Annotated in this window: 31 protein-coding genes and 1 pseudogene (1 of these 32 running past the window's edge); 19 read left to right on the forward strand and 13 right to left on the reverse strand. The window is 71.4% G+C overall.

The features are described 5' to 3' along the window. The 3 genes from CIB93_RS16620 to CIB93_RS16630 form a co-directional block, all read left to right on the forward strand. A protein-coding gene (locus CIB93_RS16620) for a TetR/AcrR family transcriptional regulator (protein ID WP_096627613.1) crosses the window boundary here: on the forward strand, positions 1–536 show its 3' portion. The gene continues 136 nt to the left of window position 1, outside the view; the window shows 536 of its 672 coding nt (coding positions 137–672); its start codon lies beyond the left edge, outside the window; its stop codon occupies positions 534–536. A 240-nt stretch (positions 537–776) separates the two neighbouring features. Further along, positions 777–1,802, forward strand: a complete 1,026-nt coding sequence (locus CIB93_RS16625) for an endonuclease/exonuclease/phosphatase family protein (RefSeq protein WP_096627614.1) — start codon at positions 777–779, stop codon at positions 1,800–1,802. 196 nt (positions 1,803–1,998) lie between these two features. Further along, complete coding sequence (locus CIB93_RS16630) at positions 1,999–3,243, forward strand: MFS transporter (protein WP_096627615.1); 1,245 nt, start codon at positions 1,999–2,001, stop codon at positions 3,241–3,243. Between the two features lie 220 nt (positions 3,244–3,463). On the opposite strand, the gene CIB93_RS16635 is transcribed toward CIB93_RS16630, so the two are convergent. From CIB93_RS16635 to CIB93_RS16660, 6 genes are all read right to left on the reverse strand, one after another. Beyond that, on the reverse strand, positions 3,464–5,218 hold the full coding sequence (locus CIB93_RS16635; RefSeq protein WP_096627616.1) for an NAD+ synthase: 1,755 nt from the start codon (positions 5,216–5,218) through the stop codon (positions 3,464–3,466). Positions 5,219–5,298: 80 nt separating this feature from the next. Next, positions 5,299–6,876 (reverse strand): multicopper oxidase family protein, encoded by a 1,578-nt coding sequence (locus CIB93_RS16640; RefSeq protein WP_096627617.1) that lies wholly within the window; start codon positions 6,874–6,876, stop codon positions 5,299–5,301. 70 nt (positions 6,877–6,946) lie between these two features. Next, positions 6,947–7,396: a DUF6153 family protein gene (locus tag CIB93_RS16645; RefSeq protein WP_179500140.1), complete on the reverse strand. Its 450-nt coding sequence runs from the start codon at positions 7,394–7,396 to the stop codon at positions 6,947–6,949. Positions 7,397–7,524: 128 nt separating this feature from the next. Further along, on the reverse strand, positions 7,525–7,950 hold the full coding sequence (locus CIB93_RS16650; protein WP_096627618.1) for a CBS domain-containing protein: 426 nt from the start codon (positions 7,948–7,950) through the stop codon (positions 7,525–7,527). Positions 7,951–8,102: 152 nt separating this feature from the next. Continuing rightward, a complete protein-coding gene (locus tag CIB93_RS16655; RefSeq protein ID WP_096627619.1) occupies positions 8,103–8,846 on the reverse strand; it encodes a DUF305 domain-containing protein in 744 nt (247 codons plus the stop codon). Further along, positions 8,843–9,544 carry a DUF3105 domain-containing protein gene (locus tag CIB93_RS16660; RefSeq protein ID WP_096627620.1) on the reverse strand — a complete coding sequence of 234 codons (702 nt, stop codon included), beginning with the start codon at positions 9,542–9,544 and terminating at the stop codon, positions 8,843–8,845. The genes CIB93_RS16655 and CIB93_RS16660 overlap by 4 nt, the downstream gene beginning before the upstream one ends. A gap of 268 nt (positions 9,545–9,812) precedes the next feature. Between CIB93_RS16660 and glnA the strand changes: the two genes are divergently transcribed. Beyond that, complete coding sequence (gene glnA / locus CIB93_RS16665) at positions 9,813–11,174, forward strand: type I glutamate--ammonia ligase (RefSeq protein ID WP_096627621.1); 1,362 nt, start codon at positions 9,813–9,815, stop codon at positions 11,172–11,174. A 55-nt stretch (positions 11,175–11,229) separates the two neighbouring features. Here glnA and CIB93_RS16670 read toward each other — a convergent pair whose 3' ends face one another. Together CIB93_RS16670 and CIB93_RS16675 are read right to left on the reverse strand one after the other, a co-directional pair. After that, on the reverse strand, positions 11,230–12,159 hold the full coding sequence (locus CIB93_RS16670) for a hypothetical protein (RefSeq protein WP_096627622.1): 930 nt from the start codon (positions 12,157–12,159) through the stop codon (positions 11,230–11,232). A 113-nt stretch (positions 12,160–12,272) separates the two neighbouring features. Continuing rightward, a complete protein-coding gene (locus CIB93_RS16675; RefSeq protein WP_096627623.1) occupies positions 12,273–12,638 on the reverse strand; it encodes a peptidase inhibitor family I36 protein in 366 nt (121 codons plus the stop codon). 243 nt (positions 12,639–12,881) lie between these two features. On the opposite strand from CIB93_RS16675, the pseudogene CIB93_RS38870 reads away from it, so the two are divergent. Then, positions 12,882–13,091 (forward strand): annotated as a pseudogene (locus CIB93_RS38870) (helix-turn-helix domain-containing protein); the annotation flags it as partial. A 222-nt stretch (positions 13,092–13,313) separates the two neighbouring features. Continuing rightward, entirely contained in the window at positions 13,314–13,850 is a 537-nt protein-coding gene (locus CIB93_RS38875; protein WP_257002227.1) for a YjfA family protein, read from the forward strand. Positions 13,851–13,872: 22 nt separating this feature from the next. On the opposite strand, the gene CIB93_RS16685 is transcribed toward CIB93_RS38875, so the two are convergent. Beyond that, positions 13,873–14,169 (reverse strand): hypothetical protein, encoded by a 297-nt coding sequence (locus tag CIB93_RS16685; protein WP_096627625.1) that lies wholly within the window; start codon positions 14,167–14,169, stop codon positions 13,873–13,875. Between the two features lie 286 nt (positions 14,170–14,455). Then, positions 14,456–14,794 carry a hypothetical protein gene (locus CIB93_RS16690; protein ID WP_096627650.1) on the reverse strand — a complete coding sequence of 113 codons (339 nt, stop codon included), beginning with the start codon at positions 14,792–14,794 and terminating at the stop codon, positions 14,456–14,458. Between the two features lie 159 nt (positions 14,795–14,953). Between CIB93_RS16690 and CIB93_RS16695 the strand changes: the two genes are divergently transcribed. From CIB93_RS16695 to CIB93_RS16710, 4 genes are all read left to right on the forward strand, one after another. Next, complete coding sequence (locus CIB93_RS16695; RefSeq protein ID WP_096627626.1) at positions 14,954–15,718, forward strand: GntR family transcriptional regulator; 765 nt, start codon at positions 14,954–14,956, stop codon at positions 15,716–15,718. Between the two features lie 65 nt (positions 15,719–15,783). Further along, the gene (locus CIB93_RS16700; protein WP_096627627.1) at positions 15,784–16,362 is read left to right on the forward strand and encodes a 1,4-alpha-glucan branching protein; all 579 of its coding nucleotides are present in this window, start codon (positions 15,784–15,786) and stop codon (positions 16,360–16,362) included. Positions 16,363–16,650: 288 nt separating this feature from the next. Then, the gene (locus tag CIB93_RS16705) at positions 16,651–17,436 is read left to right on the forward strand and encodes a putative protein N(5)-glutamine methyltransferase (protein WP_096627628.1); all 786 of its coding nucleotides are present in this window, start codon (positions 16,651–16,653) and stop codon (positions 17,434–17,436) included. A gap of 125 nt (positions 17,437–17,561) precedes the next feature. Continuing rightward, a complete protein-coding gene (locus CIB93_RS16710) occupies positions 17,562–20,555 on the forward strand; it encodes a bifunctional [glutamine synthetase] adenylyltransferase/[glutamine synthetase]-adenylyl-L-tyrosine phosphorylase (protein ID WP_096627629.1) in 2,994 nt (997 codons plus the stop codon). Positions 20,556–20,610: 55 nt separating this feature from the next. On the opposite strand, the gene CIB93_RS16715 is transcribed toward CIB93_RS16710, so the two are convergent. Together CIB93_RS16715 and CIB93_RS16720 are read right to left on the reverse strand one after the other, a co-directional pair. Next, positions 20,611–21,606, reverse strand: a complete 996-nt coding sequence (locus CIB93_RS16715; RefSeq protein ID WP_257002226.1) for a phosphatase PAP2 family protein — start codon at positions 21,604–21,606, stop codon at positions 20,611–20,613. A gap of 76 nt (positions 21,607–21,682) precedes the next feature. Continuing rightward, on the reverse strand, positions 21,683–22,726 hold the full coding sequence (locus CIB93_RS16720; protein WP_096627630.1) for a LacI family DNA-binding transcriptional regulator: 1,044 nt from the start codon (positions 22,724–22,726) through the stop codon (positions 21,683–21,685). A 345-nt stretch (positions 22,727–23,071) separates the two neighbouring features. Here CIB93_RS16720 and CIB93_RS16725 point away from each other — a divergent pair, with 345 nt between their 5' ends. From CIB93_RS16725 to CIB93_RS16765, 9 genes are all read left to right on the forward strand, one after another. Continuing rightward, positions 23,072–24,340 carry an extracellular solute-binding protein gene (locus CIB93_RS16725; RefSeq protein ID WP_096627631.1) on the forward strand — a complete coding sequence of 423 codons (1,269 nt, stop codon included), beginning with the start codon at positions 23,072–23,074 and terminating at the stop codon, positions 24,338–24,340. 19 nt (positions 24,341–24,359) lie between these two features. Then, positions 24,360–25,379 (forward strand): carbohydrate ABC transporter permease, encoded by a 1,020-nt coding sequence (locus tag CIB93_RS16730; RefSeq protein ID WP_096627632.1) that lies wholly within the window; start codon positions 24,360–24,362, stop codon positions 25,377–25,379. Next, positions 25,376–26,254, forward strand: a complete 879-nt coding sequence (locus CIB93_RS16735) for a sugar ABC transporter permease (protein WP_096627633.1) — start codon at positions 25,376–25,378, stop codon at positions 26,252–26,254. Before CIB93_RS16730 ends, CIB93_RS16735 begins: the two co-directional genes overlap by 4 nt. A 112-nt stretch (positions 26,255–26,366) precedes the next feature. Then, positions 26,367–28,094, forward strand: coding sequence for a glycoside hydrolase family 13 protein (locus CIB93_RS16740; protein ID WP_096627634.1), 1,728 nt, complete (start codon positions 26,367–26,369; stop codon positions 28,092–28,094). After that, complete coding sequence (locus CIB93_RS16745) at positions 28,079–29,137, forward strand: LacI family DNA-binding transcriptional regulator (RefSeq protein ID WP_096627635.1); 1,059 nt, start codon at positions 28,079–28,081, stop codon at positions 29,135–29,137. Before CIB93_RS16740 ends, CIB93_RS16745 begins: the two co-directional genes overlap by 16 nt. Before the next feature lie 361 nt (positions 29,138–29,498). Beyond that, complete coding sequence (locus CIB93_RS16750; protein ID WP_096627636.1) at positions 29,499–31,226, forward strand: carbohydrate-binding module family 20 domain-containing protein; 1,728 nt, start codon at positions 29,499–29,501, stop codon at positions 31,224–31,226. A gap of 94 nt (positions 31,227–31,320) precedes the next feature. Next, on the forward strand, positions 31,321–36,648 hold the full coding sequence (pulA, locus tag CIB93_RS16755) for a pullulanase-type alpha-1,6-glucosidase (protein WP_096627637.1): 5,328 nt from the start codon (positions 31,321–31,323) through the stop codon (positions 36,646–36,648). A gap of 180 nt (positions 36,649–36,828) precedes the next feature. Further along, positions 36,829–38,952, forward strand: coding sequence for an NB-ARC domain-containing protein (locus CIB93_RS16760; protein WP_096627638.1), 2,124 nt, complete (start codon positions 36,829–36,831; stop codon positions 38,950–38,952). A 116-nt stretch (positions 38,953–39,068) separates the two neighbouring features. Continuing rightward, positions 39,069–39,773 (forward strand): DUF2470 domain-containing protein, encoded by a 705-nt coding sequence (locus CIB93_RS16765; RefSeq protein ID WP_096627639.1) that lies wholly within the window; start codon positions 39,069–39,071, stop codon positions 39,771–39,773. Here CIB93_RS16765 and CIB93_RS16770 read toward each other — a convergent pair. Then, positions 39,770–40,513, reverse strand: coding sequence for a TetR/AcrR family transcriptional regulator (locus tag CIB93_RS16770; protein WP_096627640.1), 744 nt, complete (start codon positions 40,511–40,513; stop codon positions 39,770–39,772). The two genes, CIB93_RS16765 and CIB93_RS16770, sit on opposite strands and share 4 nt — an antisense overlap. Positions 40,514–40,667: the final 154 nt, after the last annotated feature.

A 40,667-nucleotide genomic window follows, 5' to 3' on the forward strand; every position in this document is an offset into this window, starting at 1 on the left:
TCATCGCCCTCCTGGAGGCGGGCGAACCCCTGGCGGGCCTCTCCATCGAGCGCATCGCCCGTACGGCGGGCGTCGGCAAGGCCACCATCTACCGGCGCTGGTCCGGCAAGGAGGAGCTCTTCGTCGACGTCGTACGGGACATGGAACCCGACGACCCGCCCGTCTCCGGCACCGCAGGCCTCGCCGACCTGCGCGTCATGCTGGAATCCGTGCGCACCCGGGGCCTCGCCCAGCGCTCCTCGGTGCTGCTGCACAACATGTTCGCCCAGATGAAGAGCCACCCCAAGCTGTGGGACGAGTACTTCGGCACGGTGATCGCCCCCCGGCGCGTCGCGATGCTGGCGGCGGTGCGGCGCGCGGTCGCGGCGGGGGAGCTGCGCGACGACCTCGACGTGGAGCTGATCGACGACCTCTTCGTCGGCCCCATGCTCGTGCGCACGGTGCACCGCCCCGACGCGCCGCTCCCCGACGACCTCGCTGACCGCATCATCTCCGCCCTGCTCCAGGGCCTGGCGCCGGCGGGCGCCCGCGGCTGACAGCCCGGCACCCCGGCACTCCTCCGCCGCCCCCGCCCCGCCCCCGCTCCGGGCGAGTGTGATCGTTCTGTCACAGGCCCGTCCGCCCGGCCCGGACCGGGAACCCGCGGTCGCCGGTTCGTCGTCCTGCTCTGCGTAGGGTCGCCGGCCGCCCGGGACGTCGGCGGCGGGAAAGACGCCGCCCATCACCTAGGGTCGGGAGCGCGGCGATGTGTAGGGCAAGGCAGTGAGGACAGCGCGATGGTGCAGGCGTACGGAGCGGACACGGGCAACGGCAGCGCGGAGCAGCCGCAGGCCGGGGAATCCCGCTTCGGGGGCCTGTGGACCAGACTGAAGCAGGACCGCGGCGTCTGGCGGCGGGGGATCGTCCTGGCCCTCTGCTCGGTGCTGCTGACCCTGCCGATGGTCGTCCACGCGCGGATCCCGAACCGGTTCGGCAACCTCGGCAGCCTCACCGAGACCTTCCTGCCGTGGATCGCCCTCTTCATCCCGGTCCTGCTGGTCCTGGCCCTGTTGCGGCGCTCCGCCACCGCGATCGTCGCGCTGCTGCTGCCCGCCGTGGTCTGGCTCAACGTGTTCGGCGGCCTCCTCACCGACAAGTCCGGCGCGGGCGGCGACCTCACCGTCGCCACCCACAACGTCAACGCCGACAACCCCGACCCCGGCGGCACCGCCGAGCAGGTCGCCGGTTCCGGGGCGGACGTCGTGGCCCTCCAGGAGCTCCCGGGCGGGCAGGTCTCCACGTACGAGAAGTCACTGGCCGACCGCTACCCGTACCACTCGGTCCAGGGCACCGTCGGGCTGTGGAGCAAGTACCCCCTCGCCGACACCAGGCCGGTCGACATCAAGATGGGCTGGACCCGGGCCATGCGCTCCACGGTCAAGGCCCCGCGGGGAGAGGTCGCGGTGTACGTGGCCCACCTGCCGTCCGTCCGCGTGAAGCTGCACGCCGGGTTCACCGCCAACCAGCGCGACGACAGCGCCGACGCGCTCGGCGAGGCCATCGCCGACGAACCCGTCAGGCGCGTCGTCCTGCTCGGCGACCTGAACGGCACGATGAACGACCGCTCACTGAACGCGGTCACCTCGCAGATGCGCTCCACCCAGGGCGCGGCGGGCGACGGCTTCGGGTTCAGCTGGCCCGCCTCGTTCCCGATGGCCCGGATCGACCAGATCATGGTCAAGGGCGTCGAGCCGCAGGCATCCTGGACCCTGGCGGCGACCGACAGCGACCATCTGCCGATCGCGGCCCGCGTGGAGCTGTGACGCACCCCCCGCCGAACGTCTGCGAGAATTTGTTCCAGTAACTTACATATAGCGGTGCCAGCCGTCGCCCGGTGACCCTCACCGAGGCGGCGGCTCGCTGTTGGGCGCGTGGCGCCTTCCCGTTCCCGCCGCACGGGCTCCGCCGCACCGCTTCCGGCCGGCACCGCTCACCGCTCCACCGTGAAAGGTCCTCCCCATGCCTCTGGCCCTGCTCGCCCTGGCCGTGAGCGCCTTCGGCATAGGCACGACGGAGTTCGTCATGATGGGGCTGCTGCCCAATGTGGCGGACGACCTCGGCACGTCCGTCCCCACCGCCGGACACCTCGTGTCGGCGTACGCGATCGGTGTCGTCCTGGGCGCGCCCCTGCTCACCGGACTCGGCTCCCGGGTCCCGCGCAAGCGGATGCTGCTGCTCCTGATGGCGCTGTTCACCGTGGGCAACCTGGCCTCGGCGCTCGCCCCCGACTTCGGCTGGTTGGTCGCGGGGCGCTTCCTCGCCGGGCTCCCGCACGGCGCGTTCTTCGGCGTCGGCGCGGTGGTCGCCGCCCGGCTGGTCTCCGAGGGCCGTCAGGCGCGGGCCGTCGCGACGATGTTCCTCGGCCTGACGGTCGCCAACATCATCGGCGTCCCCGCGGCCACCCTGCTCGGCCAGCACCTCGGCTGGCGGGCGACCTTCCTCGTCGTCGCCGCGATCGGCCTCGCCGCGATGGCCGCGCTGGCCCGCCTGGTGCCGCGCATCCCGGTCGAGTCACACCAGGACGTCCGCCGCGAACTGCGCGCCCTCGGTAACCGCCAGGTGCTCCTGGGCCTGCTCACCGCGGTCTTCGGCTTCGCCGGGGTCTTCGCGGTGTACTCCTACCTCTCGGCGATGACCACGAAGGCGATGGGCTTCGGCGAACCCTCCGTCACCGTCGTCCTGGCCCTCTTCGGCACCGGCATGACCCTGGGAGCCCTGGCGGCGGGCCCCCTCACGGACCGGGCCCTGCGCCCGACTCTGTACGGCTCGCTCGGCGCGCTCGCGGTGGTCCTGGCGGTGTTCCCGTTCACGGTGCACGTGCAGTGGGCGGCGCTGGTGATGGTGGTGCTGCTGGGCGGAGTCGGGTTCATGACGACGACCCCGCTCCAGATGCTGGTGATGAACAAGGCGAAGGACGCCCCGACCCTGGCCTCCGCCTCCAACCACTCCGCGTTCAACCTGGCCAACGCGGGCGGCGCCTGGCTCGGCGGCATGGCCATCGCGGCGGGCTGGGGCTGGACGTCCCCGGCACTCGTGGGCGCGGTGCTGGCGCTGGCGGGCCTGGCGATAGCGGCGACGGCGGGCCTCCTGGACCGCGGCCCGGGGAAGGCGTCCCGGGTGGTCGCGGGAGCCCGTGAGACCGGTCCGGCACCTCAGGCCCGTCCGGCGCATGGGGACAAGGCGGTCACCGAGCGCCCCCGGTGACCGCCGACCCGCCGGGGCGACCCGCTGGTGGGTGTCCGGACGACCCCGGCGGGCGGGCACCCCTGAGGGCCGACCCGCGCTCCCTGGCGGGCGCACGACGACAGCTACGGCACCTCGCCGCGTTGTCGGAACGCCCGCACACAATCCGGACGTCCCTCCGCCTTGCGATGCACCGCATCTGACGCCGCGCGCTGATCCACCAGGGATCGCGGGGCAGCCCTCAGGACGACTCGCGCCACCGGTTCGTGATCGGCAGCCGCCGGTCCTTCCCGAATCCCTTGGGCGAGATCTTCGTCCCCGGCGGGTACTGCCGCCGCTTGTACTCCGCCGTGTCCACCATCCGCAGCGTCTTCGCCACCAGCTCCGCGTCGAACCCGGCCGCCACGATCGCGTCCATGCCCTGGTCCCGGTCCACGTACAGCTCCAGGATCGCGTCGAGCACGTCGTAGTCCGGCAGCGAGTCCGTGTCGACCTGGCCCGGCCGCAGCTCCGCGCTCGGCGGCTTGGTGATCGAGGCCTCCGGGATCGGCGGGGTCTGGCCCCGCTCCTCCGCGGCCCGGTTGCGCCACTTCGCCAGCCGGAAGACCGACGACTTGTAGACGTCCTTGATCGGCCCGTACGCGCCGACCGCGTCCCCGTACAGCGTGGAGTAACCGACCGCCAGCTCCGACTTGTTGCCGGGTGCGAGCACGATCTGCCCCTCCTGGTTGGAGATGGCCATCAGCGTCGTGCCGCGCAGCCGCGCCTGGAGGTTCTCCTCCGCGAGCCCGGTGAGCTCCAGTGACCCCATGTACGCGTCGAACATCGGCGCGATCGGCACCGTACGGAAGTTGAGCCCGGTCCGCCGGGCCAGCTCCGCCGCGTCGTCCTTGGAGTGCTCCGAGGAGTACTTCGACGGCATGGACACGCCGTACACGTTCTGCGCGCCGAGCGCGTCGCACGCGATGGCCGCGCACAGGGCGGAGTCGATCCCGCCCGAGAGCCCGATCAGCACACTGCTGAAACCGTTCTTCGCGGCGTACGCACGGACCCCGACGACCAGCGCGGAGTAGATCTCCTCATCGTCGTCCAGCCGCTCGGCGTACCCGCCCGCGAGCTCCGGTTCGTACGTGTCGACAGGCCGGTCGGACAGCACGACATGGTCGATGCGCAGACCGTCGTCCACGACCCCCGAGGGCGCCGCGGCTTCGGCGGCGGGCAGCTCCAGATCCAGGATCACGCTGCCCTCGGCGAACTGCGGGGCGCGCGCGATGACCTCGCCCTCCTTGTCGACGACGATCGAGTCACCGTCGAAGACCAGCTCGTCCTGGCCGCCGATCATCGCCAGATAGGCCGTCGTGCAACCGGCCTCCTGGGCCCGCTTGCGGACCAGCTCCAGCCGGGTGTCGTCCTTGTCCCGCTCGTACGGCGAGGCGTTGATCGACAGCAGCAGCCCGGCCCCGGCGGACCGGGCGGCCGGGACGCGCCCGCCGTCCTGCCACAGGTCCTCGCAGATCGCGAGGGCCACGTCAATGCCGTGGACGCGGACGACGGGCATCGAGTCGCCCGGCACGAAGTACCGGAACTCGTCGAACACCCCGTAGTTCGGCAGGTGGTGCTTGGCGAAGTTCAGCGCGATCCGGCCGCGGTGCAGCACAGCCGCCGCGTTGCGCGGGGAACCGGCCGGCTGCCCGTAACGCGCCGCGGCGTGTTCGGAGCGGTCCAGGTAGCCGACGACGACCGGCAGCTCGCCGAAGCCCTCCGCGTCGAGCCGGGCGGCGAGCGCACGCAGCGCCTGACGCGAGGCCTCGACGAAGGACGACCGCAGGGCCAGGTCCTCGACGGGATATCCGGTCAGCACCATCTCGGGGAACGCCACCAGGTGGGCGCCCTGCTCGGCGGCGTGCCGGGTCCAGTGGACGATCGCCTCGGAGTTGCCGGCGAGGTCGCCGACGGTCGAGTCGATCTGATTCAGTGCGAGGCGTAGTTGAGGCACGTCGGCCAGTGTAATCGTCTTTCTGACGCGATGTCCCGGCGGGCCGGGCAGAATCCTCCCCGGCCCGCCGGAACCGCAGGTCAGCCCCGGTAGCCCAGGACCGTCATCATCCCCGCCTCCGCGTGGTAGACGTTGTGGCAGTGGACCATCCACAGCCCCGGGTTGTCGGCGTCGAACTCCACGGTCAGCGACCGGTGCGGCAGCACCATCGCGGTGTCCTTACGGGCCCCGGCGGCGTTCCCCGCCAGCGCGAACGTGTGCCCGTGCAGATGCAGCGGGTGCCACATGGCCGTCCCGTTGTCGAAGACGATCCGCACCCGCTCGCCCGCCTCCACGGGCCGCCGCTGCTTCGCGGAGTACGGCTGCCCGTCGAAGGCCCAGTCGTACTTCGCCATCCCGCCGGTGAGCCGCATCCGGATCGTCCGGTCCGGCGCCCGGCCCGCGAGCGCCACCGCCTCGTCCGGGACCAGCCGCCCGGCCTCCACCAGCTTCCCGTCCAGCTCCTTCGGTCGTACGGAGGCGGCGGGCGCCGCACCGCTCCCGGTCCGCAGCAGGGCGAGGGCCGACGCCTTCTTCCCCTCGGCCACCGCGGTGAGCGGGAAGACCCCGTCCCCGGCGGTGACGAGAACGTCGTACCGTTCGCCCATCCCCAGCAGCAGCGCGTCGCCGGTGGTGTGCCGGACCGGGAAGCCGTCGGTGTGCGTCACGGTCATCCGGTGCCCGCCGAGCGCCACCCGGAAGGCGGTGTCGCCACCGGCGTTGATGATCCGCAGCCGGACACGCTCACCGGGCCGGGCGCGGAACGTCTCCGGATCCCGCGCCACGCGCCCGTTGACCAGGTAGTGCGGGTAGGCCACATCACCGGCGTCCCCGCCGAGCAGCTCACTGGTGGCCCCCATCATCATCCGCGAGGGCCCGCCGCCGTCCGGCTCGTCCTTGCCCTCACCCTCGCCGGACATGGTGTGCGCGCCGTGATCCATCCCGCCGCCCATGCCCCCGGACAGCTCCTTGAGCACGGCGTCCGGAGTGGACCCCGCCACCCCGTCGACCCAGTCGTCGAGGACGATCACCCACTCCTTGTCGTACGCCAGGGGCTCCTTCGGGTCCTCGACGATCAGCGGCGCGTACAGCCCCCGGTCCTGCTGGACGCCGGAGTGCGGATGGAACCAGTACGTGCCCGGGTGCGGCACGGCGAACCGGTAGCCGAAGGCGGCCCCGGGCGCGATCTCCCGCTGGGTCAGCCCCGGGACCCCGTCCATGTCGTTGCGCAGGGCGAGGCCGTGCCAGTGCATCGAGGTGGACCGCGGAAGGTGGTTGGCGAGGGTGAGGTCGAGCGTGTCCCCGGCCGTCACCCGCACCTCGCGCCCGGGCAGCCGGTCCCCGTAGGCCCAGGAGGGGACGGTGGTGCCGCCGCCCAGATCGAGCCGGGTACGGGTGGCGGTGAGGGAGACCTTGCGTACGGGCCCGGAGCCGCGCGCCGCCTCGGCCGCCCGGACCTCCTTGCCGCCGGGGGAGACGTACGTACCGGAGTCCTGGGCCCCAGCGGCGGAGTGCGTGCCGCCGTGGCCGCCGCCGTCGGAACAGGAGGCGAGGGCTCCCGTACCGGCGACGGCGAGAGCGGCGCCGAGCAGGGCGCGTCGAGTGGGTTGGGTGGGCATGCTGAATACACCTCTGAAGAACTGTGCTGGTCCGGTGGATCTGTGAGGGGCGGAGGTGGGACGCCCACTCCTAAATACGCAGCACCGAGACGCTGGCGAGCACCGATATGCGGGGCGGCGGATTCGCCCGCAGGACCCGCGGCAACCCGGCCCCGGCATGCGTACCCGCGGGCCGCCCGTCGGTACGCGCCCGGAGCGGCAGCCGGGAACCGGCGAGGGCGAGCCCCCAGACGCCGAGAACGGCGAGGCAGACGGAGAGCGGATCCATGCCGCTCATGGGGGCGTCGGGGTGGTGGCCGGAGGGGGCCGTGTGGGCCGCGTTCGCAGCCGCCTCGGCGGCCTCGGCCGTCGTGGTGGCCCCGACAGCCTCGGCGGCTGACGGCGGAGTGCTGTGTTCCGCCGGATGGCCGACCGTATGCATGGTGAAGACGCCGAACAGCAGGGCGGTGAACAGCAGGAACCGCTGGCAGGAACCGCTCCCGGCTCCCTTTCCGCTCCCGTTCCGCGCCCTGGCCGCCATGCCGGTCACCCTACCCCCGGCGGGTATCCGGGCGGACGGCGGCCCGGCGCCCCGGGACCCGTCGCCGGAGCGATCCGGGGTGCCGGGCCGCGGTGCACCGGGCCGTCGGGCACGGGGGCACGCGATGGTCAGCCGCGGGCGTACACCTTCTCCGCCCAGCCCGCGATCTGCTCCTCGGTGAGGTGCTGCGCGAGGTCGGCCTCGCTGATCATGCCGACCAGCTTCTTGTTCTCGACGACGGGCAGCCGACGGATGCGGTGGGTCTGCATCTCCTCCAGGACCGCGTTCACATCCGCCTCCGCCTCGATCCAGCGCGGGGTCCCCTGGGCGAGGTCGCCCGCCGTGACCTTCGACGGATCGTGCCCCTTCGCCACACAGCCGACCACGATGTCGCGGTCCGTGATGATCCCGACCATGCGGTCCTGACCGCCGTTGGCGGAGACGGGCAGGGCACCGACGTTGTGCTCACGCATCAGCTGCGCCGCACGGTCAAGGGTCTCGTGGGCCGGAATCCAGTGGGCCCCGCTGTGCATGATGTCTTTGGCGGTCGTCATGGGGGATTTCCTCCTGCGTGCCGATGGCACTGCCGTACGGCCCCGAGCGCACCCATCGTCATCGGCCGGGCGGCCGCGCGCGACCGCAATCACCCGTTCGGGTGCGCCGGTGCGAGGACGCGGGCTGACGCACGGTGGCCCGGTACCGACGCTCAGGGGCGCGGCTTCGCCCCGCGCTCGGCGAGCATGTCGCGCATGAGCCCCAGCTCGGACTGCTGTCCCTCGACCATGCCCCGGGCGAGCCGCCGCTCGGCCGGGACCGAGCACCGCGACACACAGGCCTCGGCCATGGCGACGCCTCCCTTGTGGTGATCCGTCATCAACTGGAGGAAGAGGACCTCGGCCCGCTCGCCGTCGAGGCGCCCCAGCCGTTCCAGCTCGGAGCGCCGGACCATGCCGGGCATGAGCACACCGTCGTCGCCACCGTCCGGACCGTGCCCGCCGTGTGCGTGTCCGTCCCCGCCGCCGTCCCCCATCCACGCCATGGGTCTCCCGTCGCCGGGCGCGACCTTCGGCAGCTCCCACAGGTCGAGCCAGCCGAGCAGCATGCCGCGCTGGTTGGCCTGGGTGTTGGCGATGTCGTAGGCGAGACGCCGTACGTCCTCGTCGTCGGTGCGGTCGCGGACGATGAACGACATCTCGACGGCCTGCTGATGGTGGACGGCCATGTCCCGGGCGAACCCGGCGTCGGCGGAGTCCGCGGCGGGCGAACTCGGCACGCCGGGCGCACCGGGCTCCCCGTCGCCGCGCGCGGAGGCGACGGTGGCCGCCCCCGCGAAGAGCAGGGCGAGGGCCACGGCGGCCCCGGCCGCCCACCGCACGCGCGCGGTCTTCCGCCGCTCGGCGAGGGCGTGGGGGTCCTCGCCCTCGTCCTCCGCCGTGCGCTTCGCCGTCACCGCGGCACCGCCGCCAGCCCGCCGGTGCAGGGGGCGCCGGGCTCGGGCGTCTGCGCGCCCTGGACGTACTGGGTGAGGAACTGGTCCACCCGCTTGTCGTCGGCGGAGTCCACGGTGACCTGCTTGCCCCAGGCGCTGAGCACGATCGTGCCCTCCTGCTCGGCGTACGGGCTCATCAGCGTGAACGGGGTCTTCCTGACGCGCTCGGCGAGCTCGGCGACGTCCGCGTCGGCGGCCTTGCCGTTGTACGTGACCCAGACCGCGCCGTGCTCCAGGGAGTGCACGGCGTTGACGTCGGGGAGGGCCTTTTCGTACACGTCGCCGTCGCAGTTCATCCAGGTCTGGTTGTGGTCGCCGCCGACCGGAGGCCTCATCGGATAGTCGACCGCCCCCGCCACGTGGTTGCGGCCCAGCTTCGCGGCGTCCCAGGACTTCAGCCCGTCGATGGTCCCGTCGGCGTGGTCGCCCTGGGAGTCGCCGTGCCCGCCGGGGTGCTTGCCGTCCTGCGCCGCGGCGGTGCCGTCGGACTTCTCGTTCTTGTCGTTGGCTTCGGAGTTCTCCAGCAGCAGGTACGAGCCGAAGGTGACCAGACCGGCCACGACGGCGGCGCTCACCCCTATGGCGATGGCCCGGTTGCGGGTGCCGCGCGCACGGGTGTCGGGGGCCTGCGGCTGGGGGTAGCGGGGGTCGAAGCTCATGTCGTGGAGTCCTTCTGCGAAGGGGCCGGAATGGCGGGAGAACGGTCCGTGGACCGACGCGCGCGGACGGGCGGGAACGACGGGCGGAAAGCCGGCCACCGCTCGGCCACCGCCCCCGTGCGCCACGGTCGCCGATCGTAGTGGGTGGCCGAGTGCTCTCTCTCACACCGAGTGCGTAATGTGGGTGAAATCCCGGGTCGTGATACTGGCAGTGTCCCCCTACCCCGGGCGGTGGTGCACAGACCGTCTGAACTGCAAGGATGTGGCAATGGACAAGCAGCAGGAATTCGTCCTCAGGACCCTTGAGGAGCGCGACATCCGCTTCGTGCGACTGTGGTTCACCGACGTCCTCGGGTTCCTCAAGTCCGTCGCCGTCGCCCCGGCCGAGCTGGAGCAGGCCTTCGACGAGGGCATCGGCTTCGACGGCTCGGCGATCGAGGGCTTCGCCCGCGTCTACGAGTCGGACATGATCGCCAAGCCGGACCCGGCCACTTTCCAGATCCTTCCCTGGCGCGCGGAAGCCCCGGGCACGGCGCGGATGTTCTGCGACATCCTGATGCCGGACGGCTCACCGTCCTTCGCCGACCCGCGCTACGTACTGAAGCGCATCCTCGCCAAGACCTCGGACCTCGGCTTCACGTTCTACACCCACCCCGAGATCGAGTTCTTCCTGCTGAAGAACAAGCCGGTCGACGGCGCCCGCCCGACCCCGGCGGACAGCTCCGGCTACTTCGACCACACCCCGCAGAACGTCGGCATGGACTTCCGCCGCCAGGCGATCACGATGCTCGAATCCATGGGCATCTCGGTGGAGTTCAGCCACCACGAGGGCGCCCCCGGCCAGCAGGAGATCGACCTGCGCTACGCGGACGCGCTCTCCACGGCGGACAACATCATGACGTTCCGTCTGGTGATGAAGCAGGTGGCGCTGGAGCAGGGCGTGCAGGCCACGTTCATGCCGAAGCCGTTCTCGGAGTACCCCGGTTCGGGCATGCACACCCACCTCTCCCTCTTCGAGGGCGACCGCAACGCGTTCTACGAGTCGGGCGCGGAGTACCAGCTCTCCAAGGTCGGCCGCTCGTTCATCGCGGGCCTGCTGACGCACGCCGCGGAGATCTCGGCCGTCACCAACCAGTGGGTCAACTCCTACAAGCGCATCTGGGGCGGCTCCTCCCGAGCGGCCGGCGCGGGCGGCGAGGCCCCCTCGTACATCTGCTGGGGCCACAACAACCGCTCCGCCCTCATCCGCGTCCCGATGTACAAGCCCGGCAAGACCGGCTCGGCCCGCGTGGAGGTCCGCTCCATCGACTCCGGCGCCAACCCGTACCTCACCTACGCGGTCCTCCTGGCCGCGGGCCTCAAGGGCATCGAGGAGGGCTACGAACTCCCCGCCGGTGCCGACGACGACGTCTGGGCCCTCTCCGACGCCGAACGCCGCGCGATGGGCATCGAACCGCTCCCGCAGAACCTGGGCGAGGCGATCTCGCTGATGGAGAAGAGCGAGTTGGTCGCCGAGACCCTGGGCGAGCACGTCTTCGACTTCTTCCTCCGCAACAAGAAGCAGGAATGGGAGGAGTACCGCAGCGAGGTCACGGCCTTCGAGCTGAAGAACCTGCTGCCGGTGCTGTAGGAGCAGGTCGGCGGCCTGGAAGGCGCCATGCGGGCGGCTGCCGGGTCCCGGCGGCTCAGAGTCGTCGCACGGCTTTGTCCAAGGCCCTGGCGTAGTCGGCCAGCGACTCGCGATGCTTGTCGGCGAGGGGCTGTTCGACCGTGCGCTGGGCGTCGGAGACCGCCTTCCGCAGGCCGTTCTCCTGCTGGCAGCGGGCGTCGTTCCGCGCCACGGCGAGTTCGTACCGGGCCGCCGCCCGCAGCGCTTCGGTTTCGCCGGTGCCCTCGCCCTTCGCGGTCTCCGTCCTCTTCTCGACCGGTTCCCGTGCGGAGGAGCCGGCGGGGACGGGGTGACCGGCATCCGCCATGCACGAGGCCCACCGGCTCCTGGCCCGCTTGACCTCCGCGGCCCGCTCCACGTCCTCGACCACGTGGTTCGCGAGGAACTGGTACGTGTACATCAGCCGGTCCCAGCCCCGGCCGTACAGTTCCTCCCCGGCCCGGAACTGGCATCCGTCGGTGTTGACGGTGAAGGATTCGCCCGTCGGCAGCCGGACCGTCCTCTCGTGCGCCTCGGTACCGGTCAGCGCCTTGTCGTACGCCTCCTCGTCGTCGCCCGTGTCCCGAGCGGGCTCCTCCCGGAGGGATGGCTCACCACGCAGTACGGGACCGGTGACTCCGTAGCCCTCCTTGGCCGCGAAGTCCTCGGTGAGCAAGCCGTACGGATTCCAGGCGGGCATCTCGTCGCTGACGGCGGCCGGTGGCGGAAGGTCCACCGGCTCGGCCTCGACGCCCCTGTCCGCCAGGCAGTCGTCCACGATCCGACGCTCCAGCCGGTCCAGCCGCCGCTGCTGGCCGTCCGTCAGGTTCGGTACGGACCGCCCGAAGGGAACCAGGGCGTCCGTCTGCGCGCCGGATGCGGGAGTTCGGGCGGGCGTGCCGCAGGCCGCGGTCGTGGCGCCGGTCAGGACGAGCAGCAGCACGGCCGCGCTGATCCGGGTCTTCAAGCCGTCTCCTCGGGATGCTGGGTGCGGTGGCGCGGTGGTGCGGTGGCGCCCGTCCCGGCCGTCCTTCGTCGTGCGGCCGGGACGGGCGCCACCTGGTCAGCGGATGCGGCCGGTCAGCACCAGCGGTTCGACCCCGCGCCGTTCTTGAGCACGCTGTTCTTGGTCTCGCTCAGCTGGTAGCCGATCTTGAACACGACGGAGGAGCCGGTCTGGTAGGTCCCCGACCAGACGCGCACGCTGCAGCTCGTGCCGTTGTTGTACATCGAGCGGGAATTGGCGAACTTGGTGTACTGGCGCAGGTTGCTGTTGTTGCCCGCCACCTTTCCGGGAGTGCCCACGAAGCTCGGGACGGCCCACGAGCACAGGTAGGTCTTGGGGCAGTCCGACTTGGCGGCTTGCGCCGAGCCTGCCGTGGCCACCATTCCGCCCCCTGCGAGGGCGAGTGTGGAGGCAACGACGGCGATCCGGGTGAAACGCATGTGAAATCCCTTTCTGGTTCCCCGCGTTCGGGAAATCCGCCGGGCCGGTCGACCGGCGGCTCGGCACGAGTATGGGTCGCCGAACCGGACGTGGAAGTGTCCCAGCAGGTCCCAGGGCAGGGACAGGACGTCCCGGAGACGCGCAGCGCGACGACTTGGGGGACCTGTTGGAGCGGTGGCCGGGTTGGGAAAGAATGGGATCCCCTGTCCCGCACCAACTCCGCGCAAGGGAAGCCGGATTTGATGACAGATAGGCATGAGTTAGGCAAAATCCAACGAAATAGGCAAGGTGCGCTGGCGGAGCAAATGCGCTTCCTGCGCACACGCAGTGGTCTGACCCTCAACGGTCTGGCCGAGCGCACCTCCTACAGCCGGTCCTCCTGGGAGCGGTACCTCAACGGCAAGGCCGTGCCGCCCCGGGCGGCGCTCAACGAGTTCGCGGCGGCTGTCGGGGTCGCCGCGCCCCCTCTCCAGCAGCTGAGAGAAGAGGAAAAGCGTTCTTGGAGATCCGGGTCCCGGGAGGGTCCCCCGCACCGTGAGTCGGCGGCGGGCGAAAGTCCGGGTGCGGCCCCGCCGCCCGAAGGTGACCGCAATCCCGCCGAAGTGCCGGCCGTACTGGACGTACCGGAAAAGATGGATTCACCCGGTCGTGGACATCGGCGGAGAATGACGCTGATGTCCATCGCTTCCGCATTCCTGGCGCTGGTCGCCGGAATACTGCTCGGCGCCTGGATGTTCGGCGGGAATGACGCGGAGCGGACGGGCCGGCAAAACGCTGGAATTGATCCCGGATGTATTGAGTTCGAATGCCGCAACAAGGACTCACAACGCGTGGGGTGTCACTTGGGGGCATGGACCGCCGCGGCCACCTGGTCGGGCCGTACCTATGTCGAACTGCGCTACAGCCCGCGGTGCCGGGCCGCATGGGCCCGTATCACGGAGGCCGAAGTCGGTGACACCGCCAGGGTGGAGGGCCCCAGGGGGGTGCGCAGCCAGCGCGCGGTGACCTACGAGAACGACGTCTACTCGCCCATGGTCGAGGCGCCCTACCCCGCTGCCGCGCGGGCCTGCGCGGTGGTGGGGGGCAAGGAGGTCTGCACCTCGTCGGGCGGGTCCTCGCCCCTGCCGCCCGCGATCACCGACGAACGCGAACCGGCCCGGAAGGCCGCGCCGACGGGCAGCGGGGAGGTGGCAGGGGCGAGCGGCCGGTAGCCCCGAGGGCCCGCGCCCGGTCCTACACCGGGGGTGTCCCCGGCGGTGACGGGGCCGGAGGCGGGTTGGGCAGGGGTGGGCCCGGGTTGGGCGGAAGCTTCGGGGGGCCGCTGCCGTGTCTGCCGTCGTCCATGACCCTGCGCGCCGTCAGGCCGTAGATGCCGTACGGCGGGAAGAGGTCGACGCGGCGGGGGTAGTCGCCATCCGCGCACTCCTCGCAGAGCAGGTCACGGCCGGTGGGCGTGTGCCGGGCGGCGGTGACCGGGGCGTTCCAGCACGCCTCGCAGACACGGACGTCCGTCGCGGAGAGGGTGATCATCGGGGCCTCCCGGGCGGTGCGGGCAAGGCCCGGCGGGTGGTACGCATGAGGTGCCTCCGTCGCTCGTGGAGCGGATGGGTGGTGAACCCGGCCCGGCCGTGCTGCCCTGCCGAGGAACGAGCGGCCGGGGCGGGGGTTCAGGGGGTCCGGCCGGGGTTCGGGAAGTCCCGCCGGGTTCCAGGGAGTCCTGCCGGTTCAGGGGGGTCCGGCCGGGGCTCAGGAGGTCCTTGCCGGTTCAGAAGGCCCTGCCGGACCTCGTACCGCTTCTCGTTGGCGGGTTTTCCTCTCATCCGCGGGTCTCCCGCCACACGCGGACGAGCTTCGTGGCGTCGGGGCAGGTGGCCCCCGCGCGGCAGGCGTCGCACGTCGTCGTGTGGCCGAGCAGGGCGCGGTAGGCCGCGTCGGGGGAGTCGGTCGTGGTCATGGTCGCCTCTCTGCTGATCTCGGCCCAGACGAACTCGCTGGTGCGGGTGAGGGTGTGCCCGAAGCGGTCGGCCGTGGCGAGGGCGGCGAGCACCGCCGCGTGTTCGGCTTCGGTGAGCTCGGCGGGGAGGTCCGCCTCGATGCGGATACCGGCCGCGGTGTCGGCGACGCGCGGCCCGGCGCCGATGGCGGCGGTGAGCATGCCGGTCAGGGCCACTGCCCGCGCTTGAGCTGAGCGCACACTTCTCCCCTGGTGAAGCTGATGTCACTCCATGTAATGCTGAGTATTCAGCTTCAACCTGATGGGTTAGCTTTGTCAATGTCGAGCCCGGAACGCCGCACCCCTCACGGAGCCGCTGAAATGCCTCGCGATACGCCGTACTTGCAGGTGGCCGACGCTCTCCGTGCCCGGGTGCAGGCGGGCGAATGGGCGGTGGGTGACAAGCTGCCCTCCCGGGCCCGGTTCGCCGAGGAGTACGGCGTCGGCCAGTCCGTCGCCCAGCGCGCGATGGAGCGTCTGATCATCGAGGGCATCCTCGAAGGCCGCGCCGGTTCGGGCACGTACGTCCGCAAGGCCCGCGAGCGCCGCAGGATGGTCCGCTCACGCCACCGCGAGCAGCGCAACGGAAGCCCGTTCCGCGCCAACATGCGGGACCAGGGAGCCGCGGGCGTCTGGGAGTGCAACAGCGCCGCCCGGGTCCCGGCCACCGAGGACATCGCCGAGCGGCTGGCGATCGAGCCCGGTGACCTGTGCGTCGTGACCGACTACGAGTTCCTCGCGGACGGGCAGCCGGTCCAGCTCGCCAAGAGCTGGGAGCCGATGGCCATCACCGGCGGCACGCCCGTCCTGCTCCCCGAGATGGGCCCGAAGGGCAAGGCCGGAGTCGTCGAGCGCATGAGCTCCATCGGCGTGCACATCGTCACCGCCCTCGAAGTGCCGCGCCCGGCCCGCGCCACCCGCGAGCACGCCAATCTGCTCGGGATCTCCGTGGGCGACCTGGTCACCCAGCTGGAGCGTACGTACTACGACAGCGAGGGGCGCCCGGTGGAGACCGCCGACATCATCGTCCCGGACATCCGCTGGGAGATCGCGTACGAGATCGACGTCGACCGGTCCCGGTTCTGACAGTCCCGGTTCTGACAGCCCCGGTTCTGATGGTCCCGGTTCCGGGGCCGGACAAAGGAGTTCGCATGGCAGCCATTCATCGCACCACGATGTCGCCCACCAAGCTGGAGCTGCTCGCCGACTGGCTTCCGAAGCAGAGCTGGTATGCGGGCGACGCGGAAACACCGGAACCGGTCAAGGCCGGTGGGTTCCGGCTGGACGATCCGGACGGCGAGGTCGGGATCGAGTTCATGATCGTGGCCCACGCCACCGAGCGGGAGCCGGTGGCGTACGTGGTGCCGCTGGGCTATCGCGGCGCCGCGCTGGAGGACGTTCCCGGCGAGGCGTTGATCGGGACGTCCGAGCACGGGGTGCTCGGCACCCGGTGGATCTACGACGGCGTCCACGACCCGGTGGTGATGGCCCAGTTGCGCGCGCTCATGCGCGGCGAGGCGGTGCCGCAGCACCAGGACGAGAGCGACACCCCCGATCCGACCGTCACTGTGCACGGGGCTGAACCCGAGGGCGGGCTCGACGTCCGGGTCAACCGTGTCCTGCGGGCGGAGGAGGCCGCCAGTACGCCGTCCGGGTGCCTGGTCGCCGGGTGGGTCTGGCCGGACGGGACGGCCGCGAGGGGTGTGGTCGCGGCCGTTGCGCCCCGGTAGTCGGGGTCCCCGGCCGGTGAACGGTGTGATCGCCGCGCTGTTCCTGACGCCTACGGAGCCGCGCGACAGCGTGGACCTGTGAACCACCCGCTGTTGTAGTGTTACGACCCAGTGCTACGCCCCCCCCGTGCACCGGCACGGGGACGGACCGAGGAGGTGAGACCCATTACCGCTGGATCAGGCTGGGTGCTCACCTCGCACGATCGCGTCGAACGGACGGCAGACGTCGGACGGACGGCGTAGTCGATCGCGGAGCGCCCATCGGTTTTCCCGAAAGGCTTCGCTCGTATGTCCGTTCACCCCGTGAGTTCCCTCTCCACCACTGTTGCCACCCTGCGCCACGCCGGCTGCGTCTTCGCCGAGGACGAGGCCGCGCTCCTGAACGAGGCGGCCCGGTCCCCGCAGGAACTCACCGCCCTCGTCGAACGCCGCGCCGCCGGGCTCCCGCTCGAACACGTCGTGGGCTGGGCCGAGTTCCGCGGCCGCCGCTTCGGCGTCGACACCGGCGTCTTCGTGCCCCGCCGCCGTACGGAATTCCTGGTCGCGCAGGCCGTCGCCCTCGCACCCCGGCGCGCCGTCGTCGTCGACCTCTGCTGCGGCTCCGGCGCGCTCGGCGTCGCCCTCGCCACCGAGGCCGCGGCGGCCGAACTGCACGCCTGCGACGTCGAACCCGCCGCCGTGCGCTGCGCCCGGCGCAACGTCGGCGCCCTCGGGCAGGTCTACGAGGGCGACCTGTTCGGTCCCCTGCCCGCCACCCTGCGCGGCCGCGTCGATGTGCTGCTGGCCAATGTTCCGTACGTACCGACCGACGACGTCGAACTCCTTCCCGCCGAGGCCCGCGTCCACGAACCGCGCGTCGCCCTGGACGGGGGCGGCGACGGGCTCGACGTGATGCGCCGGGTCGCCGCCGAAGCCCCCGGGTGGCTCGCGCCCGGCGCGAGCCTGCTGGTCGAGACGAGTGAGCGGCAGCGGGACGCGGCGGTGGAGGTCGTCGGCAGCGCCGGGCTGGTCCCGCGCGTGGTGGTCTGCGAGGAGCTGTACGCCACCGTCGTCATCGGCACCGCAGCGCAGTAGTCGTCAGCAGGGCCGTGGCCGCGTCCCGAATCCACCCCCACAGCCCTTAGGCTCGAAGCGCTGTGGCGCGGCCAACGGGCGGCGAGCAGTTACGCAGATCGGTTCGGGCGGCAGGAGAGCGTGCAATGACGACGGTGCCGGGGCGCAGAAGCAGTACGTTCACCAGGCTGCTGCGGCACGGATTCACCGACCCGTCCGCCGCCGAACGGCTCCTGGAGGTGGACGACCTCGCCTCCGTACGGTCCGACCCCGTCCTCCTGGAGGCGCTCGGCGCCACCGCCGACCCGGATCTGGCCCTGCGCGGCCTCGTCCGGCTCGTGGAGGCCGAGACGGAGGACGGGCGGCAGGTGCTGCTCGACACCCTCGTCACCGCCAAGCCGCTGCGCGACCGGCTCCTCGGGGTCCTCGGGGCGTCCGAGGCGCTCGGGGACCACCTGGCCCGGCATCCGGGCGACTGGCGGGCGCTCGTCATGTACGAGGCGGTCGACCTGCATCCGGGGGTCGCCGAGTTCGAGCGCGGGCTCGCCGACGCCGTCGACCCGGACTCGCTGCGGGTCGCCTACCGCCGGTGCCTGCTGACCCTCGCCGCCCGCGACGTCTGCGGGACCACCGGCCTCGCCCAGACCGCCGCCGAACTGGCCGACCTCGCCACCGCCACCCTGCGCGCCGCCCTCGCCATCGCCCGGACGTCCGCGCCCGAGGACGCCGCGCGGTGCCGGCTCGCCGTCATCGCGATGGGCAAGTGCGGGGGCCAGGAGCTGAACTACGTCTCCGACGTCGACGTGATCTTCGTCGGGGAGGCCCGGGACGGGGTCGACGAGACCAGGGCCATACAGGCCGCCACCCGGCTGGCCGCCCACATGATGCGGATCTGCTCCGAGAACACCGTCGAGGGCACGATCTGGGAGGTCGACGCCAACCTCCGCCCCGAGGGTCGCAACGGGCCGCTGGTGCGCACGCTCAGCTCCCACCTCGCCTATTACCAGCGGTGGGCCAAGACCTGGGAGTTCCAGGCGCTGCTGAAAGCGCGTGCGGTGGCCGGGGACCCCGAGCTGGGCGCGGAGTACGTCGAGGCGGTCTCCCCGCTCGTCTGGCAGGCCGCCGACCGGGAGAACTTCGTCCCCGACGTCCAGCAGATGCGCCGCCGCGTCGTCGACAACATCCCCGCCGACCGGATCGAGCGTGAGCTGAAGCTGGGGCCCGGAGGGCTGCGGGACGTGGAGTTCGCCGTCCAGCTCCTCCAGCTGGTGCACGGGCGCAGCGACGGCTCGCTGCGCAGCGGCACCACGCTGGAGGCCCTGCGGGCGCTCGCCGAGGGCGGATACGTGGGGCGCGCGGACGCCGCCCAGCTGGACGAGGCGTACCGCTTCCTGCGCTCCATGGAGCACCGCATCCAGCTCTACCGGCTGCGCCGCACCCACCTGGTCCCCGAGGACGAGGCGGACCTGCGGCGGCTCGGGCGGTCGCTCGGGATGCGCACCGATCCGGTCGCCGAACTCAACAAGGCGTGGCGGCGGCACGCCTCCGTCGTACGGCGGCTGCACGAGAAGATCTTCTACCGGCCGCTGTTGGACGCCGTCGCCCAGCTGGCCCCCGCCGAGTCCCGGCTCAGCGCGAAGGCCGCCGCGATCCGGCTGGAGGCGCTGGGGTACGCGGACCCGGCGGCGGCCCTGCGGCATCTGGAGGCCCTGTCCTCCGGGGTGTCCCGCAAGGCGGCGATCCAGCGCACGCTGCTGCCGGTGCTGCTCGGCTGGTTCGCGGACTCCGCCGACCCGGACGCCGGGCTCCTCGGCTTCCGCAAGGTGTCCGACGCGCTCGGCAAGACCCCGTGGTACCTGCGGCTGCTGCGCGACGAGGGAGCGGCCGCGGAGAACCTCGCCCGGGTCCTCTCCGCGGGCCGCCTCGCCCCGGACCTGCTGCTGCGGGCCCCGGAGGCGGTGGCGATCCTCGGCGACCCGGAGGGGCTGCGGCCGCGCACCCGGGACCACCTGGAGCAGGAGGTGGTGGCCGCGGTGGGGCGTGCGGACGGCGCGGAGGCGGCGATCGCGGTGGTGCGCGGGGTGCGGCGGCGCGAGCTGTTCCGTACGGCGGCCGCCGACCTCATCGGCTCCTACGGCACCGAGGACAGCCCCGCCGAGCAGGACCACGGGGCCCTCGTGGACCGGGTCGGCTCGGCCGTCACCGACCTCAACGCCGCGACCATCGCGGGCGCCTTGCGGGCCGCCGTACGGGAGCGGTGGGGCGACACCCTGCCGACCCGGTTCGCCGTCATCGGCATGGGCCGCTTCGGCGGGCACGAGCTGAGCTACGGCTCCGACGCCGACGTGCTCTTCGTCCACCGGCCGCGCGAGGGGGTCAGCGACGAGGAGGCGAGCCGGGCCGCCAACACGGTCATCTCCGAGATGCGCCGACTGCTCCAGCTGCCCACCGCCGATCCGCCGCTGCTGATCGACGCCGATCTGCGCCCGGAGGGCAAGACCGGGCCCATGGTGCGCACTCTGAAGTCGTACGAGGCCTACTACCGGCGCTGGTCCCTCGTGTGGGAGAGCCAGGCGCTGCTGCGGGCCGAACCGATGGCGGGCGACGAGGAGCTGGGCCGCGACTTCATCGAGCTGGTCGACCCGTTGCGGTATCCGATGGAGGGCCTCGGCGAGGACGCCGTACGCGAGATCCGCCGGCTCAAGGCGCGCATGGAGTCCGAGCGGATGCCGCGCGGCGCGGACCCCACGCTCCACGCGAAGCTGGGGCGGGGCGGGCTGAGCGACGTCGAGTGGACCGTGCAGCTGATGCAGATGCAGCACGGGTGGGCGGAGCCGGGCCTGCGGACGACCGGTACGCGCGAGGCGCTGGCCGCGGCGTGCGCGGCTGGGCTGATTCCGGCCGAGGACGCGCAGACACTGGACGAGGCGTGGGTGCTGGCCACCCGGGTGCGCAACGCGGTGATGCTGGTGCGGGGACGGCCGGGCGACACGTTCCCGTCGGAGTCGCGGGAGATGACGGCGGTGGGGCGGTACCTGGGGTACGAGCCGGGGCATGTCGGGGACATGTTGGACGACTACCGGCGGATCACGCGGAGGGCTCGGGCGGTGGTGGAGGAGCGGTTCTACGGGGCGGGGTGAGCCTTCGGAACGACCGGGGCGCCGCCGAGGCCCCGCTCCTCAAGCGCCGTACGCGCTACGGGTGGCGGACCGCCGTCGCCGGGGCGCCCTCGCGGACAGGGGTGTCCGCTGTGGCCGGGGCGTCCTCGCGGGCCAGCGCGTCCGCCGCCGGGCCCGGTCGTGGCAGCCGGGCCGCGCGCACCCCGGTCAGTCGGCTCTTCCCCGTCGGCACCCACTTCGGCAGCCGGTGAGGCAGCGATCCGTACCAGGCGCGGGACAGCGCGTAACCGAAGGCCAGACAGGCCATGCCGCCCACCGCGTCCAGCCAGAAGTGGTTGGCGGTGGCCACGATCACGACGAGGGTGGCCATCGGGTAGAGCAGGCCCAGGATGCGCGCCCAGGGTGCCTTGGCCAGGGCGAAGATCGTCAGCCCGCACCAGAGCGACCAGCCGATGTGCATCGAGGGCATCGCCGCGTACTGGTTGGACATGTTCTTGAAGTCGCCCGAGGCCATCGAGCCCCAGGTCTCGTGGACCAGGACCGTGTCGATGAAGTTCGCCCCGTTCATCAGGCGGGGCGGGGCGAGCGGGTAGAGGTAGTAGCCGAGGAGGGCGACCGCCGTCGTCGAGAAGAGGACCAGGCGGGTCGCGGCGTACCGGCCGGGGTGGCTGCGGTACAGCCACACGAGCACACCGATGGTCACGATGAAGTGCAGGGTCGCGTAGTAGTAGTTCATCGACACGATCAGCCATGTCACGGAATTGACCGCGTGATTGACCGTTTCCTCGAAGGCGAGGCCGATGGACTGCTCCGCCGACCAGATCCAGTCGGCGTTGGCGAGGGCGGCGGCCTTCTGCTCCGGGACGGCGTTGCGCACGAGGGAGTACAGCCAGTAACTCACCGCGATGAGCAGGATCTCGAACCAGAGCCGCGGACGGCGCGGCGAGCGCAGCGAGCGGAGGCGCGTCAGGGCGCGGTTCCCGCGCCGGGCCTCGGGGGCCGCCTCGTCCACGATGGGTGACGGGCTGGTCGCCGACCTGCCTTCGTGTGCTGTCACGTGTGTTTCACCCATAGGCACAGAGTCTGCCAGATACGTCCCCCTGCGCTCGATCATCCTCCGGTCGGGTCCGGGACGCACGTCCTGCGCCTCAAGGATGAGCGTGGGCCCCTGAGGGAAGTCCGGGGCCCGACGCCGTCGAACCGCGAACCACCAGCTCAGGCATGAAGACGAATTCGCTGTGCGGGGCGGGGGTCCCGCCGATCTCCTCCAGGAGCGTGCGCACGGCGGCCTGGCCCATCGCCGTCACCGGCTGCCGGATCGTGGTCAGCGGCGGGTCCGTGAACGCTATGAGGGGTGAGTCGTCGTAGCCGACCACGGAGAGGTCCCGGGGGACCTCCCTGGACAGCCGGCGGGCCGCCCGGATCGCCCCGAGCGCCATCATGTCGCTCGCGCACACGACGGCCGTGCAGCCGCGCTCCATCAGAGCGGACGCGGCGGCCTGACCGCCCTCCAGTGTGTACAGAGAGTGCTGGATCAACTCCTCCACGTCGTCGGGGGCGAGGCCCAGCTGCTCCCGCATCGTGGAGTGAAAGCCCTCGATCTTGCGGAGCACCGGCACGAAGCGCTTGGGTCCCACCGCGAGTCCGATACGGGTGTGGCCCAGCGCCACCAGGTGCGTCACCGCCAGCCGCATCGCCGCCCGGTCGTCGGGTGAGATGAACGGTGCCTGCACCTTGGCGGAGAAACCGTTGACCAGGACGAAGGGGACGCCCTGGCCGCGCAGTTGCTCGTAGCGCTGCATGTCCGCCGAGGTGTCGGCGTGCAGCCCGGAGACGAAGATGATGCCGGAAACGCCCCGGTCCACCAGCATTTCGGTGAGCTCGTCCTCGGTGGAACCGCCGGGGGTCTGGGTGGCCAGCACCGGGGTGTAGCCCTGCCGGGTCAGCGCCTGGCCGATCACCTGCGCCAGCGCCGGGAAGATCGGGTTCTCCAGCTCCGGGGTGATCAGGCCGACCAGTCCCGCGCTGCGCCTGCGCAGCCGTACGGGGCGTTCGTAGCCGAGGACGTCGAGTGCCGCGAGGACGGATTCGCGGGTGGTCGCGGCGACTCCGGGCTTGCCGTTCAGGACTCGGCTGACCGTCGCTTCGCTGACCCCCGCCTGAGTTGCGATATCGGCAAGCCGTGCGGTCATGGGATGGGACTGTACCGGGCCCGTGTCCGATTGCCCACCGTGCGCGATGTGCCGCCGGCAGGCCCCAGGGGGCCTCCCCGGCAACATCTTGCAAGGCCTTGCGGTCCTGGGCTGCGCCCTGCGGTCGGATCGTCGCACTGCGGATACGTCGTGCCTGGCCTGCCCCTGCCAGGGTCGGCGGACCCTCGTCAAGGGGCTTGACGGCAACCTTGCGGACACGCGAATGTAACGATCACCAGCGCTTGCAGAAATCTTCCGCAAGGTCTTTCGGTGGTCTTTCATCCTTGTTACGTTCACGTCGACCCGGCGCCGCGACGGAGCGGTACGGCAGTTGAAGGAGTTCAGATGCGACGTGGCATAACGGCCACCGCCCTGGTCGCGGCCCTGGCGCTCGCGGCGACCGCCTGCGGCGGCGACGGCGAGTCCGGCGGCGGCAAGAGCTCGGGCGAGCTCTCCGGCACGGTGACCTGGTGGGACACCTCCAGCCCCGGCAGCGAGGACAAGGTCTTCAAGAAGCTGGCCGAAGGCTTCGAGAAGAAGCACCCGAAGGTCGACGTCAAGTACGTCAACGTGCCCTTCGGTGAAGCGCAGAACAATTTCAAGAACGCCGCCGAGACGGGCGACGCCCCCGACGTGATCCGCTCCGAGGTCGCCTGGACGCCGGACTTCGCCAGCCTCAGCTACCTGGCCCCGCTGGACGGCACCCCCGCCCTGAAGAACCAGGACGACTTCCTGGACCAGGCCGTCGCGTCCACCAAGTACGAGGGCAAGACCTACGCCGTCCCGCAGGTCATCGACTCCATGGGCATCTTCTACAACAAGAAGCTGCTGGAGAAGGCGGGCGTCGAGGCCCCGGCCAACCTGGACGAGCTGAAGAGCGCCGCCAAGAAGATCAAGGAGAAGACCGGCAAGACCGGCCTCTACCTGCGCGGCGACGACCCGTACTTCTTCCTCTCCTTCCTCTACGGCGAGGGCGGCGACCTGGTCGACGCCGGGTCCAGGACCGTCACCGTGGACAAGCCCGAGGGTGTCAAGGCCTTCAAGGCGGTCAAGGAACTGGTCGACGACGGCACCGCGAAGACGGACGCCTCGGACGGCTGGGAGAACATGATGCAGTCGTTCAAGAACGGCGACGTCGCGATGATGATCAACGGCCCCTGGGCCGTCGCCGACACCCTGACCGGCGAGGAGTTCACGGACAAGGACAACCTGGGCATCGCCCCGGTCCCGGCCGGCTCCGCCGCCCAGGGCGCCCCGCAGGGCGGCCACAACCTCGCCGTCTACTCGGCCTCCAAGAACCTCGACGCCTCCTATGCCTTCGTCGAGTACATGACGTCCGTGGAAGCCCAGGCCACCGCCGCCGGTGAGCTGAACCTGCTGCCGACGCGCCACTCCGCGTACGCCAAGAAGCAGGCCGTCAACAGCGAGATCGTCGGCTTCTTCAAGCCGATCGTCGAGACCGCCGTCGAGCGCCCCTGGATTCCCGAGGGCGGCAGCCTCTTCGAGCCGCTCCGCGTCGAGTACACCAAGGTCCTCACCGGCCAGACGACGCCGGAGAAGGCCGCCAAGGCCACCGGCGACGCGTACCGCAAGCTCCTGAAGGACTGGAAGTAACAGGAAGGTTGGCCGACTGATGGCTGTCCACACCAGCCGGTCGGTGGTGAAGGCCGCGGGCGGGAACACCGCCCGCGGCCGGAGCCGCGGTACTGGCACCCCACCACCGAAGCCCGGCCGTTTCCGGCGGGCCCTGTCGGTCCACTGGTACGCCTGGGCCATGGTCGCCCCGGTCGTCATCGTGATCGGCGTGATCATCGGCTACCCGCTGGTCCGCGGCATCTACCTGTCGATGACCGATGCCACCGAGCGCAATGTCGCCCGCTCCATCGGCGTCAACGAAGTGCCCGCCACCTACGAGTTCGTCGGCTTGGACAACTACGTCGACGCGCTGTCCGGCTCGCAGTTCCTCGGTACGCTCGGCTGGACACTGGTGTGGACGGTCTCCTGCGTGAGCATCACGTTCGTGCTCGGCATGGGCCTCGCCAACATCCTCAACCGCCGCATCGTCGGGCGCTCCGCCTACCGCATGGCGCTCATCCTGCCCTGGGCCATCCCCGGCTTCGTCTCGGTGTTCGCCTGGCGCTTCCTCTACAACGAGGACCGCGGGATGCTCAACCAGATCCTCGGCGGGGCCGGGATCGACGGCATCCCGTGGCTGAACGACCCCACCTGGGCGAAGTTCTCCGTGATCGCCGTCAACGTGTGGCTCGGCATCCCGTTCATGATGGTCGCCCTCCTCGGCGGCCTCCAGTCCATCCCCTCCGAGCAGTACGAGGCGGCCGAGATGGACGGCGCGACCGCCTGGCAGCGCTTCCGCCACATCACACTGCCCGGACTGCGCCCGGTCTCCACCACGGTGATCCTGCTCTCCACCATCTGGACCTTCAACATGTTCCCGGTGATCTTCCTGCTGACCCGCGGCGGACCCGGTGAGGCGACCCAGATCCTGGTGACCCAGGCGTACAAGTTCTCCTTCGAGATCAGCCCGCGCGACTACGCCCAGTCCTCCACGTGGGGCGTGCTGATCCTCGTCCTGCTGATGATCTTCGCCGTGATCTACCGGCGAGTCCTGCGCACCCAGGGAGACAACTGGTGAGCACCGCTACCGACACCTCCGCGCGCCACGCCGTGCCCAAGGTCCGGCTCCGCGGCGAGCGTTCGGCCCTCGCCTCGGTCGGGCTGCACCTCACCCTGATCGTCGCCTCGGTGATCGCGGTCTTCCCGGTGCTGTGGGTCCTGCTGACCTCGCTCAAGCCCGCCAAGTACGCGACCACCACGGACTTCTTCCGCGAGACGACGTTCGTCAACTACACGAACCTGATCCGCGACACCGAGTTCCTCAACTGGTTCGCCAACTCCGTGATCGTCGCCGGGCTCTCCACCGCGATCGGCGTCTTCGTCTCCGCCACCACCGGCTACGCGGTCAGCCGCTTCCGCTTCCCCGGCAAGCGCGGGCTGATGTGGACGCTGCTGATCACCCAGATGTTCCCGGTCGCCGTCCTCATCGTGCCGATCTACACGATCATGTCGAAGCTCGGACTGCTCAACCAGCCCGCCGGGCTCGTCATCACCTACCTCACCATCGCGGTGCCGTTCTGCTCCTGGATGATGAAGGGCTTCTTCGACACCATCCCGCGCGAGATCGACGAGTCGGGCGAGGTCGACGGCCTCACCCCGTTCGGCACCTTCTGGCGGCTCGTCCTGCCGCTGGCCAAGCCGGGCCTCGCGGTCACCGCGTTCTACTGCTTCATCACCGCCTGGGGCGAGGTGGCCTACGCCTCCGCGTTCCTGGTCGGCGACGAGAACCTCACGCTGGCCGGCGGACTCCAGAAGTTCGTCAACCAGTACGGAGCCCAGTGGGGCCCGATGACCGCGGCCTCCGTCCTCATCGCCGTCCCGGCCGCCCTGGTCTTCCTGTTCGCGCAGAAGCACCTGGTCACCGGCGTGTCCGCCGGAGCCGTCAAGGGCTGAGGAACCTCCTGGACGCCAGTACCCGCACGCACCACCGCACCCGTCACGGCGGCGTGGGAACCCCGACCCGGTCACCCTGCGCCGCCCCCCACCCCGACACCCCAGGGACGACATGACCCAGCACCTCGCTGCCCCCTCCACCGGCACGTCCGACGACGCCCCGGGCCACCGCACCGGCTGGTGGCAGGACGCGGTGATCTACCAGGTCTATCCACGGAGCTTCGCCGACGGCAACGGCGACGGCATGGGCGACCTCGCCGGCGTCACCGCCCGCCTGCCCCACCTGAAGGACCTGGGCGTCGACGCGGCCTGGCTCTCCCCCTTCTACGCCTCCCCGCAGGCTGACGCGGGCTACGACGTCTCCGACTACCGGGCCATCGACCCGATGTTCGGCAACCTGCTGGACGCCGACGCGCTGATCCGCGAGGCCCACGGCCTGGGCCTGCGCATCATCGTCGACCTGGTCCCCAACCACTCCTCCGACCAGCACGAGTGGTTCAAGCGCGCCCTGGCCGAGGGCCCCGGCTCCGCCCTGCGCGAGCGCTACCACTTCCGCCCGGGCAAGGGCGTGAACGGCGAACTCCCGCCCAACGACTGGGAGTCCATCTTCGGCGGCCCCGCCTGGACCCGCACGGCCAACCCGGACGGCACCCCCGGCGACTGGTACCTCCACCTCTTCGCCCCCGAACAGCCCGACTTCAACTGGGAGCACCCGGCCGTCGCCGACGAGTTCCGCTCCATCCTGCGCTTCTGGCTCGACATGGGCGTCGACGGCTTCCGGGTCGACGTCGCCCACGGCCTCGTCAAGGCCGAGGGCCTGCCCGACCTCGGGGCCCACGACCAGCTCAAGCTGCTCGGCAACGAGGTCATGCCCTTCTTCGACCAGGACGGCGTCCACGAGATCTACCGCAGCTGGCGCACCATCCTGGACGAGTACCCGGACACGATGGGGCCCGCAGGGCCTTCCTCGGAGGGGCGGCGCCGGGCGACGGGCGGGCGGATCGCCGTCGCCGAGGCGTGGACCCCCACCGTCGAGCGCACCGCCAACTACGTGCGCCCCGACGAGATGCACCAGGCCTTCAACTTCCAGTACCTGGCGACCGCCTGGGACGCCGAGGAACTCCGCAAGGTCATCGACGTCTCGCTCGACGCGATGCGCCCAGTCGGTGCGCCCACCACCTGGGTGCTCTCCAACCACGACGTCACCCGGCACGCCACCCGCTTCGCCAACCCGGCGGGCCTGGGCACCCAGATCCGTACCCCCGGCGACCGGGAACTCGGTCTGCGCCGGGCCCGCGCCGCCAGCCTGCTGATGCTCGCCCTGCCCGGCTCCGCCTACGTCTACCAGGGCGAGGAGCTCGGCCTGCCCGACGTCACCGACCTGCCCGACGACGCCCGCCAGGACCCCTCGTTCTTCCGTGCCGAAGGCCAGGACGGCTTCCGTGACGGCTGCCGCGTCCCGATCCCGTGGACCCGCGAGGGCACTTCGTACGGCTTCGGCGACGGCGGCAGCTGGCTCCCGCAGCCCGCGGGCTGGGGTGAGCTGTCCGTCGAGGCGCAGACCGGCGTCGAGGGCTCCACCCTGGAGCTGTACCGGGCCGCCATCGCCGCCCGCCGGGAGCACCCGGGCCTCGGCGCGGGCACCGACGTCGAATGGCTCCAGGCCCCCGAAGGCGTCCTCGTCTTCGCCCGCCCCGGCTTCGTCTGCACCGTCAACACCACCGGCACGCCCGTCCGTATCGCCGCCCGTGGCCGGGTGCTGCTCGCCAGCTCCCCGGTCACCGTGGACGGCGCCGAGGCCGAGCTGCCCGCCGACACCACGGTGTGGTGGACGGTGTGACACTGCCCGCGGCCAGGGCCACCGCCGGACCCCGCCTCTCCGACATCGCCGGACAGGCGGCGGTCAGCGAGGCCACGGTCAGCCGGGTCCTGAACGGGAAGCAGGGCGTCGCGGACTCCACGCGTCAGCGGGTGCTCGCGGCGCTCGACATCCTGGGCTACGAACGGCCCGTACGGCTGCGGCAGCGCAGCGCCGGGCTGATCGGCCTGGTGACGCCCGAACTCACCAACCCGATCTTCCCGGCGTTCGCCCAGTCCGTCGAACAGGTGCTGGCCGGGCACGGCTACACCCCCGTGCTCTGCACCCAGGTGCCCGGCGGGGCCACCGAGGACGAGCTCGTCGAGCAGCTCGTGGAGCGGGGCGTCGGCGGCATCGTCTTCCTGTCCGGGCTGCACGCGGACACCTCCGCCGACCCGGGGCGGTACGCCGCGCTCAGTGAGCGCGGCGTACCGTTCGTCCTGATCAACGGCTACAACGAGCGCATCAGCGCCCCGTTCGTCTCGCCCGATGACAACGCTGCCGTGCGGATGGCCCTCGGGCACCTCGCCAATCTCGGCCACCGCCGGATCGGCCTGGCCATAGGCCCGCAGCGCTACGTCCCCTCGCGCCGCAAGCGCGACGGGTTCGTGGAGGCGGCCGTCTCCGTGCTCGGCATGGACCGCTCCGAGGCCGAACTGCTCGTCTGTTCCACGCTGTTCAGCGTCGAGGGCGGCCAGGTGGCGGCGGGCGCCCTGCTGGACGCGGGCTGCACCGGCATCGTCTGCGGCAGCGACCTGATGGCCCTCGGCGTGGTCCGCGCCGCCCGGGGGAGAGGCCTTGAGGTGCCGCGCGACGTCTCGGTCGTCGGCTTCGACGACTCGCCGTTCATCGCCTTCACCGACCCGCCGCTGACCACGGTCCGCCAGCCCGTGCAGGCGATGGCATCGGCCGCGGTGGGCGCGCTGCTGGAGGAGATCGGCGGGAGCCCGGTGCAGCGCACCGAGTACGTCTTCCAGCCGGAGCTGGTGGTACGCGGCTCGACGGCGGCGGTACGCGGCGGCTGACCGGAACACCGGCACGTACAGGAGAGGCGCCAGGAGTCGGCCCAGGGAGGGCCGGCGGGGAGTTTCAGCGACTCCGGGCGCCTCTCCTTGTCGTGACCGGAGTCGCATGCAACGTAACAGGCCCGCAATATCTTGCGAAAGGCCTTGCAGCAAGAAATCGCGAAGAAAACTGGCTTGTTTCGCCGGTGTGAGCGGGAGATGTCCAAAGGGTTGACCGGTGCCTGGCGGCCTCGTACGGTCTGGTCCGCGGCAAGGTTTGCATTCTTGCAGCAAGAACCTTCAGGAGCCTTGAGGGCATGGCGCGTTGCCGGCTGAGGCTGCACCGTCCCCCGCGTTTCCCCCACCCGCAGGAGGAAAAGACATGGCACGCAGACCCCTGTCCGCCGCCCTCGCCCTCGTGGCCGGCGCCACTGCCGCCCTCGTCATCCCCACCGGATTCGGCACCGCACCCGCCGCACAGGCCGCCGCTCCGGGCGACAGGGACGTCACGGCCGTGATGTTCGAGTGGAAGTTCGCCTCCATAGCCAAGGCCTGCACGGACACCCTCGGTCCGGCGGGCTACGGCTACGTCCAGGTCTCGCCGCCCCAGGAGCACATCCAGGGCGGCCAGTGGTGGACCTCCTACCAGCCCGTGAGCTACAGGATCGCCGGTCGCCTCGGCGACCGGGCCGCTTTCGGTGCCATGGTGAACACGTGTCACTCGGCGGGCGTGAAGGTCGTCGCGGACGCCGTCATCAACCACATGGCGGCGGGCGACGGCACCGGCACCGGAGGCTCCGCGTACACGAAGTACGACTACCCGGGCCTCTACTCCGGCAGCGACCTCGACGACTGCCGGGCGGAGATCACCGACTACAACGACCGCGCCAACGTCCAGAACTGCGAACTGGTCGGCCTCGCCGACCTGGACACCGGCGAGGACTACGTACGCGGGAGGATCGCCGGTTACCTCAACGACCTGCTCTCCCTCGGCGTCGACGGCTTCCGGATCGACGCGGCCAAGCACATGCCCGCCGCCGACCTCGCGAACATCAAGTCCCGGCTGAGCGATCCGAACGTCTACTGGAAGCAGGAGGCGATCTTCGGAGCGGGCGAGGCCGTATCGCCGTCCGAGTACCTCGGCACCGGTGACGTCCAGGAGTTCCGGTACGGGCGGAGCCTCAAGCAGGTCTTCCTCCACGAGAACCTGGCCCACCTGAAGAACTTCGGCGAGGGCTGGGGCTTCATGGAGTCCGGCAAGTCCGCCGTCTTCGTCGACAACCACGACACCGAGCGCGTCGGCGACACCCTCAACTACAAGAACGGCTCCGCCTACACCCTCGCCAACGTCTTCATGCTGGCCTGGCCCTACGGCTCCCCGGACGTCCACTCCGGCTACGAGTTCAGCGACCACGCCGCCGGACCGCCGAACGGCGGCCAGGTGAACGCCTGCTACAGCGACGGCTGGAAGTGCCAGCACGACTGGCGCGAGATCTCCTCCACGGTCGGCCTCCGCAACGCCGCACGCGGCCGGGCCGTCACCGACTGGTGGGACGACGGCGGCGACCGGATCGCCTTCGGCCGGGGCGACAAGGCGTACGTCGCCATCAACCACGAGGGCTCGGCGCTCACCCGGACCTTCCAGACCTCACTGCCCGCCGGGGACTACTGCGATGTGCAGTCCGGCAACGGGGTGAGCGTCGACGGTTCCGGCCGGTTCACCGCCACCGTCCCGGCCGGAACCGCCGTAGCCCTGCACGTGAACGCCCGGACCTGCGGGGGAGGGGGCTCTGACCCGAACCCCGGCGACGGCCCGTCCGGCGCCTCCTTCGGCGTCAGCGCCACCACCCAGCTCGGCCAGAACATCCACGTCACCGGCGACCAGGCGGCCCTGGGCAACTGGAACCCGGCCCTCGCGCCGAAGCTCGACCCGGCCGCGTACCCCGTCTGGAAGCTGGACGTGAACCTGCCCGCCGGGACCTCGTTCGCGTACAAGTACGTCCGCAAGGACGGCGACGGCAACGTCACCTGGGAGAGCGGCGCCAACCGCACCGCCACCGTCCCGGCCTCCGGGAAGGTCACGCTGACCGCCGACGTCTGGCGCGGCTGACCTCCTGACGAACGCGCGGGCCGGTGACCGACGTCACCGGCCCGCGGTCCACCCTCCGCAAGCCCTCCTGACACCAGCCGAGGAGCACCCTCCCGTGTCCCGAACCTCCCTCAGACGAGGGGCGGTGGCCGCCCTGTGCGTGGCGCTGCTGCCCGTCGTCCCGGCGGCCTCGGCCGCCGCATCGCCCCGTCCGCCGTCCCCTCCCTCGGATGCCGGGCTCGCCCGTGAGGCGGCCCGGCACGACCTCACCCGTGAGCAGTTCTACTTCGTGCTGCCCGACCGGTTCGCCAACGGCACCACCGCCAACGACCGGGGCGGGCTGAAGGGCTCACGCCTGGAGCACGGCTTCGACCCCACCGACAAGGGCTTCTACCAGGGCGGCGACCTCAAGGGCCTGACGTCGAAGCTCGACTACATCAAGGGCCTCGGCACCACCGCCATCTGGCTGGCGCCGATCTTCAAGAACCGCCCGGTCCAGGGCACCGGCAAGGACGCCTCGGCGGGCTACCACGGCTACTGGATCACCGACTTCACCCAGGTCGACCCGCACTTCGGCACCAACGCGGACCTGGAGCGGCTGATCGACAAGGCCCACGCCAAGGGGATGAAGGTCTTCTTCGACGTCATCACCAACCACACCGCCGACACCGTCGACTACGCGGAGAAGGCCTACGGCTACAAGCCGAAGGGCGCCTTCCCCTACCTCAGCGAGGACGGCCGCCCCTTCGACGACCGCGACGGCGTCAGGAAGGTCGACCAGGACTCCTTCCCGTACACCCCGGTCCAGACCCCGGGCACCGGCAGGAAGGTCCCGTCCTGGCTCAACGACCCCACCATGTACCACAACCGGGGCGACTCGACCTGGGCCGGCGAGTCCAACGAGTACGGCGACTTCTCCGGCCTCGACGACCTGTGGACCGAGCGTCCCGAGGTCGTGAAGGGCATGCGGAAGATCTACGAGAAGTGGGTCCGCGACTTCGACATCGACGGCTTCCGCATCGACACCGTCAAACACGTCGACCTGGACTTCTGGACCCAGTGGGCCACCGCGCTCGACGCCTACGCGGCCGAGCGGGGCCGGGACGACTTCTTCATGTTCGGAGAGGTCTACTCCGCCGACACCGAGATCACCTCGCCCTATGTGACCCGCGGCCGCCTGGACTCCACCCTCGACTTCCCGTTCCAGGACGCCGCCCGGCAGTTCGCCTCCCAGGGCGCCCCCGCCGACCGGCTCGCCTCGGTGTACGCGAACGACTACCGCTACACCACGGACAAGGCCAACGCCTACGAGCAGGTCACCTTCCTCGGCAACCACGACATGGGCCGCATCGGGACCTTCCTCAAGCAGGACAACCCGAATGCCGACGAAGCCGAGTTGCTGAAGCGGGCCCGGCTCGCCAACGAGCTGATGTTCTTCGGGCGCGGCAACCCGGTGATCTACTACGGCGACGAGCAGGGCTTCACCGGAGCGGGCGGCGACAAGGACGCCCGCCAGACCCTCTTCGCCTCGAAGACCGCCGACTACCTCGACGACGACCAGCTCGGCACCGACCGCACGCACGCTTCCGACGCGTACGACACGAAGCACCCCGTCTACCGCTCCATCGCCGCGCTCTCCAAGCTCACCAAGAAGCACCCGGCGCTGCGCGACGGCACCCAGATCGAGCGGACCGCCGAAGGGGCGGAGGGCTCGGTGTACGCCGTCTCGCGCATCGATACCAAGCGCCCTTACGAGTATCTCGTCGCCTCCAACAACGGCACCAGCCCGAAGGAGGTGCGGCTCGCCACCGAGTCGTCCGGCATGAACTTCCGTACGCTGTACGGTGGTTCAGGCACCGTCCGTAGCGGCGCGGACAAGGCGGTCACCGTCACCGTGCCCGCCCTCTCCAGTGTCGTGCTCCGGGCGGACAGGCGTGTGGGCGCCCCGGCCGCCAAGCCCGCGATCGCTCTGAGGGCCCCGGGCGCCGGAGCCACCGGCACGGTGGAGATCGCCGCCGACGTGGACGGCGGACAGCTCAACCGGGTCGTCTTCGCCGCCCAGGTGGGCAACGGCAAGTGGCAGACCCTCGGCAGCGCCGACCACGCCCCGTACAAGGTCACCCAGTACCTCGACGACTCGGTGAAGGCGGGAACGCCCTTGCGCTACAAGGCCGTTGTCGTCGACCGCGCCGGTCGAACCTCCAGCGCCCTCGCCTCGACCACCGCCGGTCAGGCCCCGCCGCCCGGGAAGCCCGTCGCCGTCGAGCGGGACCGGGCCGTCGTCCACTACCGGCGCGCCGACGGCGACTACGAGGGCTGGCAGCTGAAGTCCGGTGGGAAGACCGCCGAGTTCATCGGGCGCGACGCGTTCGGCGCGTTCGCCTGGCTCGACCTGGAGGAGGGCGCGGACTCGGTCCCGTACACCGTCGTGAAGAACGGCGTGGCCGACGGCCCGGAGCGGACCGTCGACCTGGCCGTGACCGGGCAGGTCTGGGTCGAGCAGGGCAAGGACGAGCAGGCGGTCGAGGCCCCCGAGGCCCCGCCGCAGGACACCGCCAAGGCGGTCCTCAACTACCATCGCACGGACGGGAATTACGACGGCTGGGGGCTCCATGTCTGGGCCGGGGCCAAGGAGCCCACGGACTGGTCGAAGCCGCTGATGCCGGCGAGGAAGGACGCCTACGGCGTCACCTTCGAGGTGCCGCTCGCCGACGGGGCCACCTCGCTCAGCTACATCCTCCACAAGGGCGACGAGAAGGACCTCCCCAGCGACCAGTCCCTCGACCTCACCACCTATGGTCACGAGGTCTGGCTGCTGGGCGGCAAGCCCGGCTACCTCCTCCCGCAGATCGGTGGCGGCCCGGCCCCCGACCTGTCGAAGGCCCAGGCGCAGTGGATCGACGCGGACACCGTCGTCTGGAAGGTGAAGGCCACCGATGCCACTAGCCAGCAGCTCGTGTACGCCAAGAAGGGCGGCATCTCCGTCGTCGACGGGGCGCTGTCCGACGAGGGCCGGTGGCTCCGGCTCACCCAGGCCGCGCTGAGTGATGGGCAGAAGGCGAAGTTCCCCCACCTGAAGGACTATCCGGCCTTCACCGTCGACGCCCGTGACCGGGACCGCGTCCGGGAGTCCCTGCGCGGCCAGCTCATCGCCACCCAGCGCGCCGCCAACGGCGCTCTGCTCGCCGCCACCGGCGTCCAGACGGCGGGCGTCCTGGACGACCTGTACGGCAAGCACGCGGCCTCCGCCGAACTCGGCCCGGTCTTCCGCAAGTCCCGGCCCACCCTCTCGGTGTGGGCCCCGACCGCCCGGACCGTCTCGCTCGAACTCGGCGGCCGCACGCACCCGATGAAGCGCGACGGGCGCACCGGCGTCTGGTCGGTCACCGGGAAGAAGAGCTGGCGGGGCAAGCCCTACCGGTACGCCGTCACCGTCTGGGCGCCCTCCGTCCAGAAGCTGGTCACCAACAAGGTCACCGACCCCTACTCCACCGCCCTGACCGCCGACTCCGCCCGCAGCCTCGTCGTCGACCTCACCGACCCGAAGCTCGCGCCGCGCGGCTGGTCCGGCCTGGAGAAGCCCGCCGCCACCCCGCTGCGGGACGCCCGGATCCAGGAGCTGCACGTCCGTGACTTCTCGATCACGGACCGCACGGCGAGGCACCCGGGGGAGTACCTGGCCTTCACCGACACCCGCTCCAAGGGCATGCGGCACCTGAAGAAGCTGGCCGACTCCGGTACGAACTACGTCCACCTGCTGCCGGTCTTCGACATCGGGACGATCCCGGAGAAGAAGGCCGACCAGGCCAAGCCCGCCTGCGACCTCTCCGTCTACGCCCCCGACTCCGAGGAGCAGCAGGCCTGCGTGAGCAAGGCCGCCGCCAAGGACGGCTTCAACTGGGGCTACGACCCCTTGCACTACACCGTCCCCGAGGGCTCGTACGCCTCCGACCCCGACGGCACCCGGCGCACGGTCGAGTTCCGGCGGATGGTCCAGGGCCTCAACCGGGCCGGGCTGCGCACGGTCATGGACGTCGTCTACAACCACACTGTCGCCTCCGGGCAGGACGAAAAGTCGGTGCTCGACCGCATCGTGCCCGGCTACTACCAGCGGCTCCTGGAGGACGGCACCGTCGCCACCTCCACCTGCTGCGCCAACACCGCGCCCGAGAACACCATGATGGGCAAGCTCGTCGTGGACTCGGTCGTCACCTGGGCCAGGGAGTACAAGGTCGACGGCTTCCGCTTCGACCTGATGGGCCACCACCCGAAGGACAACATCCTCGCCGTCCGCAAGGCGCTGGACGGGCTCACGCCCGCGAAGGACGGCGTCGACGGCAAGAAGATCATCCTGTACGGGGAGGGCTGGAACTTCGGGGAGATCGCGGACGACGCCCGCTTCGTCCAGGCCACCCAGAAGAACATGGCCGGGACCGGCGTCGCGACCTTCTCCGACCGGGCCCGCGACGCCGTGCGCGGCGGCGGCCCCTTCGACGAGGACCCCGGCGTCCAGGGCTTCGCCTCCGGCCTCTACACCGATCCCAACTCCTCCCCGGCCAACGGCACCCGCGCCGAGCAGAAGGCCCGGCTGCTGCACTACCAGGACCTGATCAAGGTCGGTCTCAGCGGCAACCTCGCCGACTACACCTTCACCGACACCTCCGGGCGTACGGTCAAGGGCTCCGACGTCGACTACAACGGGGTCCCCGCCGGATACGCGGCCGCCCCAGGCGACGCACTCGCCTACTCCGACGCCCACGACAACGAGACGCTCTTCGACACCCTCGCCTTCAAGCTCCCGGCGGGGACCACGGCCGCCGAGCTGGCCAGGGCCCAGGTGGTGGCGATGGGCGCCTCCGTCCTCTCGCAGGGTCCCTCGCTCTCCCAGGCGGGCACCGACCTGCTGCGCTCCAAGTCCCTGGACCGCAACTCCTACGACAGCGGCGACTGGTTCAACGCCCTGCGCTGGGACTGCCGCGACGGCAACGGCTTCGGCCGGGGCCTGCCGCCCGCCGCCGACAACCAGGACAAGTGGCCGTACGCGAAGCCGCTGCTGGCCTCGGCCGGGACGATCGCACCCGGCTGCGCCCAGATCGAGGGGGCGTCCGCCGCCTACCGCGACCTGCTCACCATCCGCAGTACCGAGAAGGAGTTCTCCCTGAGCACCACCGGCCAGGTGCAGTCGGCCCTGTCCTTCCCGCTCTCCGGTCCCGCCGAGACCCCCGGTGTGATCACCATGCGCCTGGGCAGTCTGGCCGTCGTCCTCAACGCCACCCCGGAGACCGCCACCCAGCGGCTCGCCGCACCGGCCGGGAAGACGTACGCGCTGCACCCCGTCCAGGCGAAGGGTGCGGACCTTACTGTCAAACGAGCCAGGTACGACGGGAAATCAGCCACTTTCACCGTCCCGGGACGCACGGTGGCCGTCTTCACTCTGCGCTGACCTCCGACGGCACTACGGTGACGGCAGACGTCGGCGAAGGAGCCGCGACAGCCGTCCCGGTCCGCCCGGCCGGTCCCGCTCTCCCGTCGGGGGAGGCGGGACCGTGCCGGTTCGCGCGGCAGGAGCCCCGACCGGGGCGGTCGGCCCACCGACGCCCCCTGCCCCAGCGTGCGGACGGTGATGATGACCAAGGTGGGATACCTTCCCGAGGAGATGAGCAGCTTCGTCGGGAGGCGGTCCGAACTGGCCCGGCTGCACACCGCGTTGACCACCCGGCGGATGACCACCCTGATCGGCCCCGGCGGCGTCGGCAAGACCCGGCTCGCGCTGCGGGCCGCCCGCGCCGTCGCCGACGGCTACCCGGACGGCGCCTGGTGGGCCGACCTCTCCCCGCTCTACGGCGACGGGCTGCTGCTCCCCACCGTCTCGGACGCCGTCGGGCTCGCCGACCACACCCTGCGGATGCCCGTCGAGGCGCTCTGCGAATGGCTCAGCGACAAGCGGCTCCTGCTGGTCCTCGACTCCGCCGAACACCTCCGGGGCCCCTGCTCCCACCTGCTGGCCGAGGTCCTCACCACCTCGCCCGCGCTGACGGTCCTGGTCACCAGCAGGCAACCGCTGGGCACCCGGGGGGAGTACGTCGTCGAGGTGCCGCCGCTCCCGGTCGACGGCGCCCCGGACGCGCTCCAGCTCTTCGCCGACCGGCTGCGCGCCGCCGACCCCCGCGCGGGTCTCGACGGCCCCGGGGACGAGGCGGCCGCCGCCGAGATCTGCCGCCGCCTCGAAGGCATCCCGCTCGCCATCGAACTGGCCGCGGCGGGCATCGGCCGCCACACCGTGGCCCAGCTCGCCGACCGCATCGGCTCCCGCTTCGGCGTACCGGGACCCGGCCGGGGCGGCCCCGGAGAGTCCGGCGGCACCGGGGCCGTCCCCGGCCTCGGAGCCTCCCGGCTCGACCTCCTCGCCGACGAGTCGGTCTGGCCCCGCCGGCACCGCACCCTGCGTACCGCCATCGGCTGGTCCCACGAGCTGTGCTCCCCGCTCGAACGCCTCCTCTGGGCCCGCCTCACCCCCCTGCGGACCGACTTCGACGAGGAGGTCGCCCGCGAGGTCTGCGCGGGCGGCCCGCTCACGCCCGAGGACGTGGACCGGGCGCTCCAGGGCCTGGTCGCCCAGTCCGTCGTCCAGCGCGACGGCCGCCGCTACCGGATGCTCGACACCCTGCGCGAGTACGGCCGGATGTGGCTCGTCGAACTGGGCGAGGAGCACGCGGCGGCCGAACGGCACGCCGCCAGCTTCCTCGGCCTCGCCCGCCGTGCCCACGAGGGCTGGAGCGGCCCGGACCAGGTGTCCTGGTACCACAAGGTGTCCGACACCCACCTCGACCTGTGCGCCGCTCTGGAGCACCTGCTCGCCCACGACGTCGCCGGGGCCCAGGAGATGGCGGGCCGGGTCGGCTTCTTCTGGGCCTGCTGCGGCCATCTGTCCGAGGCGCGCGACTACACCCAGCGCGCCCTGGACGCGGGCCCCGTCGACGGCCCCCACCGGACCCGGCTGCACTGGGTGCTCGGCGTCGCGGCGCTGCTCCAGGGCGACTTCGCGACCGCCGAGAAGTACGGTGCGCTCTGCACGGCGATCGCCCTGTACGACCGGGACGAGGAGGGCATGCTCGGCGCCACCTACCTCTCCGGTCTCACCCAGCTGATGACCGGGCAGCCCGAGGCGGCCCTGGAGGCGGCCGAACGTGTCCTGCGGATGACGGGGAGCGTCCCCGCGGACTCCGCCCACCGGCTGCGCTGCCACCTGATCACCGTCTTCGCGCTCACCGCCCTGGGGCGGCTGGCCGAGTCCGAGGCGGCCGCCACCGCGCTGCGCAGGTCCTGCGAACGCGGTGGCGAGTTCTGGACCCGCTCCTACGCCGACTACCAGCTGGCCCTGATCGCCCTGCTCCGGGGCGACCCCGAGGCCTCCGCCGCGCACGCCCGGGCGATGCTCGCGGGCAAGCACCGGCTCCGCGACAGCTTCGGCATCGCGCTGGGCCTGGACATCCTGGCCGCCGCGATCGCCGCCCAGGGGGCTGGGGCGCAGGCCGCCCGGGTCTACGGCACGGGACAGGCGTACTGGCGGATGGTCGGCCACCCCCAGCGCGGCACGCCCGAGCTTGGGCCGGTCCGCGAGAGGTGCGAACGCCAGGCGCGGGCGGCCGTCGGCGACGAGGCCTACCAACGCGCCTTCGAACGCGGTCAGTCGGACAACGCGGAAGTCGGACTCGCGGCCGCCCTGGGCACCGAGCTCCAGCTCTGACCCGGCTGTGGGGGTGTCCGGTGTCCCCGGACTACCCGCCCCCTCGCCCTTGCGGGTAAGGTTAGGCATACCTAAGTATCCACTTGGGTCTCGTTGACTGCCCCTGGAGAAATCGGATGCGTCCCTTCAGCCCGCGCGCCACGCAGCCGACCCGCGCCGAGCGCGTCCGGTCGATCCTGACCGTCGCCCACTCCATGACGGTGGTCAGCGACGGCCTGCACACCGAAGTCCGCCGCCTCGACGGCACGGGGGCGATGGGCCACATCCACCTGCACGCCCCGAACGACGGCGGTCACGCGCCGTCCGCCGAACGGGTCCCGGCCCGCCTGGAGTTCACGGACATCGCCCCCGCGTCCGTACGCGACCGGCTGCGCGCCCGCGTCACGGTCACCGGGCTGCTGTCCGCCCCGTACGGCAACGACACCGGGCAGTCCACCTGCATGGAGTTCGGCCAGGCGGTACTGGAGGACGCCGAGGGGCGCACCTTCGTCACCCTGGAGGAGCTGGAGGAGGCGGAGACCGACCCGATCGCCGCCTGCGAGGCGGGGATGCTCACCCATCTGGTGGACGACCACGCCGAGCTCGTCCCGCTCCTGCTGCGCCTCGTCCGCCCCCGCCCGGAGCGCGGCATGACCCGGGCCGTGCCGCTGGCGATGGACCGTTACGGAGTGACCCTGCGCCTCGAATACCCGAGCACCCACCAGGACGTCCGGCTGCCGTTCCCCCGCCCGGTCGCCGAGATCGACCAGGCGGGCCCGCAGATCCACGCCCTGCTGGCCGCCGCCCGCCGCGTCTCCCACCGCAACGGGCTGCCCGCCTAGCGGGTGGTGTCGTCGGGGGGCGGCAGGCGCTGCGCCGGGACCGCGGGCACATCCGGGGCGAGGGCGGAGAGCCGGGCCAGCAGATCCCCGAACGGACCGTCCACCGGCTCCTGGGCCAGCACCCGCAGCACGATGCCCGCCATCTCCTGGTCGTACGCGGCGCTGACGGCGGCCAGCGCGGCGAAGTCGTGCACCAGCTGCATCTCCAGCTCGGCGCGCGGGATGCGCCGCCCGTCCAGCCAGATCAGCGCCGTGGACTCGGCCAGCGAGACCCAGGAGCGGACCACCAGCTCCAGCCGTGCGGGCGGTTCGGCCACCCCGAGATGCGTGATGATCTGCTCGTACGCGGCCTGCCGCACCCCGTCGATCATGGCGTTCGCCGTCGAGGAGCCGACCGCGGGCCCGCCGCGCATCAGCGCCGAGAACCCGGGGCCGTGCTCGTCGACGAAGTCGAAGAACCGCCCCATCACCCGCGACAGCCGTGCGCCGAGGGGTCCTTCGAGGGGCTCAAGGAAGCGGGCCGCCAGCTCGTCGGCGGCGCGCCGCAGCGCCGCTTCGTAAAGGCTCTGCTTCCCGGGGAAGTAGTGGTAGACCAGCGGCCGTGAGATCCCCGCGGCGGCGGCGATCTCGTCGATCGACACGTCCTCGGGCGAGCGGCGGCTGAACAAGTCCAGCGCGACGCCGATCAATTGCTGCCTTCGCTCGTCGACGCCCATCCTGCGCCGCACCCCGGTCGTCATGCGAACAGCCTATCCGGGGCGCGGCAGCACAGGCCCTAGAGGCAACGCCGTTCAGTTAGGCGTTGAGGTCGTTCGTCAAGGCTGGTGAACGAGGCAGCGGAGCTGCTGTAGAAGAGGGATGTCACTCCAAGACATCCTCACCACAGGAGCTCCG

The organism is Streptomyces sp. WZ.A104, from assembly GCF_002382885.1.
GTDB lineage: Bacteria > Actinomycetota > Actinomycetes > Streptomycetales > Streptomycetaceae > Streptomyces.

Bases quoted from the DNA above. Each gene is read 5' to 3' on its own strand.
- CIB93_RS16630 (WP_096627615.1), top strand. From the start codon at position 1,999: ATGCCTCTGGCCCTGCTCGCCCTGGCCGTGAGCGCCTTCGGCATAGGC.
- CIB93_RS16660 (WP_096627620.1), bottom strand. From the start codon at position 9,544: ATGAGCTTCGACCCCCGCTACCCCCAGCCGCAGGCCCCCGACACCCGT.
- CIB93_RS16685 (WP_096627625.1), bottom strand. From the start codon at position 14,169: ATGATCACCCTCTCCGCGACGGACGTCCGTGTCTGCGAGGCGTGCTGG.
- CIB93_RS16720 (WP_096627630.1), bottom strand. From the start codon at position 22,726: ATGACCGCACGGCTTGCCGATATCGCAACTCAGGCGGGGGTCAGCGAA.
- CIB93_RS16640 (WP_096627617.1), bottom strand. From the start codon at position 6,876: ATGCCCACCCAACCCACTCGACGCGCCCTGCTCGGCGCCGCTCTCGCC.
- CIB93_RS16705 (WP_096627628.1), top strand. From the start codon at position 16,651: ATGTCCGTTCACCCCGTGAGTTCCCTCTCCACCACTGTTGCCACCCTG.
- CIB93_RS16715 (WP_257002226.1), bottom strand. From the start codon at position 21,606: ATGGGTGAAACACACGTGACAGCACACGAAGGCAGGTCGGCGACCAGC.
- CIB93_RS16765 (WP_096627639.1), top strand. From the start codon at position 39,069: ATGCGTCCCTTCAGCCCGCGCGCCACGCAGCCGACCCGCGCCGAGCGC.
- CIB93_RS16770 (WP_096627640.1), bottom strand. From the start codon at position 40,513: ATGACGACCGGGGTGCGGCGCAGGATGGGCGTCGACGAGCGAAGGCAG.
- CIB93_RS16650 (WP_096627618.1), bottom strand. From the start codon at position 7,950: ATGACGACCGCCAAAGACATCATGCACAGCGGGGCCCACTGGATTCCG.
- CIB93_RS16700 (WP_096627627.1), top strand. From the start codon at position 15,784: ATGGCAGCCATTCATCGCACCACGATGTCGCCCACCAAGCTGGAGCTG.
- CIB93_RS16645 (WP_179500140.1), bottom strand. From the start codon at position 7,396: ATGGCGGCCAGGGCGCGGAACGGGAGCGGAAAGGGAGCCGGGAGCGGT.
- CIB93_RS16695 (WP_096627626.1), top strand. From the start codon at position 14,954: ATGCCTCGCGATACGCCGTACTTGCAGGTGGCCGACGCTCTCCGTGCC.
- CIB93_RS16725 (WP_096627631.1), top strand. From the start codon at position 23,072: ATGCGACGTGGCATAACGGCCACCGCCCTGGTCGCGGCCCTGGCGCTC.
- CIB93_RS38875 (WP_257002227.1), top strand. From the start codon at position 13,314: ATGTCCATCGCTTCCGCATTCCTGGCGCTGGTCGCCGGAATACTGCTC.
- CIB93_RS16760 (WP_096627638.1), top strand. From the start codon at position 36,829: ATGATGACCAAGGTGGGATACCTTCCCGAGGAGATGAGCAGCTTCGTC.
- glnA (WP_096627621.1), top strand. From the start codon at position 9,813: ATGGACAAGCAGCAGGAATTCGTCCTCAGGACCCTTGAGGAGCGCGAC.
- CIB93_RS16675 (WP_096627623.1), bottom strand. From the start codon at position 12,638: ATGCGTTTCACCCGGATCGCCGTCGTTGCCTCCACACTCGCCCTCGCA.
- CIB93_RS16710 (WP_096627629.1), top strand. From the start codon at position 17,562: ATGACGACGGTGCCGGGGCGCAGAAGCAGTACGTTCACCAGGCTGCTG.
- CIB93_RS16625 (WP_096627614.1), top strand. From the start codon at position 777: ATGGTGCAGGCGTACGGAGCGGACACGGGCAACGGCAGCGCGGAGCAG.
- CIB93_RS16740 (WP_096627634.1), top strand. From the start codon at position 26,367: ATGACCCAGCACCTCGCTGCCCCCTCCACCGGCACGTCCGACGACGCC.
- CIB93_RS16750 (WP_096627636.1), top strand. From the start codon at position 29,499: ATGGCACGCAGACCCCTGTCCGCCGCCCTCGCCCTCGTGGCCGGCGCC.
- CIB93_RS16730 (WP_096627632.1), top strand. From the start codon at position 24,360: ATGGCTGTCCACACCAGCCGGTCGGTGGTGAAGGCCGCGGGCGGGAAC.
- CIB93_RS16690 (WP_096627650.1), bottom strand. From the start codon at position 14,794: ATGCTCACCGCCGCCATCGGCGCCGGGCCGCGCGTCGCCGACACCGCG.